The organism is Streptomyces sp. NPDC003038 (assembly GCF_040611115.1).
Lineage (GTDB): Bacteria > Actinomycetota > Actinomycetes > Streptomycetales > Streptomycetaceae > Streptomyces.
On sequence record NZ_JBEXNN010000007.1, the window covers coordinates 226,651 to 280,521 of the forward strand.

General features: G+C 71.4%; 59 protein-coding genes and 1 pseudogene (2 of these 60 cut by a window edge). 28 read left to right on the plus strand and 32 right to left on the minus strand.

The genetic code is table 11. The features are described 5' to 3' along the window. The 4 genes from tilS to folE form a co-directional block, all read left to right on the plus strand. Positions 1–405, plus strand: the 3' end of a protein-coding gene (tilS, locus tag ABZX75_RS12065; RefSeq protein WP_355410051.1) for a tRNA lysidine(34) synthetase TilS. It extends 696 nt beyond the left edge of the window; only the last 405 of its 1,101 coding nucleotides appear in the window; the start codon falls outside the window, past its left edge; the stop codon is at positions 403–405. Between the two features lie 66 nt (positions 406–471). After that, on the plus strand, positions 472–1,032 hold the full coding sequence (gene hpt / locus ABZX75_RS12070; RefSeq protein WP_355410052.1) for a hypoxanthine phosphoribosyltransferase: 561 nt from the start codon (positions 472–474) through the stop codon (positions 1,030–1,032). 204 nt (positions 1,033–1,236) lie between these two features. Next, positions 1,237–3,270, plus strand: coding sequence for an ATP-dependent zinc metalloprotease FtsH (gene ftsH, locus ABZX75_RS12075; RefSeq protein WP_355410053.1), 2,034 nt, complete (start codon positions 1,237–1,239; stop codon positions 3,268–3,270). A 107-nt stretch (positions 3,271–3,377) separates the two neighbouring features. Beyond that, on the plus strand, positions 3,378–3,986 hold the full coding sequence (gene folE / locus ABZX75_RS12080) for a GTP cyclohydrolase I FolE (RefSeq protein ID WP_355410054.1): 609 nt from the start codon (positions 3,378–3,380) through the stop codon (positions 3,984–3,986). A 90-nt stretch (positions 3,987–4,076) separates the two neighbouring features. Here folE and ABZX75_RS12085 read toward each other — a convergent pair whose 3' ends face one another. From ABZX75_RS12085 to ABZX75_RS12110, 6 genes are all read right to left on the minus strand, one after another. Continuing rightward, a complete protein-coding gene (locus ABZX75_RS12085) occupies positions 4,077–4,565 on the minus strand; it encodes a DUF3180 domain-containing protein (protein ID WP_355410055.1) in 489 nt (162 codons plus the stop codon). Positions 4,566–4,656: 91 nt separating this feature from the next. Then, positions 4,657–5,265: a 2-amino-4-hydroxy-6-hydroxymethyldihydropteridine diphosphokinase gene (gene folK / locus ABZX75_RS12090; protein ID WP_355410056.1), complete on the minus strand. Its 609-nt coding sequence runs from the start codon at positions 5,263–5,265 to the stop codon at positions 4,657–4,659. Beyond that, on the minus strand, positions 5,262–5,621 hold the full coding sequence (gene folB, locus ABZX75_RS12095) for a dihydroneopterin aldolase (RefSeq protein ID WP_150209025.1): 360 nt from the start codon (positions 5,619–5,621) through the stop codon (positions 5,262–5,264). The genes folK and folB overlap by 4 nt, the downstream gene beginning before the upstream one ends. A gap of 131 nt (positions 5,622–5,752) precedes the next feature. Further along, complete coding sequence (locus ABZX75_RS12100; RefSeq protein ID WP_355410057.1) at positions 5,753–6,196, minus strand: nuclear transport factor 2 family protein; 444 nt, start codon at positions 6,194–6,196, stop codon at positions 5,753–5,755. Positions 6,197–6,221: 25 nt separating this feature from the next. Then, positions 6,222–7,094: a dihydropteroate synthase gene (gene folP / locus ABZX75_RS12105; protein WP_355410058.1), complete on the minus strand. Its 873-nt coding sequence runs from the start codon at positions 7,092–7,094 to the stop codon at positions 6,222–6,224. Positions 7,095–7,177: 83 nt separating this feature from the next. Further along, complete coding sequence (locus ABZX75_RS12110) at positions 7,178–9,028, minus strand: phosphatidylglycerol lysyltransferase domain-containing protein (RefSeq protein WP_355410059.1); 1,851 nt, start codon at positions 9,026–9,028, stop codon at positions 7,178–7,180. A gap of 152 nt (positions 9,029–9,180) precedes the next feature. Between ABZX75_RS12110 and ABZX75_RS12115 the strand changes: the two genes are divergently transcribed. After that, entirely contained in the window at positions 9,181–10,290 is a 1,110-nt protein-coding gene (locus ABZX75_RS12115; RefSeq protein ID WP_355410060.1) for an alpha/beta hydrolase-fold protein, read from the plus strand. A gap of 77 nt (positions 10,291–10,367) precedes the next feature. Here ABZX75_RS12115 and ABZX75_RS12120 read toward each other — a convergent pair whose 3' ends face one another. Next, positions 10,368–11,336, minus strand: coding sequence for an ATP-binding cassette domain-containing protein (locus ABZX75_RS12120; protein WP_355410061.1), 969 nt, complete (start codon positions 11,334–11,336; stop codon positions 10,368–10,370). A 164-nt stretch (positions 11,337–11,500) separates the two neighbouring features. Between ABZX75_RS12120 and ABZX75_RS12125 the strand changes: the two genes are divergently transcribed. The 4 genes from ABZX75_RS12125 (at position 11,501) to ABZX75_RS12140 (ending at position 15,084) form a co-directional block, all read left to right on the plus strand. Continuing rightward, positions 11,501–12,190: an ABC transporter permease gene (locus ABZX75_RS12125; RefSeq protein ID WP_355410062.1), complete on the plus strand. Its 690-nt coding sequence runs from the start codon at positions 11,501–11,503 to the stop codon at positions 12,188–12,190. A 4-nt stretch (positions 12,191–12,194) separates the two neighbouring features. Beyond that, the gene (locus ABZX75_RS12130) at positions 12,195–12,860 is read left to right on the plus strand and encodes an ABC transporter permease (protein WP_355410063.1); all 666 of its coding nucleotides are present in this window, start codon (positions 12,195–12,197) and stop codon (positions 12,858–12,860) included. A gap of 110 nt (positions 12,861–12,970) precedes the next feature. Further along, the gene (locus ABZX75_RS12135) at positions 12,971–13,960 is read left to right on the plus strand and encodes an ABC transporter substrate-binding protein (protein ID WP_355410064.1); all 990 of its coding nucleotides are present in this window, start codon (positions 12,971–12,973) and stop codon (positions 13,958–13,960) included. 98 nt (positions 13,961–14,058) lie between these two features. Continuing rightward, positions 14,059–15,084: a hypothetical protein gene (locus tag ABZX75_RS12140; RefSeq protein ID WP_355410065.1), complete on the plus strand. Its 1,026-nt coding sequence runs from the start codon at positions 14,059–14,061 to the stop codon at positions 15,082–15,084. Here the strand turns inward: ABZX75_RS12140 and ABZX75_RS12145 are convergent. Beyond that, positions 15,014–15,601 (minus strand): TetR/AcrR family transcriptional regulator, encoded by a 588-nt coding sequence (locus ABZX75_RS12145; protein WP_355410066.1) that lies wholly within the window; start codon positions 15,599–15,601, stop codon positions 15,014–15,016. The genes ABZX75_RS12140 and ABZX75_RS12145 overlap by 71 nt on opposite strands. Here ABZX75_RS12145 and ABZX75_RS12150 point away from each other — a divergent pair. After that, positions 15,600–15,944, plus strand: a pseudogene (locus ABZX75_RS12150) (NAD(P)-binding domain-containing protein); the annotation flags it as partial. The gene ABZX75_RS12145 and the pseudogene ABZX75_RS12150 overlap by 2 nt on opposite strands. A 221-nt stretch (positions 15,945–16,165) precedes the next feature. On the opposite strand, the gene ABZX75_RS12155 reads toward ABZX75_RS12150, so the two are convergent. Beyond that, positions 16,166–16,561, minus strand: coding sequence for a DUF5997 family protein (locus ABZX75_RS12155; protein ID WP_355410067.1), 396 nt, complete (start codon positions 16,559–16,561; stop codon positions 16,166–16,168). Between the two features lie 58 nt (positions 16,562–16,619). Between ABZX75_RS12155 and ABZX75_RS12160 the strand changes: the two genes are divergently transcribed. Further along, a complete protein-coding gene (locus ABZX75_RS12160) occupies positions 16,620–17,432 on the plus strand; it encodes a LysR substrate-binding domain-containing protein (RefSeq protein WP_355410068.1) in 813 nt (270 codons plus the stop codon). 30 nt (positions 17,433–17,462) lie between these two features. Here ABZX75_RS12160 and ABZX75_RS12165 read toward each other — a convergent pair whose 3' ends face one another. The 4 genes from ABZX75_RS12165 to ABZX75_RS12180 form a co-directional block, all read right to left on the minus strand. Next, positions 17,463–17,852, minus strand: coding sequence for a hypothetical protein (locus ABZX75_RS12165; RefSeq protein ID WP_355410069.1), 390 nt, complete (start codon positions 17,850–17,852; stop codon positions 17,463–17,465). 91 nt (positions 17,853–17,943) lie between these two features. Further along, complete coding sequence (locus ABZX75_RS12170) at positions 17,944–18,159, minus strand: hypothetical protein (RefSeq protein WP_355410070.1); 216 nt, start codon at positions 18,157–18,159, stop codon at positions 17,944–17,946. Between the two features lie 28 nt (positions 18,160–18,187). Next, on the minus strand, positions 18,188–19,030 hold the full coding sequence (locus ABZX75_RS12175; protein ID WP_355410071.1) for an arylamine N-acetyltransferase: 843 nt from the start codon (positions 19,028–19,030) through the stop codon (positions 18,188–18,190). Between the two features lie 56 nt (positions 19,031–19,086). Continuing rightward, entirely contained in the window at positions 19,087–20,229 is a 1,143-nt protein-coding gene (locus tag ABZX75_RS12180) for an NADH-quinone oxidoreductase subunit D (protein ID WP_355410072.1), read from the minus strand. A gap of 31 nt (positions 20,230–20,260) precedes the next feature. Between ABZX75_RS12180 and ABZX75_RS12185 the strand changes: the two genes are divergently transcribed. From ABZX75_RS12185 to ABZX75_RS12195, 3 genes are all read left to right on the plus strand, one after another. After that, positions 20,261–20,752 (plus strand): PH domain-containing protein, encoded by a 492-nt coding sequence (locus ABZX75_RS12185; RefSeq protein WP_355410073.1) that lies wholly within the window; start codon positions 20,261–20,263, stop codon positions 20,750–20,752. Positions 20,753–21,081: 329 nt separating this feature from the next. Then, positions 21,082–22,368: a PH domain-containing protein gene (locus ABZX75_RS12190; RefSeq protein WP_355410127.1), complete on the plus strand. Its 1,287-nt coding sequence runs from the start codon at positions 21,082–21,084 to the stop codon at positions 22,366–22,368. 173 nt (positions 22,369–22,541) lie between these two features. After that, the gene (locus ABZX75_RS12195) at positions 22,542–22,874 is read left to right on the plus strand and encodes a hypothetical protein (protein ID WP_355410074.1); all 333 of its coding nucleotides are present in this window, start codon (positions 22,542–22,544) and stop codon (positions 22,872–22,874) included. Positions 22,875–23,285: 411 nt separating this feature from the next. Here the strand turns inward: ABZX75_RS12195 and ABZX75_RS12200 are convergent, their stop codons facing one another. Together ABZX75_RS12200 and ABZX75_RS12205 are read right to left on the minus strand one after the other, a co-directional pair. Then, on the minus strand, positions 23,286–23,741 hold the full coding sequence (locus ABZX75_RS12200; protein WP_355410075.1) for a VOC family protein: 456 nt from the start codon (positions 23,739–23,741) through the stop codon (positions 23,286–23,288). A gap of 27 nt (positions 23,742–23,768) precedes the next feature. Continuing rightward, complete coding sequence (locus tag ABZX75_RS12205; protein ID WP_355410076.1) at positions 23,769–24,230, minus strand: VOC family protein; 462 nt, start codon at positions 24,228–24,230, stop codon at positions 23,769–23,771. 102 nt (positions 24,231–24,332) lie between these two features. Here ABZX75_RS12205 and ABZX75_RS12210 point away from each other — a divergent pair, with 102 nt between their 5' ends. The 3 genes from ABZX75_RS12210 to ABZX75_RS12220 all read left to right on the plus strand — a co-directional run bounded on the left by ABZX75_RS12210 (position 24,333) and on the right by ABZX75_RS12220 (position 26,614). After that, positions 24,333–25,298 (plus strand): WYL domain-containing protein, encoded by a 966-nt coding sequence (locus ABZX75_RS12210; protein WP_355410077.1) that lies wholly within the window; start codon positions 24,333–24,335, stop codon positions 25,296–25,298. An 80-nt stretch (positions 25,299–25,378) separates the two neighbouring features. Further along, positions 25,379–26,398, plus strand: coding sequence for an Rv2578c family radical SAM protein (locus tag ABZX75_RS12215; RefSeq protein WP_355410078.1), 1,020 nt, complete (start codon positions 25,379–25,381; stop codon positions 26,396–26,398). Positions 26,399–26,449: 51 nt separating this feature from the next. Continuing rightward, entirely contained in the window at positions 26,450–26,614 is a 165-nt protein-coding gene (locus ABZX75_RS12220; RefSeq protein WP_355410079.1) for a hypothetical protein, read from the plus strand. 85 nt (positions 26,615–26,699) lie between these two features. Here ABZX75_RS12220 and ABZX75_RS12225 read toward each other — a convergent pair whose 3' ends face one another. Together ABZX75_RS12225 and ABZX75_RS12230 are read right to left on the minus strand one after the other, a co-directional pair. Beyond that, positions 26,700–27,368: a response regulator transcription factor gene (locus ABZX75_RS12225; RefSeq protein ID WP_355410080.1), complete on the minus strand. Its 669-nt coding sequence runs from the start codon at positions 27,366–27,368 to the stop codon at positions 26,700–26,702. Positions 27,369–27,385: 17 nt separating this feature from the next. After that, on the minus strand, positions 27,386–28,582 hold the full coding sequence (locus tag ABZX75_RS12230; protein WP_355410081.1) for a sensor histidine kinase: 1,197 nt from the start codon (positions 28,580–28,582) through the stop codon (positions 27,386–27,388). A 106-nt stretch (positions 28,583–28,688) separates the two neighbouring features. On the opposite strand from ABZX75_RS12230, the gene ABZX75_RS12235 reads away from it, so the two are divergent. Continuing rightward, entirely contained in the window at positions 28,689–29,747 is a 1,059-nt protein-coding gene (locus ABZX75_RS12235) for an SAM-dependent methyltransferase (protein ID WP_355410082.1), read from the plus strand. A 129-nt stretch (positions 29,748–29,876) separates the two neighbouring features. On the opposite strand, the gene ABZX75_RS12240 is transcribed toward ABZX75_RS12235, so the two are convergent. Continuing rightward, entirely contained in the window at positions 29,877–31,430 is a 1,554-nt protein-coding gene (locus ABZX75_RS12240; RefSeq protein ID WP_355410083.1) for a M28 family metallopeptidase, read from the minus strand. 219 nt (positions 31,431–31,649) lie between these two features. Beyond that, positions 31,650–32,774, minus strand: a complete 1,125-nt coding sequence (locus ABZX75_RS12245; protein WP_355410084.1) for a DUF5937 family protein — start codon at positions 32,772–32,774, stop codon at positions 31,650–31,652. 237 nt (positions 32,775–33,011) lie between these two features. Here ABZX75_RS12245 and ABZX75_RS12250 point away from each other — a divergent pair, with 237 nt between their 5' ends. Continuing rightward, complete coding sequence (locus ABZX75_RS12250; protein ID WP_355410085.1) at positions 33,012–33,239, plus strand: hypothetical protein; 228 nt, start codon at positions 33,012–33,014, stop codon at positions 33,237–33,239. Between the two features lie 44 nt (positions 33,240–33,283). On the opposite strand, the gene ABZX75_RS12255 is transcribed toward ABZX75_RS12250, so the two are convergent. From ABZX75_RS12255 to ABZX75_RS12275, 5 genes are read right to left on the minus strand one after another with little or no spacing between them, the layout of a single operon-like run. After that, positions 33,284–34,093, minus strand: coding sequence for a type III pantothenate kinase (locus ABZX75_RS12255; RefSeq protein WP_355410086.1), 810 nt, complete (start codon positions 34,091–34,093; stop codon positions 33,284–33,286). Between the two features lie 3 nt (positions 34,094–34,096). Then, positions 34,097–35,065, minus strand: a complete 969-nt coding sequence (nadC, locus tag ABZX75_RS12260; RefSeq protein ID WP_355410087.1) for a carboxylating nicotinate-nucleotide diphosphorylase — start codon at positions 35,063–35,065, stop codon at positions 34,097–34,099. Further along, the gene (locus ABZX75_RS12265) at positions 35,062–36,828 is read right to left on the minus strand and encodes an L-aspartate oxidase (RefSeq protein ID WP_355410088.1); all 1,767 of its coding nucleotides are present in this window, start codon (positions 36,826–36,828) and stop codon (positions 35,062–35,064) included. The genes nadC and ABZX75_RS12265 overlap by 4 nt, the downstream gene beginning before the upstream one ends. Continuing rightward, positions 36,825–37,820 (minus strand): pantoate--beta-alanine ligase, encoded by a 996-nt coding sequence (gene panC / locus ABZX75_RS12270; protein WP_355410089.1) that lies wholly within the window; start codon positions 37,818–37,820, stop codon positions 36,825–36,827. The genes ABZX75_RS12265 and panC overlap by 4 nt, the downstream gene beginning before the upstream one ends. After that, on the minus strand, positions 37,817–38,734 hold the full coding sequence (locus ABZX75_RS12275; protein WP_355410090.1) for a DUF2520 domain-containing protein: 918 nt from the start codon (positions 38,732–38,734) through the stop codon (positions 37,817–37,819). The genes panC and ABZX75_RS12275 overlap by 4 nt, the downstream gene beginning before the upstream one ends. 97 nt (positions 38,735–38,831) lie before the next feature. Here ABZX75_RS12275 and ABZX75_RS12280 point away from each other — a divergent pair, with 97 nt between their 5' ends. The 7 genes from ABZX75_RS12280 (at position 38,832) to ABZX75_RS12310 (ending at position 43,275) form a co-directional block, all read left to right on the plus strand. After that, positions 38,832–39,953, plus strand: coding sequence for a beta-eliminating lyase-related protein (locus ABZX75_RS12280; RefSeq protein ID WP_355410091.1), 1,122 nt, complete (start codon positions 38,832–38,834; stop codon positions 39,951–39,953). 363 nt (positions 39,954–40,316) lie between these two features. Continuing rightward, on the plus strand, positions 40,317–40,505 hold the full coding sequence (locus ABZX75_RS12285) for a DUF397 domain-containing protein (RefSeq protein WP_355410092.1): 189 nt from the start codon (positions 40,317–40,319) through the stop codon (positions 40,503–40,505). Positions 40,506–40,616: 111 nt separating this feature from the next. Then, positions 40,617–41,375, plus strand: a complete 759-nt coding sequence (locus ABZX75_RS12290; RefSeq protein WP_355410093.1) for a hypothetical protein — start codon at positions 40,617–40,619, stop codon at positions 41,373–41,375. Positions 41,376–41,417: 42 nt separating this feature from the next. Next, positions 41,418–41,585, plus strand: coding sequence for a hypothetical protein (locus ABZX75_RS12295; RefSeq protein WP_355410094.1), 168 nt, complete (start codon positions 41,418–41,420; stop codon positions 41,583–41,585). A gap of 123 nt (positions 41,586–41,708) precedes the next feature. After that, positions 41,709–42,233 (plus strand): BlaI/MecI/CopY family transcriptional regulator, encoded by a 525-nt coding sequence (locus tag ABZX75_RS12300; RefSeq protein WP_355410095.1) that lies wholly within the window; start codon positions 41,709–41,711, stop codon positions 42,231–42,233. Between the two features lie 9 nt (positions 42,234–42,242). Further along, the gene (locus ABZX75_RS12305) at positions 42,243–42,773 is read left to right on the plus strand and encodes an amino-acid N-acetyltransferase (RefSeq protein ID WP_355410096.1); all 531 of its coding nucleotides are present in this window, start codon (positions 42,243–42,245) and stop codon (positions 42,771–42,773) included. Between the two features lie 166 nt (positions 42,774–42,939). Then, on the plus strand, positions 42,940–43,275 hold the full coding sequence (locus tag ABZX75_RS12310; RefSeq protein ID WP_030027396.1) for an Lsr2 family protein: 336 nt from the start codon (positions 42,940–42,942) through the stop codon (positions 43,273–43,275). Here the strand turns inward: ABZX75_RS12310 and ABZX75_RS12315 are convergent. Continuing rightward, positions 43,254–43,844, minus strand: a complete 591-nt coding sequence (locus tag ABZX75_RS12315) for an SCO3374 family protein (protein ID WP_355410097.1) — start codon at positions 43,842–43,844, stop codon at positions 43,254–43,256. The two genes, ABZX75_RS12310 and ABZX75_RS12315, sit on opposite strands and share 22 nt — an antisense overlap. Before the next feature lie 463 nt (positions 43,845–44,307). Between ABZX75_RS12315 and ABZX75_RS12320 the strand changes: the two genes are divergently transcribed. Then, complete coding sequence (locus tag ABZX75_RS12320) at positions 44,308–46,833, plus strand: ATP-dependent Clp protease ATP-binding subunit (protein WP_355410098.1); 2,526 nt, start codon at positions 44,308–44,310, stop codon at positions 46,831–46,833. Positions 46,834–47,326: 493 nt separating this feature from the next. Then, positions 47,327–47,941: a M23 family metallopeptidase gene (locus ABZX75_RS12325; protein ID WP_355410099.1), complete on the plus strand. Its 615-nt coding sequence runs from the start codon at positions 47,327–47,329 to the stop codon at positions 47,939–47,941. 21 nt (positions 47,942–47,962) lie between these two features. On the opposite strand, the gene ABZX75_RS12330 is transcribed toward ABZX75_RS12325, so the two are convergent. From ABZX75_RS12330 to ABZX75_RS12360, 7 genes are all read right to left on the minus strand, one after another. Then, positions 47,963–49,150 (minus strand): LamG-like jellyroll fold domain-containing protein, encoded by a 1,188-nt coding sequence (locus ABZX75_RS12330; RefSeq protein WP_355410100.1) that lies wholly within the window; start codon positions 49,148–49,150, stop codon positions 47,963–47,965. A gap of 57 nt (positions 49,151–49,207) precedes the next feature. Further along, the gene (gene cseC, locus ABZX75_RS12335; RefSeq protein ID WP_355410101.1) at positions 49,208–50,518 is read right to left on the minus strand and encodes a two-component system sensor histidine kinase CseC; all 1,311 of its coding nucleotides are present in this window, start codon (positions 50,516–50,518) and stop codon (positions 49,208–49,210) included. Next, positions 50,515–51,222, minus strand: coding sequence for a two-component system response regulator CseB (gene cseB, locus ABZX75_RS12340; RefSeq protein WP_355410102.1), 708 nt, complete (start codon positions 51,220–51,222; stop codon positions 50,515–50,517). The genes cseC and cseB overlap by 4 nt, the downstream gene beginning before the upstream one ends. Before the next feature lie 44 nt (positions 51,223–51,266). Beyond that, positions 51,267–51,920 (minus strand): hypothetical protein, encoded by a 654-nt coding sequence (locus tag ABZX75_RS12345; RefSeq protein ID WP_355410128.1) that lies wholly within the window; start codon positions 51,918–51,920, stop codon positions 51,267–51,269. Between the two features lie 65 nt (positions 51,921–51,985). Next, positions 51,986–52,546, minus strand: coding sequence for a SigE family RNA polymerase sigma factor (locus ABZX75_RS12350; RefSeq protein WP_355410103.1), 561 nt, complete (start codon positions 52,544–52,546; stop codon positions 51,986–51,988). 208 nt (positions 52,547–52,754) lie between these two features. Then, positions 52,755–53,729 (minus strand): A/G-specific adenine glycosylase, encoded by a 975-nt coding sequence (locus tag ABZX75_RS12355; RefSeq protein ID WP_355410104.1) that lies wholly within the window; start codon positions 53,727–53,729, stop codon positions 52,755–52,757. A 29-nt stretch (positions 53,730–53,758) separates the two neighbouring features. Continuing rightward, positions 53,759–53,871, minus strand: partial view of a phosphatase PAP2 family protein gene (locus tag ABZX75_RS12360; protein WP_355410105.1) — the end only. The gene runs 496 nt beyond the window's last position; only the last 113 of its 609 coding nucleotides appear in the window; its start codon lies beyond the right edge, outside the window; it ends in the stop codon at positions 53,759–53,761.

Consider the following 53,871-nt stretch of genomic DNA (forward strand, 5'->3'; position numbering starts at 1 on the left):
ATGGACCCCGCCTACACCCGCTCGCGGCTGCGCCACGAGGGACTGCCCGCCCTGGAGAAGGCGCTGGGCAAGGGGGTCGTCGAGGCGCTGGCCCGTACCGCCCAGCTCTCCCGCGACGACGCCGACGCCCTGGACGCCTGGGCCGCCGAGGCGGAGACCGGCGTACGGGACGCGGACGGCCGGCTGGAATGCGCCAAGCTGTACGCCCTTCCCCCGGCCGTCCGCCGCCGGGTGCTGCGCAGGGCCGTGGTCGCCGCCGGTTCCCCCGCGGGCTCCCTCTTCGCCCGCCACATCGAGGAAGTCGACCGGCTCATCACCGGATGGCGCGGTCAGGGTGCCATCAATCTGCCCGGCCGGGTCGAGGCCCAGCGGCAGGGTGGCAGACTGGTCATCCGGCAGGGCTGATTGGTGCTGAAACACGGCTGAGTCCTCCGGGGGTACACCCCGGAGCCCCGGCCGTCGACGAAAGTGATGCGGGTGGACGAGAAGGACATGGGCGGCGACCTCCAGTCGGTGCTCATCACCAAGGAAGAGATCGACGCGAAGCTGGCCGAGCTGGCCGCGAAGATCGATGCGGAGTACGCGGGCAAGGACCTGCTCATCGTCGGTGTCCTCAAGGGCGCGGTGATGGTGATGGCGGACCTGGCGCGTGCCTTGTCCACCCCGCTCACCATGGACTGGATGGCGGTGTCCTCGTACGGCGCCGGGACCCAGTCCTCGGGTGTGGTCCGGATCCTCAAGGACCTGGACACCGACATCAAGGGCAAGCACGTCCTGATCGTCGAGGACATCATCGACTCGGGCCTGACGCTGTCCTGGCTGCTGTCGAACCTGGGATCGCGCGAGCCGGCCTCCCTGGAGGTCTGCACGCTGCTGCGCAAGCCCGACGCCGCCAAGGTCGCGATCGACGTGAAGTGGGTCGGCTTCGACATCCCCAACGAGTTCGTCGTGGGCTACGGCCTCGACTACGCGGAGAAGTACCGCAACCTGCCGTTCGTCGGCACGCTCGCCCCGCACGTCTACGGCGGCTGATCCCGCCGCCGCTTTTCCGGGCCCCCGGGAACCGAGAGGGAACCTGGGGGACGCTCCCGCCGTTGGAGCAGGGGAAGGCGGGTATGTCAGCCGTCCCACGAGGCCGCGGGTGACAATACAGGGGTACATTCCGAAGAACAGTCTTTACTCACAGCAGCATTTACCTACGGGCAGGAGGGACGGGGTGCCTAGCGCCCCGTATGGATGGACGTGAAGCGATACTTCCGTGGGCCGGTCATGTGGATCGTGCTGGCCGTCCTCGCCGTGGTCGTGTTGATGAATGTCGTCGGCTCCGGCGGCGGCTACAAGTCGGTGGACACCAGCGAGGTCATCAAGGCGATCAACAGTGGCCAGGTGGAGACAGCCAAGCTGACCACCGGCGACAGCCAGATGATCAAGATCGAGCTGAAGGACGACCAGAAGCTCGGCAAGCATGACGGCACCAAGTTCCAGGCCAACTACATCGGGGATCAGGGCGTTCAGCTTGCCCAGAACCTCCAGACCAAGTACGAAGCCGGTCAGATCCAGGACGGGTACTCCGTCACGCCGGACAAGACCAGCCCGTTCCTGAGCGTGCTGCTCTCGCTCCTGCCCTTCGTCCTCATCGTCGTTGTCTTCCTGTTCCTGATGAATCAGATGCAGGGCGGCGGCTCCCGGGTCATGCAGTTCGGGAAGTCCAAGGCCAAGCTGATCACCAAGGACACCCCGAAGACGACGTTCGCCGATGTCGCGGGTGCGGACGAGGCCGTCGAGGAACTCCACGAGATCAAGGAGTTCCTCCAGGAGCCGGCGAAGTTCCAGGCCGTCGGCGCCAAGATCCCCAAGGGTGTGCTGCTCTACGGCCCGCCCGGCACCGGTAAGACCCTGCTGGCGCGCGCCGTCGCGGGCGAGGCCGGTGTCCCCTTCTACTCGATCTCCGGTTCCGACTTCGTCGAGATGTTCGTCGGTGTCGGTGCCTCGCGTGTCCGTGACCTGTTCGAGCAGGCCAAGGCCAACGCCCCGGCGATCGTCTTCGTCGACGAGATCGACGCCGTCGGCCGGCACCGCGGTGCGGGTCTCGGCGGCGGTCACGACGAGCGCGAGCAGACCCTCAACCAGCTGCTCGTCGAGATGGACGGCTTCGACGTGAAGGGCGGGGTCATCCTGATCGCCGCCACGAACCGTCCGGACATCCTCGACCCGGCGCTCCTGCGTCCCGGCCGCTTCGACCGGCAGATCGCGGTCGACCGTCCGGACATGCAGGGCCGTCTGGAGATCCTCAAGGTCCACCAGAAGGGCAAGCCGGTCGCTCCGGACGTCGACCTGGGCGCGGTTGCCCGTCGTACGCCCGGCTTCACCGGTGCCGATCTCTCCAACGTCCTGAACGAGGCCGCGCTGCTCACGGCCCGCTCGGACAAGAAGCTGGTCGACAACCACGCCCTGGACGAGGCGATCGACCGCGTCGTGGCGGGCCCGCAGAAGCGGACCCGGATCATGTCGGACCGGGAAAAGAAGATCACCGCGTACCACGAGGGCGGACACGCCCTGGTCGCGGCGGCCTCCCCCAACTCCGACCCGGTCCACAAGATCACGATCCTGTCCCGCGGCCGGGCCCTTGGTTACACCATGGTCCTGCCCGACGAGGACAAGTACTCGACCACGCGTAACGAGATGCTCGACCAGCTGGCGTACATGCTGGGCGGGCGCGCGGCCGAGGAGCTGGTCTTCCACGACCCGACGACGGGCGCGGCGAACGACATCGAGAAGGCCACCGCCACGGCGCGGGCCATGGTCACGCAGTACGGCATGACCGAGCGTCTCGGTGCGATCAAGTTCGGCGGCGACAACACCGAGCCGTTCCTGGGCCGCGAGATGGCCCACCCGCGCGACTACTCGGAAGAGGTCGCGGCGCTGGTCGACGAAGAGGTCAAGAAGCTCATCGAGACCGCGCACAACGAGGCCTGGGAGATCCTCGTCGAGAACCGCGACGTTCTCGACAACCTGGTCCTCGCGCTGCTGGAGAAGGAGACGCTGAACAAGGAGCAGATCGCCGAGATCTTCTCGACGATCGTGAAGCGTCCGGCCCGCCCCGCGTGGACCGGCTCCTCCCGCCGCACCCCCTCCACCCGTCCGCCGGTGCTCTCTCCCAAGGAGCTCCAGCTGACGAACGCGGCGAACGGCACGTCGGCGGCCACCGCCGTCACGCCGGTCACCACGGAGAAGGGCATCGAGGTGGTCCCCGAGGACCGCACCGAGTAATCGGCGCCTCGACCCACCCGGAATGCGTGCCGCGCCCCCCAGGTTCTAGCCTGGGGGGCGCGGCACTTTCATGCGCGCGAACGAAAAGAAACAGGAACGAGGCAGTGATGACCGACCCGGTGACCCTGAGCGGTGGCGAGGGCACGATCGGCGAGTTCGACGAGAAGCGCGCCGAGGCGGCGGTTCGCGAGCTCCTGATCGCGGTCGGCGAGGACCCGGAGCGCGAGGGCCTTCGGGAGACGCCCGGGCGCGTGGCGCGGGCGTACCGGGAGATTCTGGCCGGTCTGTGGCAGAAGCCCGAGGATGTCCTGACGACGGTGTTCGATCTGGGACACGATGAACTGGTCCTGGTGAAGGACATTGAAATCGTATCTTTGTGCGAGCATCATCTGCTGCCATTCCATGGCGTCGCCCACGTCGGCTACGTCCCGGCGGACAGCGGCAAGATCACCGGCCTGTCGAAGCTGGCCCGCCTCGTGGACGTCTACGCGCGCCGCCCGCAGGTGCAGGAACGTCTCACGACGCAGATAGCCGACTCCCTCATGGAGATTCTGGAGGCTCGCGGGGCCATCGTCGTGATCGAGGCCGAGCACATGTGCATGTCCGTCCGCGGTATCCGCAAGCCGGGCGCCAAGACCATCACCTCCGCGGTCCGCGGTCAGCTCCGCGACCCCGCGACCCGCAACGAGGCCATGACCCTGATCATCGCCCGCTGACCCCGTCCGGGCGCCGGTCACCGGACGCTGGACGCGAAGCCGCCCGGCGCGGAGTGATCCGGACGGGCCCCGAGACCCCCGGCTGACGGCTCAGGCGCGGGCCGGGGCCTCGGGGGATTGGTCGTCGTCCTCCGGGAGCTTGAGGACGTGTTCCAGGAAGAGGGCGGCCGCGATGACCGCCACGCCCGCCAGGACCGAGAAGCCGGCGTACCAGGCCTGATCGCGGCGGGCGGGGATGTCGAGGGAGTCGGTCAGCAGGAAGACGCCCACACCGCCGTACATGCCCGCGACCAAGGCCGTCACCAGGGCGCTGGCCTGGCCGAACACCACCGCACGGGCCGCCATCAGCGGCTCCACGCCCTTGGCTCCCGGCCGGCGCTCGCGCTGCGCCTTCAGGCGGGCCCGCAGGGACAGGGCCGTCGCGAGGAGCACCACGGCGATCACCGCCAGGACGATCGGCGCGGCCAGCGGAACACCGGGCAGGCTGCCGTACGCGTTCCACAGGCGGGCGCCCGCCCAGGACAGGATCCCGGCGACCGCGAAGATGCCCGCCAGGACCGCCGGCCTCAGTTGCTTCACGTGCCTGTTCCCCGCTTTCCGCGCCGATCCGTCGATCTGCCGATCCGCCGATCCCGATCCGCCGGTCCGTCAGCAGTCCACAGGTTAACGACTACTCGGGCAGGCGGAGTTCCAGGTCCGGGCGCGGCGTGACACCGGTCAGGCCGATTCCGGCCAGGAGCGCCGCCACCGGGCCGTGCCCGGGGATCTGCGCCTCGGTGTCGACGTCGTGCCAGGGGGCCAGGACGAAGGCCCGCTGGTGGGCCCGCGGGTGCGGGAGGGTGAGGGTGGGGTCGTCGGAGACCACGTCGGCGTACGCGACGATGTCGACGTCGATCGTGCGCGGGCCCCACCGCTCCTCGCGGACGCGGTCGAAGGCTTCCTCGATGGCCTGTCCGCGCTCCAGGAGCGACGACGGCGGCAGGGTGGTCTTCACGGAGACGACCGCGTTGAAGTACGCGGGCTGCGAGCCGGGATCGACGCCCCAGGGCTCGGTCTCGTAGACCCGGGAGACGGCCTTGACCCGCAGGCCCGGGGTGTCGCCGAGGGCGTCGATGGCGCCCTGCAGGGTCTCCAGCCGGTTGCCGAGGTTCGCGCCGAGCGCGATGACGGCCCATTTCGGGTTGGACAGGGTGACGTCCGCCGCGTCGACCGTTTCGACGACGGAGGCGGGGACCGGCTGTACGGTCGGGTCGCTCTGTGTGTTCAGGCCGTTGTTCATGCGCGGCTCCGGGTGATCGTGATGGTCACGTCGTCGAAGGGGACGGTGATGGGCGCGTCCGGCTTGTGGACGACCACCTCCACCTGCGCCACCGCTTCGTGCTTGAGGCACTGCTGGGCGATCCGCTCGGCGAGCGTCTCGATCAGGTCGACGGGCTCTCCCTGCACCACATCGACGACCTCCTCGGCCACGACCCCGTAGTGCACGGTCTTCGCCAGGTCGTCGTCGGCCGCCGCGGGGCGGGTGTCGATGTGCAGCACGAGGTCGACGATGAAGGTCTGGCCTTCCTCGCGCTCCCGGGGGAAGACGCCGTGGTGCCCGCGAGCCTTGAGGCCGCGCAGCGCGACACGATCCACGCGAATCACTCCTGCTTTCGTAGGTACATCCGGTCCCGGGACTCCCCGGGGCCATGGGCCTACGCCGAGTGCGGTCGGCGTCGTCCGTCTTCGAATTTACCTGCGAAACACTCCGGTCCCCGCCGGAGGGGTCAGGAGGCCTCGTCCTCGTCGCCCTCGTCGGACTCCGTGAGGACGGGAGAACCGTGGTGGGACCAGAGCCGCCAGCCCTCGGATGTGCGTCGGAACACATTCGTGGCGACGACGAGCTGGCCGACCAGCGGACCCAGCTCACCGCCGTCCTCGGCGGGCCCGCCGCTGAGGATGTTCTCCGTACAGGTCACCAGGGCGGTGTCGCCTATCACGGTCACCTTGGTGTCCGTGAGGAAGAACTGGATGTAGTCGGTGTGGGACATGATCAGCGCATACGAGCGCAGCACCTCGCCGCGGCCCGAGAGCACGGGCCAGCCGGGATGTACGCAGGAGATCTCGTCATCGAGCCAGAGCGCCGACAGTAGGTCGAAGTCCCCCTGCTCCATGGCCTCGTAGAAGGCCGTGTTGACCCCTTCGACCGCTTCGATGTCGGTTCTGCTCACTGGACTCCTTCTCGGTCGGTGCGGATCACAGTGCCCCTTCCACGGCGCGGGCCACCCGAACCGCGTCCGCGGTCGCCCGTACCTCGTGGACCCGTACGGCCCAGGCGCCCTGGTGGGCGGCGATGGCGGAGACGGCGGCCGTGGCGGCGTCGCGCTCGCGGGCGGGCGGCGGGGCGGTGTCGTCCCCGCCCGCCAGGACCCGGCCGAGGAAACGCTTCCTCGATGCGGCGACCAGCAGCGGGAAGCCGAGGGCGCGCAGCTCGGGCAGGTGCGCGACCAGGGCCAGGTCGTGCTCGGCCTGCTTCGCGAAGCCGAGGCCCGGGTCGACGACGAGGCGTTCGGGGGCGATGCCGCCGGCCACGACGGCGTCGATGCGGGCCCGCAGTTCGGCGGTGACCTCCGCGACGACGTCCTCGTAGACGGCGAGGCTGTTCATGCCGGCGCTGAAGCCGCGCCAGTGCATGACCACGAACGGCACCTCGGCCGCCGCGACGGCCGGGATCATGCCGGGATCGGCGAGCCCGCCGCTGACGTCGTTGACCAGCACCGCTCCGGCGGCCACGGCCCGGGCGGCGACGGACGCGCGCATCGTGTCGACGGAGACGGCGATGCCCTCGGAGGCCAGGCCGCGCACCACGGGGACGACCCGGCGCAGCTCCTCCTCCTCGTCGACGCGGGAGGCGCCGGGGCGGGTGGACTCGCCGCCGACGTCGACGAGGTCGGCGCCCTGGGCGACGAGGTCGAGGCCGCGCTTGACGGCCGCGGTGGTGTCGAACCAGCGCCCGCCGTCGGAGAAGGAGTCCGGGGTGACGTTGACGACGCCCATGACCGCGCAGCGGTCCCACTCCGGCAGACCTGCGACCCGGCCCCTGCTGGCGGCTCCGCGCTTCGTGTTCATAGCTCCAAGGGTAGGGCTGACCTGGATACGGAAGGGCCCCGGCGCCTTTCGGCTGCCGGGGCCGGCCCCCTTCGTACGGGTGGCTACGCGGCCTGGACCTCGCGCTCCGGCTGCTTGGGCACGGTCGTCATCTGGTGGTGGGCGCAGGTACGGACCGGCTTGGGGCGGCGGCGGCCGGCGAAGAGCCGGGGCAGGGCCAGGGTCACGAAGCCCTCGGCCTGCATCGCGGCGAACCCGATGCGGGGAAGGTCGCGGGTGGTGCGGAAGACGACGAAGCGCGGCTCCCAGCGGGGGCGGAACTTCGCGTTGAACTTGTACAGCGACTCGATCTGGAACCAGCGGGACAGGAAGACCAGCAGGCCGCGCCACATGCGCAGGACCGGGCCGGCGCCGATCTTCTCGCCGCGGGCGAGGGCCGAGCGGAACATCGCGAAGTTGAGGGAGACCTTCTCGATCTTCAGGCCGGGGGCGGCTTCCAGAGAGGCGACGATCAGCAGTTCGTTCATGCCGGGGTCGGCGGCGCGGTCGCGGCGCATCAGCTCCAGCGACATGCCGTCGGCGCCCCAGGGGACGAAGTGGAGAACGGCCTTCAGGTCGCCGAAGGGGCTGGTGTCGCCCTCCTCCACCCGGTGGGCGGTCGCGATGAAGCAGTCGCCGTCGCCCGGGTCGCCGACCCGGCCGAGCGCCATGGAGAAGCCGCGCTCGGTGTCGGTGCCGCGCCAGGCGTCGGCGGCGCCGCGTACCTGCTCCAGCTCCGTCTCGGTCAGTTCGCTGACGCGGCGGACCTTGGTGGTGTAGCCGTTGCGCTCGATGCGCTTCACCATTTGGCGGACATTGCGCATGGCACGGCCAGAGAGGGAGAAGTCTTTGACATCGACGATCGCCTCGTCACCGAGCTCCAGGGCGTCCAGGCCGGTCTCGCGGGTCCAGACCTCGCCGCCGGTCTCGCTGCATCCCATGACGGCCGGGGTCCAGGAGTGGGCCTTGGCCTCCTCCATGAACCGCTCGATGGCGCCGGGCCAGGCCTCGACGTCGCCGATGGGGTCGCCGGAGGCGAGCATCACGCCGGAGACGACGCGGTAGGTGACGGCGGCCTTGCCGCTGGGGGAGAAGACGACGGCCTTGTCGCGGCGGAGCGCGAAGTGCCCCAGCGAGTCGCGGCCGCCGTGCTTGGCGAGGAGCTCGCGCAGCTTGGACTCGTCGTCGGCGGTGAGCCGGGCGGCCGGGTGCTCGGGGCGGAAGGCCAGGTAGATGGTGGTGAGCGCGGTCAGCATGCCGAGGGCGCCGAGGGAGTATCCGACGGTCCAGGACACGCGGCCGGCGTAGTCGACGGGGCCCTCGAAGCCGAAGAGGCCGTAGACGACGTGGGTGATCTGCTCGTACAGGCCCGGGTTGCCGACGACCTTGCCCGGGTGGACGTTGACGATGACCAGACCCAGACCGATGGAGCCGGCGCTCATCAGGACGAAGTTCGCGAGCGCCTTCCAGCGGCTGCGCGGGTCCGGCAGCGCCTTGAATTCACTTTGGTGGCGCAGCAGCAGCGCGAGGAGCACCGCCCCGAGGATCACCCCGAGGATCGAGTGCCGGTACGCGAACTGCGCCGCGGCGCCGGCCGGCAGCAGCACGACGGCGGCCCTCCAGGCGCGGCGCTTGCGGCGCTTGAGGCCGTGGGCGAGCAGCAGGAGCAGGACGCCCGCGCTGATCGCGAGGGCCGCCGCGAAGGGGCCCAGCGAGAACGGCAGCACCTCGGTGACCGCGTGGATCCGGCTGTGCCGGAAACGGGGGAACACCCCCGCCGCGATGTCCAGAAGGCCGACGATCATGACGGCCGTACCTACCAGGCCGGGCACCGACTCCGGCTGTGGGCCTCGGAGGATTCGGCGGACCCTGCTCGGAACCTGTCCCGACTTATCGCCATCTATCCTGCTAGACATCGCTTCCCGTTGCTCCGCGAGAGATCATGTGGCCGAAGGCTGCGACAGCCTCCGGTGTGTGGTGCGTCCATTAGGACGACATCGAGGAGGAGCGGGTTCACTCTTCCGTCGGAAAAAAACAGTCCTGCCATCAGAAAGTCGACTGACTGCTCATGGGTCTCACCAGTTATACGGTTCTGGCGCTGGCCATTTTCGCCGGTGTGCTGCTCTTCGCGGCCACGGTCTGGTTCTGGCCGAAGCTCTCGGGCCGCACGTGGCGCGCGTTCGCCGGGCGGATCGGTCTCCTGCTCGCGACCCAGCTGGCACTGTTCTCGGCGGTGGGCCTCGCGGCCAACAAGTCGTTCCTCTTCTACGGTTCCTGGGCCGACCTGTTCGGCCAGGAGACGTCGATCGGCAAGGTCGTCGACCACTCGATGAGCAGCAAGGACATCAAGGTCGTCGACAAGCAGGCGCTGGACGTGCCCGGCGGGAGCAAGCCTCAGGTCGGCGGCCAGATCCTGAAGGTCTCCATCGAGGGGCAGAAGTCGAAGATCACGAGCCCGGGTTACGTGTGGCTGCCGCCGGAGTACTTCCAGCCGCAGCACAAGGACGAGAACTTCCCCGCGTCCATCGTCCTTACGGGTTACCCGGGTACCGCCGAGAACCTCATCAAAGGGCTCGACTACCCCATGAAGGCCTTCAGTTTGTCCAAGGCGGGCAAGATGAAGCCGATGATCCTGGTCATGCTGCGCCCGACCGTCGCGCCGCCGCGGGACACCGAGTGCGTGGACATACCCGGCGGACCGCAGACCGAGACCTTCTTCGCCGTGGACCTCCCGAAGGCCATCACGGACACCTTCCGGGTCGGCAAGAAGCCGGAGAACATGGGCTTCATCGGCAACTCCACCGGCGGTTACTGCGCCCTGAAGATCGCCGCGCACTACCCGCAGACCTTCGGCGCCGCCGCGGGTCTGTCCGCGTACTACCAGGCTCCGGACGACCCGACGACCGGCGACCTCTTCCACGGGGACGACAAGCTGAAGCAGCGCGCGGACGTCCTGCACAGCATCGAGAACAAGAAGCCGACCGGCACGTCCTTCCTCGTCACCAGCAGCGAGACGGGCGAGCCGAACCTCGGCGACACCAAGAAGTTCATCAAGAAGGTGAAGAGCCCGGACCGGGTCTCCTCGATCATCCTCGACAGCGGCGGCCACAACTTCAACACGTGGCGACGCGAGATCCCGCCGATGCTCGCGTGGATGAGCGGCCGCATCCAGGCCTGACAAGGCCGGTGAGCAGAGGTCAGGAACGGTGCGCGAGCACGAGGGGGAAGGGCCCGGCTCCGGCCGGGCCCTTCGTGTCAGGCCTCCTGGAGGTGGGCCCGGCGCAGCGCCCGGTGCACGCCCTCCGGCGTCAGGACGCCGACCAGCGCCCCGGAGTCCGGGTCGGTGACCCCGATCCGGCCCGAGTCCTCCTGGAGGAGGGCCGCCAGGGCTTCGCGCAGCGACGCCCCCAGCTCCACCGCCGCGGCTGGGGCCGCGTCCTGCCCGTCGGCCACCGCCAGGTCGGCCGCCTCGACCGGGGTGACGGCGAGCCGTTTGAGCCCCCGGTCGGCGCCGACGAAGGAGGCCACGTACGCAGTGGCCGGCGCGCCGAGCACCGCGGCCGGGCGGGCGAACTGCTCGATGGTGCCCGTTCCGTAGACCGCGATGCGGTCGCCGAGCCGGATCGCCTCCTCCAGGTCGTGCGTGACCAGGAGGATCGTTTTGCGCACCGTCTTCTGCAGCGTCAGGAACTCGTTCTGCAGGCGCTCGCGCACCACCGGGTCCACCGCGCCGAACGGCTCGTCCATCAGCAGGACCGGCGGATCGGCGGCGAGCGCGCGGGCCACGCCGACGCGCTGGCGCTGCCCGCCGGAGAGCTGCTCCGGGTACCGGCCCCCGTAGACGGCCGGGTCGAGCCCCACCAGTTCGAGCAGCTCGGCTGCCCGGGCGCGGGCCTTGGCCTTCGGGGTGCCGATCAGCTGCGGCACGGTCGCGGTGTTCTCCAGCACCGTCTTGTGCGGGAACAGTCCCACCTGCTGGATCACGTATCCGATCCGGCGGCGCAGCTCGACCGGGTCGGCGGCGGCGATGTCCTCGCCGCCGAGCAGGATCCGGCCGGAGGTCGGCTCGATCAACCGGTTGACCATCTTCATGGTGGTCGTCTTGCCGCAGCCGGACGGCCCCACGAGCGTGACCAGTTCACCCTCCGCCACCTCGAAGGACAGGTCCTCGACGGCGGTCGTCCCGTCGGGGTAGCTCTTGGTCACGTGCTCGAATCGGATCACGGGCCCATCCTTCCGTACGGGTGGCCCGGTTCGACGAGGGGCGTGTCGCCCGACTGCTGAGGCTTCCGTCGCATTGTCGGTGCCGGGGGATAGGGTCGTTCTGGGTGTGCTGTCGCACGACTGTGCTGCCGGAGGAGCGAGTGTTCGGTGAGGGGGTGAGGAGCATGGCCGGGCAGAACTGCCTGGTGGCGAATGACTGGATCTGCTGGGAGTACGTCACTTCCCGCTCCCAGGAGCTCACCGACGCCACCCTGGAACACGTCTGGATCACGGGCGTGTCGGTCCTGATCGGTCTTGCCGTCTCCGTCCCGCTGGCCCTGCTGGCCCGCCGCGGCCGACGCTGGGCCGCGCCCGTGCTGGGCGTCACCACGCTGCTCTACACGATTCCCTCGCTCGCCATGTTCTCCCTGCTGCTGCCGGTGTTCGGCCTGCCGGCGTCGCTGGTGGTGACCGGCCTGGTGCTGTATTCGCTGACCATCCTGGTCCGCAATGTGCTGGCCGGCCTGGAAGCCGTCCCCGAAGACGTACGGGAGGCCGCTCGCGGCATGGGGTACGGCCCGCGGCGGCTGTTGTGGCAGGTCGAACTGCCGCTGGCGCTGCCCGCGGTGCTCGCCGGGGTGCGGATCGCCACCGTCTCGACGGTCGCGCTGACCACGGTCGGCTCCATCGTCGGCAAGGGCGGGCTCGGCAACCTCATCGCGCCCGCCGTCAGCAGCTCGTTCAAGGCCCAGGTGCTCACCGCCTCCGTGCTGTGCGTGCTGCTCGCGTTCGTGGCCGATGTGCTGTTGCTCGGCGCCGAGCGGCTGCTGACGCCGTGGGCCCGGGCCGCCACCCGCGCGGCGAAGGGAGCCTGAGGCCGTGGGCGTGCTGGGAGCGGCCTGGGACTGGCTGGCGGACGGCGCCAACTGGTCGGGCGAGAGCGGTGTCTGGCACCGGCTCGCCGAGCACGCGTACGTCAGCGGGACCGCCCTCGCCATCGCTTGCGCGGTGGCGCTGCCGCTGGGCCTGTGGCTCGGCCACCTCGGCAAGGGCGGCGCGCTCGCGGTGAATGTGTCCAATGCCGGCCGGGCCGTCCCCGTCTTCGCGGTGCTGGCGCTGTTCATGGTCTCGCCGCTGCGCAACGCGGGCTATCTGCCCACCATCGCCGCGCTGGTGCTGTTCGCCGTACCTCCCCTGCTGACCAATGCGTATGTCGGCGTGCGCGAGGTCGACCGCTCGGTCGTGGAGGCCGCCCGCGGCATGGGCATGTCCGGCGGCCAGCTCTTCTGGCGGGTCGAACTGCCGCTCGCGCGGGGGCTGGTGATGACCGGGCTGCGCTCCGGCGCCGTGCAGGTCATCGCCACGGCCACGATCGCGGCGATGGTCGGCCAGGGCGGCCTCGGCCGGATCATCACCGCCGGCTTCAACACGTACAACACCGCGCAGGTCGTCGCGGGCGCCCTGCTGGTGGCGGCGCTCGCGCTGCTGGTGGAGGGCGCCCTGGTGGCGGCGGACCGGCTGCTGCCGCGAACCGCGCCCCGCTGAGAGCCGTCCCGTCGGCCGCTGCTCCTCCGAACGCCGTCCCGCCGGCCGCAGCCGCTCCGAACGCCGTCCCCCGCCGATTTCCTGTCCCTCGCCTCGAACGGAGTACCTCCATGAGCAAGACCACGCGCGCCCTCGGCGCGTCCCTGGGCACGCTGGCCCTGTCGGTGTCGCTGGCCGCGTGCGGCGGCGAGAGCCTGGAGAAGAGCAAGGACGGTGGCTCGTCGTCCTCTTCCTCCGCTTCAGCGGCGGGTGCCAAGGGCAGCCTGGTGATCGGCGCGGCCGGTTTCACCGAGTCCAACGTGCTGGCTGAGCTGTACGCACAGGTCCTCAAGGACGCCGGCTACGGCACGTCGATCAAGACGGTCAGCAACCGGGAGCTGTACGAGCCGTCGCTGGAGAAGGGCGAGATCGACGTCGTCCCGGAGTACGCGGCGACGCTCGCGGAGTTCCTCAACGCGAAGGTGAACGGCCCGCAGGCGCCGGAGGCGAAGCCGGTCGCGTCGAGCGATGTCGCGGCGACGGTGGCGGCACTGGAGAAGCTCGCGGCCCCGCTCGGTCTGAAGGCCCTGCCGGCGGGCGAGGCGGTCGACCAGAACGCTTTCGCGGTGAGCAGGGAATTCGCCGAGAAGAACAACCTGAAGACTCTTTCCGATCTTGGTAAGTCCGGGCTGAAGGTGAAGATCGCGGCGGGTGACGAATGCGCCGTCCGCCCCTTCTGCGCACCGGGATTGAAGAAGACATACGGAATCGATGTTTCCGGTATTGACCCGAAGGGCGTCGGCACCCCGCAGTCCAAGCAGGCGGTCAAGGACGGCGCCGACCAGCTCGTGCTGACCACGACCACGGACGCCACGCTCGACAGCTTCGGCCTGGTCCTGCTGGAGGACGACAAGAAGCTCCAGAACGCCGACAACGTACTGCCGGTGGTCAACGCCAAGGACGCGGGCGCCCCCGAGGTCGCAGCGGCCCTGGGGAAGCTGACCAAGGTGCTCACCACGGCCGATCTGGTCGGCATGAACCGCGCGGTGGACGCGGAGCGGGCCAAGCCGGCGGACGTCGCGAAGGCTTACCTGGAGTCCAAGGGTCTGCTCAAGAAGTAGTGGTTACGCGATTGATGGAGAAATGACGGGTAACTGCCCGGGAAGAGATTGCCGGGCAGCTACCCCACTCGCCGTCTACGCCCTGTAAATTTCAGGCCATGCCCCGTGGACGCCACCGCAATCCCGAACCTCTGCACCGGCTGCTCACGCCGACGGCCGTCGCTGGTGTTTCCCTCACCAGCGCCGCCGCGGCCTGGCTGCTCGCGGGCCCCGACGACGGCACTGCGCTGCGCCTGCTCGTCGCCCTCGCGGCGGCCTCCGGCGTCACCGGCGCCGTCGTGATGCGCGCCTGGGACCGCTCGGCGGGCCGCCGGGTGGCCGAGCTCGCGCGCGACCGGGTCAGAGACGAGTGGAAGACGGACGAGCGGATAGCCGAGCTCGAATCCGATCTGGAGGAGGCGCGCGCTCTGCGTGCCAAGCTCGACACCAAGCTACGCGCCAAGCGGGTCGAACTGGCCGGGCTGCGCGGCGAGCACGCGGCGCTGCTGAGGCGGTACGCGACGGCCGAGACCGAGCGCGCCAGCGCCCTGGAAGGCCGCCGGCTGCTGGCCATCGAGGCCTCCGCGACCCCGGCCGCCGCGCCGAAGGAACTGCCGGCGGCCTCGGCGGAGCGCACCTCGGCCGGCGCGCCCACCCCGGTCGGCTACGCCCGCGCCCACGCGGCGCTGGGGGCGTTGGCCCGCAAGGCGGCGCTGCCCGCGACACCCGCGGGGCTCACCGCGGCCGAGGGCCACGGCCGCCCGGCGATCGGCGGCGGCAGCCCCGCGGCAGCGGTCCCGGCCCGCCGGCTCCCGGCCGCGGTGGCCCCGTACGCGTCCCAGCGGCGTACGGCCTCCCGCGCCGAGGGCGGCTTCGACTTCTTCGGCACCAAGAACGCGGCGCAGGCCCGTGCGGCCATCGAGGCGGTCCAGAACGAGGACTTGGCCGACGTGGTGGGCGAGGAGGCCCTCGCGGCCCACAAGGCGGAGTCCGGCCGGACCCCCGCCGAACCGGCGCCCGATGCGGACACGAGCGGGCCGGCGACCTCCGAGACGCCCGACACGGGGGGTCAGGTCATCGATCTGACGGCCCATGACGAGACCGAGCGGATCGAGGTCCTCCGGCTGCGCACCGCGATCTCTTAGGTCCTGTCCGCCCGGACAGGACCTGGGCGGAGAGCGCCCCAGGCGCGTCGGGGAAGTCCCCGTATGAGGAGATGAGCCGGGCCAGGTGGCGGCCCGCCACCAGGAGCGGGGTCCGGCTCGCGGTGACCTGGGAGGTCATCTCGGCGCCCTCCAGGGTGTTGATGACGGTCATCGCGAGATCGCGGGCCTCCGGTTCCGGGTAGCCCGAGGCCAGCAGTTTCGCGGCCACCAGGTGCTGCCAGCTGGCGAAGGCCTGCGCGCAGGCGGCCTGGAGCTCCGGAAGGCGGCCGACCGTCTCCAGGGCCGTGGCCGTCACCGGGCAGCCGTCCCGCCAGTCCGAGTCCGCCAGCGCCTGTGCGAGGAGTGCCGCGACGGCCTCGACGGCCTCCGCCGGGTCGGGGTGCGTGTCCAGCCCGGCACGGAGCATGTGCGCGAACTCCTCGTCGCCGAAGTGGATCGCTGCGACGGCGAGCTCCTGTTTCCCGCCCGGGAAGAAGTGGTACAGCGAGCCGGCCATGGCCGCCGCCTACCTCGCCGCCGGATACGAGGTCACCGTCTGGAACCGCAGCTCCGGCAAGGACACCGACCTCGTGGCGCGGGGTGCGCGGCGGGCCGCGACCGCGGCCGAGGCCGTCGCCGCGAGCGGGCTGACCCTGCTCACCCTCATCGACGTGGACGCCGCGTACGGGGTGCTCGGCGACGCCGACCTCACCGGGCGGGCGCTGGCGAACCTGTCCTCGGACCTCCTGGACAAGGCCCGCGCGGCCGCGCGGTGGGCGCAGGGGCGCGGGGCCGCGTACCTCACCGGCGGGGTCAACACGGACCCCCACGGCATCGGGAAGCCGGAGTCGTCGATCTTCGTCAGCGGCCCCGAGGAGGCGTACCGGCAGCACCGCGCCGTGCTGGACGTGCTCGCCACGACCGACTACCGGGGAGCCGACCCCGGCCTCGCGCAGAGATCACCGAGATCACCGAGATCACCGAGATCACCGAGATCGCCGCGATCGAGGAGGCGGGAGGGGTCGGGGAGGAAGCGGGGGGACGGGAGGAACGCGTGCTGCGGGGGCTGGTCGCCGCCTCGCTACGCGTTCTTCTCCTGCGCCTTCTTTTCCTTCATCTCCTTGATGCGCACCGCTTCCTTGCGGACCTCGGCCTGGGTGGCGCGCTCCTTCTGGAGCCACTCGGGAGACTCGGCCTTCAGGGCCTCGATCTGCTCGGTGGTGAGGGGCTCGGTGATTCCGCCACGGGCGAGACCCGCGATGGAGATGCCGAGCTTCGATGCGACCACCGGCCGGGGGTGGGGGCCGTTGCGTCGCAGTTCCTGCAGCCACTCCGGCGGATCGGCCTGCAGGGCACTCAGCTCGGTGCGCGAGATGACACCCTCCTGGAACTCGGCGGGGGTGGCCTCGAGGTACACACCCAGCTTCTTGGCAGCCGTGGCGGGCTTCATCGTCTGGGTGGTCTGGTGCGACGTCATGGTGCCAAGAGTATCGAGCGTGTGCGATTCCGCCGACCACGACCGGTAACCTGGCGGAGTGACAGGCTCGGAAGTATCCCCTTCGTTCCGGCTCGCGTACGTCCCGGGGGTGACGCCCACGAAGTGGGTGCGGATCTGGAACGAGCGGCTGCCCGACGTCCCACTGACCCTCGTGGCGGTGCCCGCCGCCGAAGCGTCCGGCCTGCTGCGCGGCGGCGGCGCCGACGCCGGTTTCCTGCGGCTGCCGGTCGACGGGGCGGACCTCAGCGCGATCCCCCTCTACACCGAGACGACCGTGGTCGTGGTCCCCAAGGACCACATCGTGGCGGCCGTCGAAGAGGTGTCCGCCGCGGATCTGGCCGACGAGATCGTGCTGCACCCCCTCGACGACACCCTCGGCTGGGAGAGCCTGCCCGGGCGGCCCGCGATCGAGCGCCCCGCCACGACGGAGGACGCCGTCGAGCTGGTCGCGGCGGGGGTGGGAGTGCTCGTCGTCCCGCAGTCGCTGGCCCGCCTGTACCACCGCAGGGACCTCACGTACCGGCCGCTGTCGGACGCCCCCGAGTCGCGCATCGCGCTGTCGTGGCCCGAGGACGAGACCACCGACCTGGTGGAGGAGTTCATCGGGATCGTCCGCGGCCGGACCGTCAACAGCACCCGCGGGCGTCCCCCGACGCCCCCGCAGCCGAAGGGCAGGCACGCCGGTACGGGTGGTGGCGCTCGGCAGAAGCCCGGGGCCGCAAAGGCGGCCGGCAAGAGCGCCCGCGGCGGTTCGGGCGGTGCGAAGGGCGGCGCGAAGGGTGCTTCCAAGGGCGGCGCCAAGGGCGGTCCCAAGGGCGGCGCCAAGCGGGGGAAGCCCCGCGGCCGGTAGGACGCGCGATCGGGTAGGACGCCCGGCCGGTCAGGGATACGACAGGACGACACCCACGGCCACGACCTCCAGCAGCAGCTGTACGGCGAGCGCGGCGCGGCGTACCCGGTCCGGCGCGGCCATCGTCACCGCGACGGACACCGCCACGGCGACGAGCAGCGCCTCGAAGGCATCGTGCGGAAAGGGCGCGCAGCCGCCCTGCACCAGGCAGCGTGAGCCCGTCTCGGTGGTCAGCAGCAGGACCTTCGCGACGACGAGGGCGGGCAGGAACAGCGCGGCGGCGATCCCGGAGTGCTTGCGGATCCGCATCGCGGTCTCGGACGACGGCGCCGTACCGGTCGTACCGGTCGTGGCGGTCGTCCCGGCCGGGGCCGTACCGGTGGTGGAGGCGGCAGGGGCGGGCCGTGGCGTCGAGGACATGCCGCCATCCTGTCGCGCGGCGGCCGTACGGGGATCCGTGCGGGTACTCAGTCCCGGCGGCCCCCGTACCTACGCGCCGAGCTCCCACGGCCTAGAACAGCGGTAGCTGTCCGGGGTGCTCGGACAGGACGAAGCCGTCCAGCGTCGGCGCCGACGCGCCGAGCATCACCCGGGCCCGGGAGCCCGGGCAGGAGACCAGCTCGCCGCGGCCCCGCCCGGCGGGAGGGTCGTGGCGGGCGATCCGGCCGGCGGTGACGGCGCAGTCGCGGCCGCAGGCGGGGCAGGCCCGACGGGGGGAGTGGGACATGCCCCAAGTCTGCCCTGCCGCACCGACATCAGCCCTCCCGGTCGGCCCTCCACGCCGCGTCGGCCCGGCATACGCGGGCCCACAGCGCCGACCGGTCCACTGGGGTGAGGTCGTCGAGCTCCCGCCCGAAGAGGCCTGAGATGACCTCGTAGAACTCCTCCGGTGTGGTCAGCTCGCGCTTGCTCGCCCCCTTCGCCGCGTCGATCCGGGTCAGGACCCGGCCGCGCAGCACGTCGATGCCGTCCGCGTCGCGGCGCAGCAGGGCCAGCGTGCCGATGAAGGGCGAGTCCTCGGCGGTGGACAGTCGCAGGTGCTCCGCCGCGAAGTCGTCCATCGAGGCGGGAGCGGACCGGAAGTTCATCACCGGGAAGGGGCCGTCTGCGTTGCGGTAGGTCCAGCCCGGCTCCGGGCCCGCCAACGGCTCCAGGCCGTAGGAGAAACCGCCCTGGTCGTATGTGCCCTCGCGCAGGGGCAGGGGGTCGTACGGCCCGTCGCCGAGCCCCGCGTCCACGAGGTAGGCGGCCGAGTCGACCCGGACGGTCAGCGCGAGGTGGTTGCCGTTGACGCCGAGGGCGTCGGCCTCCTCGTACACGCCGCCGAGGTGGAGGGTGACGTCGTAGCCGAGATGGTCGAGGAGCGCGGCGAAGGCCCCGTTGAGATGGAAGCAGTAGCCGCCGCGCCCGGCGGCGAAGCGCCGTACCGACAGCTCCGGGTCGATGCCGGGCGGCCGGCCGAGCTGGATGTCGATGTTCTCGTAGGGGACGCGCTCCAAATGGGCCCGCTGGAGGGCGAAGAGCGCCTCGGCGGAGGGCGAACCGGGATCGGTGATGCCCAGCTGCCGCAGATAGCCGTCGAATATGCCAGAGGTCATGCGCTCAGCCTAGGCGCGCTCGCCCGGATTTCCGGGCAAACGGCGTGGTGGGCACGCTACTTGTCGATGTCACCGACCACGAAGAACAGCGAGCCCAGGATCGCCACCATGTCCGCGACGAGCTGCCCCGGCAGCAGCACCGCCAGGGCCTGGATGTTGTTGTACGAGGCGCTGCGCAGCTTCAGCCGGTACGGGGTCTTCTCGCCCTTGGAGACGAGGTAGTAGCCGTTGATGCCGAGCGGGTTCTCGGTCCAGGCGTACGTGTGGCCCTCGGGTGCCTTCAGGACCTTGGGCAGGCGCTGGTTGACCGGTCCCGGCGGGAGTTCCGCCATCCGGTCCAGGCAGGCGACGGCGAGGTCGAGCGCGTTGTGGGTCTGGTCCAGGAGGACTTCGAAGCGGGCCAGGCAGTCGCCCTCGGTGCGGGTGACCACTTTCAGGACGTCCTGGAGTTCGCCGTAGGCCAGGTACGGCTCGTCGCGGCGCAGGTCGAAGTCGACGCCGGAGGCGCGGGCGATGGGGCCGGAGACCCCGTACGCGTGCACGGCCTCGGCGGAGAGGACGCCGACGCCCCGCGTGCGGCCGCGGAAGATCTCGTTACCGTGGACCAGGTTGTCGTACACGTCCATGCGGGTGCGGACGTCGGCGATCGCGGCGCGCGCCCGGCCGAGCCAGCCGGCCGGGAGGTCCTCCTTGAGGCCGCCGACGCGGTTGAACATGTAGTGGATACGGCCGCCGGAGATCTCCTCCATGACGGCCTGGATCTCCTCGCGCTCGCGGAACGCGTGGAAGATCGGCGTGATTCCGCCCAGTTCGAGGGGGTACGAGCCGAGGAACATCAGGTGGTTCAGCACCCGGTTCAGCTCGGCCAGCAGGGTCCGCATCCACACGGCCCGCTCGGGGACCTCCATGCCGAGCATCCGCTCGACCGCCATGACCACGCCGAGCTCGTTCGAGAACGCGGACAGCCAGTCGTGGCGGTTCGCGAGCATCACGATCTGGCGGTAGTCGCGGGCCTCGAAGAGCTTCTCGGCGCCGCGGTGCATATAGCCGACCACCGGCTCGGCGCTGACGATCCGCTCCCCGTCCAGGACGAGGCGCAGGCGCAGCACGCCGTGAGTGGAAGGGTGCTGGGGTCCGATGTTGAGCACCATGTCGGTGCTCTCCGCCGCACCGCCGATGCCGACCGTGGTCTCCGTCATGGAGGCATTGTCTCAGCCCTAGGGTGGACGTATGGAAACCGGGACAACGGGTGAGACGGGCCGAACCGACTGGGTGGGGCTGCCGGGCGGGCTGCTCACTCTGCGGCGGCTGCTGCTGGTGATCTGGATGACGCTGTTCGCCGTGGTGACCGGGGTCGTGACGGGGCTGACGGCCGGACCGGCGTGGGCGGCCCTCGGCGCGTTCTGGCTGGGCGTCCTGGCCTGGGGCTGGGTGCTGCTCGGCCGCAACTGGCGCTCCTGGCGCTACGCCGAACGCGCGGACGACCTGCTGATCAGCCGGGGTGTGCTGTGGCGGGAGGAGACGGTGGTCCCGTACGGGCGGATGCAGCTGGTCGAGGTGACCTCGGGCCCGCTGGAGCGGCGCTTCGGGCTGGCCTCCGTACAGCTGCACACGGCGGCCGCGGCGACGGACGCCAAGATCCCGGGGCTGGTGCCCGCCGAGGCGGAGCGGCTGCGGGACCGTCTCACCGAGCTCGGCCAGGCAAGGTCGGCGGGCCTGTGAGCGAGCCGGCGACCGAACCCGTGCGGGACCCTGCGGGCGCATCTCCGGGCGAGTCGCGGGGCGAGTCGCGGGGCGGGTCCCCGGGCCCGGCCGGGAGCGCGTCCCCGAGCGGGGCCGTGAACCTGCCGGCCGGGCAGCCTGCCCCGCGGCCCGCCGCAGAGCCCGCCGCGCAGCAGCCGGTCGCAGAGCCCGCCGCGCAGCCGGCCACCGAGTCCGCCACCGAGTCCGCCGCGGAGTCCGCCACCGAGTCCGCCGCGGAGTCCGCCACCGAGTCCGCCGCGGAGTCCGCCACCGAGTCCGCCGCGGAGCCGGCCTCTAAGCCGGTCGTCATGGAACGCCGGCTGCACCCCTTCACCCCGCTGCGCCGCGCCTGGGTGCCGATCGCGGCGACCGTCGGCGTGATAGCCCAGCAGGGCGACAAGGCGGGCGAGTGGATAGCGGACCTGTCCGTCCTGCTGCGCGTGGCCGGGCTGGCGGGGCTGGTCCTGGTCTTCGGCCTGTACGGATTCCTCAGCTGGTGGGTCACGCACTACGCCGTGACCGACACCGAGCTGCGCATCCGCAGCGGGCTGCTCTTCCGCCGCACCGCGCACATCCGGCTGGACCGCATCCAGGCGGTGGATGTCACGCGGCCGCTGCTGGCCCGGCTGGTCGGGGTCGCCAAGCTGCGGCTCGACGTCATCGGTACGGACGACAAGGACGAGCTGGCCTTCCTCGGGGAGAAGGAGGCGGTCGCCCTGCGCGCCGAACTCCTCGCCCGCGCGGCCGGCTTCGCCCCCGCCGAGGCGGTACAGCTGGGCGAGGCTCCCGAACGGGAGCTGCTGCGCGTGCGCCCGCGCGACCTCGCCGCGTCGCTGCTGCTGAGCCTCGGCGTCTGGACGGCGCTGATCGGCGGGCTCACCGGACCGGTGGTCGTGTGGTGGCTCAGCGAGAACCTGTGGGCGGCCGCCGTGACGCTGCTCCCGGTCCTCGGCGGGGTCTGGGCGGGCACCGCGGGCCGCTTCTTCGCCGAGTACGACTGGACGGTCGCCGAGTCCCCGGACGGGCTGCGCCTGGACCACGGACTGCTGGACCGGGCCCATGAGACCGTGCCGCCGGGGCGCGTGCAGACCGTACGGATCGTGGAACCGCTGCTGTGGCGGCGGCGCGGCTGGGTCCGGGTAGAGCTCGCGGTGGCGGGCTCGAAGAACGACGTCCTCGTCCCGGTGGCCACGCGGGCGGCCGCGTACGCGGTGGTCGCGCGGGTCCTGCCGGGGGTGGACCTGGCCGGCCTGGCCTTCACCCCCTCCCCGCGCGCGGGGTCGCGGTGGGTGGTCCCGGTGTGGTGGAAGGGCTACGCCCTCGCCGTCTCCCCGGACGTGTTCGCGGCCCGGCGCGGGCGCCTGTGCCGCCGTACGGAGATCGTCCCGCACGCGAAGGTGCAGAGCGTCCGGCTCAGCCAGGGCCCCTGGGAACGCGCCCGCGGCGTGGCCGACGTCCACGTCGACACCGGCGCGAACGGCACGGTCACCGCCCGCCTGCGCGCCGCGGCCGAAGCCGCCGAACTGCTGCCCGCCCAGGCGGCTCGCTCCCACACCTCACGGGCGTCGGCCCGGCCGGACCGCTGGATGACGTGACACCGGGGGCTGGGGCGCGGGCCGGACGCGCGAGCTGCCGGAGCAGGCGGGAGGGCGGCTGGACGAGTGATTGCCCCATCGATGGCCTCGGATCTGCCGCCGCGCACCGTTCGGACCCGCGCCGGGGCGAGCACCCCAGTGACCTGCCGGGCACGGTTCTCGTTCGGCAGGCCATGACCGCACGTAAGACCACCACCGTGCTCACTCTCACCGCACTGGCCACGGGTACGGCCCTGGCATCGGCCTCGCCGGCATCCGCCGGCGGCATCGGCGACTTCCTCTCCCCCGCCTTCGGCACCAGCTGCGCCAACCACCACGCCACCCACGCAGCCGGAACCACCGCCCACGGAACCGGAGCCGCCAACGGCAACCTCGCCGGACTGCCCCTCGGCGGCGCCCTCAACCAGTGCGGAGGCGCCGACCTGCCCGAAGTCGACTTGTCGAAGGGCGCAGAAGGTATTGCCCAGTTCCTCCCGACCACCTGGAAGATCAGGGGTGTGGACTAGGTACCGGCATGCGAGTGATCACCCTCCTCACCACCGCCGAATTTACGTACGCGTGACGGGATGATCACGGATGTGGGAGGCGCTGCAGCCCCGGGACCAGGCCGGCCCCGGCGGCCCGGCGCAACGGAGTCAGCACGTGCGGTTCTGGGGCGTGTCAGCGGTGGCTGCGGCGGATGAGCCGGGTGGAGGGGTGGTGTGTCCGCCCCGGAAGCTTGGCCACTTCTCGCCGGTGCTGTCCCCGGCGTTTCGTGTGTCCGGGCGGGTTCATCGGTCCGCATCTCACGGTGCGTCGGCGCCGTTGTGGGCGGTGGTCCGCCCTGATGCGGGCCGGCCGGTAACGATGCGCCCGAGGGGTGGGTCTGGTTGCGTTGTGCGGTGTATTCCGGCTGGTGAGCGTTCGGCCGGCTGTGGTCAGGCTTGCGGTTCGGCCTGCATGCGTCGTTGGATCTCTTGGGGGGAGACGTCCTCGATGTGGGTGGCGATGAACCAGTTGTGGCCGTAGGGGCAGGTGAAGCCGCCTGCGCGGTCTCCGTAGGGCATGGTGGTCATCGGGAAGGTCGGCTTGCAGCCGGCTTTGACGGCCTTGTCGAAGACGGTTTCGGAGTCGGGTACCTGGATCCAGACGGTCACCGGGGTGCCGCCTGCCGTCTTTGGGCTGAGGATGCCCATCTCGGGGATTTCGTCGCTGATGATGATGACGTTGTCGCCGACCATCTGCTCGGAGTGGATGAGCTTGCCGCCGGCCTCGATGCGGGTGCGCTCGCTCACTCCCAGCACGTCCTGGTAGAAGGAGATCGCCTCGTTGGCGGGTGTGACGGCCATCCAGGGGATGACCAGCTGGTAGTCGGTGTTCTGCCAGTGGACCATGATCGCTCCTTTCTCTGCGGGGGGTTCTCAGGCGTTGCCGAGGGCCTGGGTGATGGCTTGGTCCATCTCGTCTGGGCTGTATTCCTTGATGCGGGCGGCGATCCACCAGGTGTGGCCGAACGGGTCGGTGAACGAGGCGCCGCGGTCGCCCTGGTACATGTCGGTCGGGGGGTAGACCTGTTCGGCTCCGGCCTTGATCGCGCGCTGGAAGATGCCGTCGACGTCCTGGACCCACACGTGGATGGGCACTGGTGTGCCGCCGACGCGGGAGGGGTCGCGCATCTTCCATTCGGCGTTCTCATCGACCACGAAGATGACCGAGTCGCCGATCTGCAGCTCCGAGTGGTTGATCCTGCCGTCCGGCTGGGGAACGACGAGACGCTCGGCCGCGCCGAAGAGGTCCTTGTAGAAGGCGATCGCCTCCGCGGCCGGGGTCGCCACCAGAAACGGGCTGACCCGCGGGTATCCGTCGGGAATCGGATTCACCATGCTTGTCTCCTTTGGTGGATTTCGCCGCTCTTGCTGCGACATGTTCCACGCTAGAGGTCACGGAGGACAGAAGCTGTCCTCCACCACCGCAAACATGAAGGCATGACCAGTGATACCCCTGCCCGGCTCCTGCGGCTTCTGTCCTTGCTCCAGACGCGCCGTACCTGGCCCGGAGCGGACCTGGCCGACCGGCTGGAGGTCACCGTCCGCACCGTGCGCCGCGACATCGACCGGCTGCGCACCATGGGCTACCCGGTCGAATCCGGCTACGGCACGGCCGGCGGCTACCGCCTCACCTCCGGCACCGACCTGCCGCCCCTCCTCCTGGACGACGACGAAGCGATCGCCATCGCGGTGGCACTGCGGACCGCCACCAGCGGCCTGACCGGCATGGAGGACACCGCCCTGCAGGCGCTGGCGAAACTCGAACAGGTACTGCCCGCGCGGCTGCGCAGCCGCGTAACCGCCCTCCAGGACACCGTCACCGCGGTACACCGCCCACCCTCGCGTTCCCGTATCGACCCGGCCACCCTCGCGGTCCTGGCCTCCGCCTGCCGGGACCACGAGATCGTCACCTTCGACTACGCCTCGCGCCACGGCGCATCCGGTCCGCGCCGGGTGGAGCCGCACAGCCTGGTGACCGCGGTGGGGCTGTGGTACCTGATCGCCTACGACACCCATCGCGGCGACTGGCGCGTCTACCGCCTGGACCGGCTGACCACCGCGACCCCGACCGGACACCGTGCCCCCGCGCGCGAGCTGCCCGCCGCTGACCCGGCCGCCTACGTGATCAGCCGCATCAATGCGGCCCCCGCCCGCTACCACGCGACCGCCACCGTCCAAGCGGCGGCCGCCACCGTTCGCACCCGCACGCGAGGCGAACTCCTCGGCGCGATCGAAGTGCTCACCGAGCACACCTGCACCGTCGACCTCTCCGGCGACAGCCTGAACCGCATCGCGGTCTTTCTCACCCGCATCGACGCCGACTACACCCTCGACGCCGACCAGCCCGTCCGCGACTACCTCCAGGCCCTCGCCCGCAGAACAGCCCGAGCAGCGCAGCCATGACCCCCACCACACACAGAACCCAGCCGGCCGCCCCGCACCCGTCACGCAAAAGGCGGCCCCGCACCGCCCAAGGAGACCTCATGCGCTGGGACAACCTGGCCACGCGCCCCCAGGACGCCGCCCTCTTCGACGCGGAAACGATCACCACGCGCACCTTCGACACACCAGAATTCCGCGGCATCACCTTCCACGAGATACACGCCAGGACGATCCTGAACCGGATCCCCGAAGCCGCCGCCTCCCGCATGCCCTTCCGATGGACCCTCGCCCCCTACCGCGGCTGCTCCCACGCCTGCGTGTACTGCTTCGCCCGCGCCTCCCACAGCTACCTGGACCTCGACACCGGAGCCGACTTCGACTCCCAGATCATCGTCAAGGTCAACGCCGCCGAACTGCTGCGCCGGCAACTGGCCTCCCGCACCTGGCGCGGCGAACACATCGCCATGAGCACCACCGTCGACTGCTACCAGCGGGCCGAAGGACGCTACCGCCTGATGCCGGGCATCATCGCGGCACTGCGCGACCACGCCAACCCCTTCTCACTGCTGACCAAGAGCACCCTCATCCTGCGCGACCTGCCGCTGCTGCAACAGGCGGCAGCCGTCACCGACGTACAGATCGCGCTCTCCGTCGGATCCACCGACCGCGAGCTGTGCCGCACTCTGGAACCGGGCACCCCCGCACCGCAGCGCCGCCTCCAGGCCGTACGCCGACTGGCCGAACACGGCATCAGCTGCAGCGTCGTCATGGCACCGGTCATCCCCTACCTCGGAGACCACCCCGAACAACTGCGCGCCACCGTCCGGGACATCGCCGCCTGCGGAGCGGACTCGGTGACACCCCTGGTACTCAACCTCCGGCCCGGAGCACGCGAATGGTTCATGTCCTGGCTCACCCGCCACCACCCCCACCTCGTACCGCGCTATGAACAGCTGTACGGGGACAAGGCGTACGCGCCCGCCCACTACCAGCAGCGCATCACCCGGCAGGTGACGAAGCTGGCACAGGAGCACGGCCTGAACACCGCCCGTCCCCCCGGCTCGCGCTGCGATGCGCCTTCACCCGCCGGCCCTGCCCTCACCCAAGACGCCCTGTTCTGAGCGGCTCACCTACCTGATTTCAGGGCACTGGAAGTAGCGCCGAGATTATTCATGGGTAGCGAGCGGAGGGCGGATCCTCTACCGGATCCGCGCCCGCCGACCCGCAACGGCGGCTTCGGCCGGGTCGAATGCGGCTTCGGCTTCGATGTCGTCATCGCCGACCCGTCCAACCTCGACGCCGTTCTGCCGGGCTGCGAGTACGTCCGACGGTACTGATCCCCGCCGCAGCCGCACGAACACAGCGTTCCGCTTCGGGCGTCGGCCGGCGCCCGAAGCCGTCCGAGCGGGCCGGCCCCGGAAGTCAGCGGCCGCCCGCGCGGACCAGGCCCGTCTCGTACGCCAGGACCACCACCTGGACGCGGTCGCGGAGGTTCAGCTTCGTCAGGATGCGGCCCACGTGGGTCTTCACCGTCGCCTCGGACAGCACCAGCCGGGCCGCGATCTCACCGTTCGACAAGCCCTGCGCCACCAGCAGCATGACCTCGCGCTCGCGCTCCGTCAGCCGCTCGACCTCCTTGTTCTGCGGCTCCTGCGCGCTCGACGGCAGCATCGGGGCGAAGCGGTCCAGCAGCCGCCGCGTCGTGGACGGGGCGACGACCGCGTCGCCGCTGTGCACCGAGCGGATGGCCGAGAGCAGCTCGCCCGGCGGGACGTCCTTCAGCATGAAGCCGCTCGCGCCCGCCTTCAGACCCGAGAAGGCGTACTCGTCCAGGTCGAAGGTGGTCAGGATGATGACCTTCGGGTGCTCCTCCGGCTCACAGATCCGCCGCGTCGCCTCGACCCCGTCGAGCTTCGGCATCCGGACGTCCATCAACACCACGTCCACCTTCGTGGCCCGCAGCACCTCCAGCGCCTCCAGGCCGTTGCCCGCCTCGGCGACGACCTCCATGTCCGGCTGTGCGGCCAGCACCATCCGGAAGCCGGTGCGCAGCAGCACCTGGTCGTCGACCAGCATCACTCGGATGGACATCAATTACCTCGTCCTCGTCAATTCTTCTTCAGGGGGAGCAGCGCGCTGATCCGGAAGCCGCCGCCCGGGCGCGGGCCCGCTTCCAGGGTCCCGCCGACCATACCGATCCGCTCGCGCATGCCGATCAGGCCGTGTCCGGCGCCGTCCGCGCCGCCGTCCTCGTACAGTTCGTGGGCCGCGCCCCGGCCGTCGTCCTCGATCAGGAGACCGAGCCCGTCGTCGAAGTAGACCAGCCGGACGCTGGCCGTCGCGTCCGGGCCGCCGTGCTTGCGCGTGTTCGTCAGCGCCTCCTGCACGATCCGGTACGCCGTGAGCTCGACGCCGCTGGGCAGCCGGCGGGGGGCGCCCTCGACCTCGAAGTCCACCGAGAGTCCGGCCGCCCGTACCTGCTCGACCAGGACCTCGATCTGCTCGACGTCCGGCTGCGGTACGTAGTCCTCGGACTCCTGGGGCTCGCCGGTGCGCAGCACGCCGAGCAGCCGGCGCATTTCGGCGAGCGCTTGACGTCCGGTGCCGGAGATGGTCTGGAGGGCTTCCTTGGCCTGCTCGGGCGCCACGTCCATGACGTACGCGGCGCCGTCCGCCTGGACCACCATCACCGAGACGTTGTGCGCCACGACGTCGTGCAGCTCGCGGGCGATCCGGGCGCGCTCGGCGGCGACGGCCACCTTGGCCTGGGCCTCGCGCTCCTTCTCCAGCCGCTGGTTCCGCTCGACGAGCTGGGCGTAGTAGGCCCGGCGGGTGCGCAGGGAGTCGCCCATCACCCAGGCCAGGGCGAAGGGGACGACCAGGAAGAGGGTGAAGAGGAGGTCCTCGGTGGCGCGGCCCTTGTCGACGGGGAAGCGCAGGGCGTAGAGGGGGGCGGCGGCCAGGCCGATGGCGAGCGCGAGCCGGGAGAGGCGGCGCGATACGTCGGCCGCCGCCACCGTGTAGAGGAGGACGAGCATGGCGAAGTCGCCGAAGTGCACGGGAACGCCTGCCGCGAGCTGGTAGGCGCCGGCCCCGACGGCCAGCCAGAACATCTGCGGCGTCCACTTGCGGCGCAGCGCGACGGCCACGGACAGCGCGACCACCGAGGGGACGGCGAGCAGCCGCTGTGCCGCGCCGTCGATGCTGCCCGCGACCATCAGCATGGACAGCCCGAAGAGCAGGACAGCCCAGAAGCTGTCGACGCCCGTCGGGTGTCTGCGGAGGAAGTCGTAGAGGCGCTGCACGTAACCCAGAGTAGGGAAGGAAGATAGGTGCTGGAGTCAACCACAGGTGCGATCCGTGCCCGGGGGTGTACTCCGCAAGGTGGAGGCTGAGCATAGCCTTCGTGTGATGAGTGCTCAGGGCGAAGGCGAAGGCGAAGGCGAAGGCGCAGGTCCGGTTCGGTGGCGGGTGGCGATGGAGGCCGCGCTGTACGGACCCGGAGGGTTCTACGTGCGTCCGGGCGGGCCGGGTCCCGCCGGGCACTTCCGCACGTCGGTGCATGCCTCGGGGCTGTACGCGGGTGCGGTGGCCCGGCTGCTGCGGTGGGTGGACGGCCGGCTCGGGCACCCGCCGGGGCTGGACCTGGTCGACATGGGGGCCGGGCGGGGGGAACTGCTGGCCGGGGTGCTCGCCGCGCTGGAGCCGGAGGTGGCCTCGCGGGTGCGCCCGTACGCGGTGGAACGGGCGGAGCGGCCCGCCGGCCTCGACCCGCGGATCCGGTGGGTCGGCGCCGCACCCGAACGGACGACAGGCCTCCTCTTCGCCAACGAATGGCTGGACAACGTCCCCCTGGAGGTCGCCGAGGACGGGCGCTACGTCCTGGTCGCGCGGGACGGTACGGAGAGCCCGGGCGGGCGCGTGGACGGCGAGGACCGGGTGTGGCTGGACCGGTGGTGGCCGGGCGGGGGCCGCGCGGAGATCGGGCGGCCGCGTGACGAGGCCTGGGCGGCGGCCGTCGCGACCCTGGAGCGCGGGCTGGCGGTGGCGGTGGACTACTCCCACACCCGGGAGGCGAGGCCCCCGTACGGCACGCTGACGGGCTTTCGCGGGGGGCGGGAGGTGCCGCCGGTCCCCGACGGCAGCTGCGATGTGACGGCCCACGTGGCACTGGACGCCTGCGCGGCCGCCTGCGCCGGGCCGGGCGCAGGCACGGGAGCGAGCACGGGCACGGGCACGGAAGCGAGCACGGGAGCGACCCTGCTGACCCAGCGCGAGGCGCTGGCCGCCCTCGGCGTCTCGGGCGCCCGCCCCCCGCTGGCCCTGGCGTCGACGGACCCGGCGGCGTACGTCCGCGCCCTCGCCACGGCGGGCGAGGCGGCGGAACTCACGGCTCGCGGCGGCCTCGGCGACTTCGGCTGGCTGGTCCAGCCGGTGGGCATTACGCCCTGGCCCGAGCGGAGGGGCTGAGGCGGTCCGGCGGGGCCGTCGCCCTCCCGCCCCTTCCCGGCTGTGCCGGTCCGGCGGCTCCGCCCGGGGCCCCGCGCGAGAACGCCGGCGAGGCTGAAGACAGCCTCGCCGGCGTCGAGCCGTGGTGGGTTACTCCGTCACGTCGTGGTCGTGGCCCTCGTGCAGGCCGCCGCCGCTGCCCGTGCCGTCGGACGGCACCGAGACGACCGGCTGCGTCAGCGGGGCCAGGTCGTGCGCGTAGTGGCCGACCGCGTCCGCGATGACGTCGACGTTGATGTCGAGCGCCTTCTGGTCGATGTTGGTGATGTCGTCACCCGCGCCGTGGTAGTTCACGTCGTACGCGACACCGGCCTCGCCGCCGAACTTCGCGGCCTGCGCCGGCGTCTTGATGCCTTCGGCGCCCGTGAACGTACCGCCGGACGGGATGCCCACCTCGATGAACGGACCGTAGTCCGAGCGGCCCGAGAAGTCGGTGCCCTCGTGCGGGATGTTCTTCGAGTCGAGGAAGCTGGTGATCCCCTTCTCCAGCTGGGCGGAGCCCTCCGGGCCGGGGCCCGCGCCGGTGGCGTCCGAGTCGTCGCCGTCGTAGACGAAGTACGCGGCGTTCGGCGAGGCGATCATGTCGAAGTTCAGGTAGAGCTTGATCTGCTTCTTCTGCTCGTCCGTCAGCCCGGCGACGTACGCCTCGGAGCCGAGCAGCCCGAACTCCTCCGCCGACCACCAGGCGAACTTGACCTTGTTCTTGATCTTCGTCTGGCTGCTCGCGAGGCGCTGCGCGACCTGGAGGATGCCGGCCGAGCCGGACCCGTTGTCGTTGATGCCCGGGCCCGCCGCGACGGAGTCGAGGTGCGCGCCGAGGAAGACGGTGTTGTCCGCGTCACCGCCGCGGGTCTCCGCGATGACGTTGTACGTCTTGCGGTTCTCGCGCAGCTGCCGGATGTCGAGGGTGACCTCGACCGGGCCGGCCGTGGCGTCGGCGGCGAGCTTCTCGCCGTCCGCCTGGGTGATGCCGCCGGTGGGGACCTTGCCGGCGTTCGGGTCGCCGAGGGTGCCGTTCAGGGCGCCCTCGGTGTTGTTGTAGATGATCGCTCCGACCGCGCCGGCCGCCGCCGCGTTGGCCTGCTTCGCGGCGAAGGGGCAGCCGCCGCGCTTGACCAGGGCGATCTTGCCGGTGAAGGTGCCGGCGGCGAAGTCGCCGGGCTCGCAGCCGTTCGTACCGTCCGCGTCGACCGGGGCGACGGCGACCTGGGCCGTCACGCCGTCCGCCGGCCCGCTCGCGGTGTACGTCATCAGCTTGATCGGGATGTCGCGGGCGGCGGAGCCGTTCACCGTGAGCTTCTCGGCGATCGTCTCGACGTACACGAAGTCGAACTCGTTCTTCGTGACCGTGTAGCCGGCCGCCCGCATCACGGCCTCGATGTACTTGGCGGACTGCTCGTGGCCTTTGGAACCGGCCACGCGGTTGCCGTTGTTGTAGTCGGCGATCGACTGCAGGACCTTCAGGTGGTTGTAGGCGCCCTTACCGGTCGCCTCCTTGACCAGCTTCCTGGCCAGCGCGTCGCCCCGGGCGGCGTCGCTCTGCGGGCTCCCGGTGGCGCCGACGGGTCCGGCGAGCAGCAGCGGGGAGACGAGGGCCGCGGTTGCCAGGGCGGCGGTTGCGGCGGCTATACGACGTGAGGGCATCAAGATCCTTCCACGACAAGCACGAGAAGCATGAGAAGCACGAGAAGCACGAGAAGCACGAAGCGCGACAAATACGAGCAGACGGGCGGAAGTAGCACGCGATACGCGGTGCGCGGGAGAGTGGTGGACGCACGTTAAACAGCAAAGGGCCGCCCTGGCCAGAGTTTTCACTGATTCCGGTTTACGAATTCCGCATATCGGTGCGGACCGGCCGTCGGTCTAGCGGAGGATGCCCTCGATGAAGTCCGATCCGATGCGGGCGACCGCACCCAGATCCAACTGATGCTGGACATAACGCCCCTGGCGCCGCGTATGCAGCAGACCGGCCTTTTTCAGGACCGCCAGGTGCCGTGACACCTCCGGCGCGGTGATCCCGTACACGGTCGCCAGTTCGCTCGTCGTGTACGGGGCCCGGGCCAGACTCCGGCACAGCATCATCCGCATCGGATGCGCCAGCGCCTCCATCCGCAGCTGGAGCAGTTCCACCGAGCCGGGCGCGGAGGCCAGTTCGGGGGAGCCGAGCGGATAGTGGACCACCGGGCGCCAGCCCGGTGCGTGCAGCACCAGCAGATGGGGCCAGCCGAAGTGGGTCGGTACGAAGACCAGTCCGGCGCCTATTCGGGGATCGGTGGCGGTCGTCGACCCGTTGACCATCTTGTCGGCGGTGATGGTGGTGAGTTCCTCGTCCACGCTCAGCGCGGACGAGACCTCCTTCAGCGTGGTCCGCAGCCCCTTGTGGCGCAGCACCTGCGTCTTGTGCCGGGCGTCGGCGCTCTGGCCCGGCTCTATGCGCTTCCAGGTCTCGGCGAAGAAGGCCTCGTCACAGTCCTCCAGGAGCCGCCGCAGCCACACGCGGACGGCGGCGGGATCGTCCAGCAGCCGCAGGGAGAAGTCCAGCTGCCGGGGCCCGCGGGCGGCGGCCGTCTCCAGCGCCTTGGCCCGGGCGGCCGGGTCCTTGAGCGGCGAGGGTCCGCCGCCCTCGTTGTACAGCGCCAGCCAGCAGTGCTCCAGGGCGGCCATCACGAACTGCTCGTCGTCCATCCGGTCGAGTACGTCGAGCTCCTCCGCCAGGGTCGCGGCCGGCAGGCCGGTCCCGCCGGGGATCTGGGCGAAGGCCATGAAGATGTCGGAGAACGAGCTCCGCCACATGAAGTCGCCCTCCAGCAGCCGGTCGGCGAGGCACGGATCGAGGCCGGCGGCGGTGGCGTTGGTCCAGGAGCTGAGCCCGGGGTGATGCGCGGGCTGGGACAGCGCGTGCAGGGCCATGCAGAGCTCCGCGAGCGGCGAGGGCGCGAAGGCGATCCGCTCGGTGGGGAGCCCGGCGATGTCGATGGTGACGCTCATCGCCCCATTCTGCCGGGGCGACGCCCGCCCCGCGGCGGACGGTGCGCGGCGCGGCGTCCGGCCGGACGGGGGAGCCCCGGCGCAGCCGTCCGAGTGGGCCCGCCGGCCCGTGACCGCCTCCGTCGGGAGACCGCCCGGCGACCGTACGGCCCCGGGCGGCGCGGGCCCCCGGGGCCGATTGACGGGAGGCGTCAATCGTCGCGCGCCCATGCCGCCGACGGGGTGAGGCTGGGGCGTATGAGCGCGATCGAGCAGTACCTCATCGACACCTACCGGGCCTCCCAGCACGGCGCCCCGCTGCCCCCGCCGCCGGGCCGGGACGATCTGGCCGTGCTGCGCGCGGCCCGGTCGTACGAGCAGTTCCGGGCCGTCCTGGCCGGCCGGCCGGCCAGCCACCCCTGGCGGGCCGCCCTGCGCCGGCTCCTGGGACGCGCCCGTGCCCGGGCCCGCCCCCGCGCCAGCTGAGCCCCGCCCCGGCCCCGTCGGCCGGGCCGGGCGCGGTCGCCCCGCTACGCGAAGTTCGGCGCGTTGCGTTCGTAGACCAGGCGCAGGCCGATCAGGGTCAGCCACGGCTCGTGGTCGTCTATCACCGAGGACTCGCCGAGGACCATCGGGGCCAGGCCGCCGGTGGCGATGACGCGGACGTCGTCCGGGTCGCCGCCCGGTCCGGCCAGCTCCTTGGCCATGCGGGTGACGACCCCGTCGACCTGCCCCGCGAAGCCGTAGAGCACGCCCGACTGCATCGCCTCGACCGTGGACTTGCCGATCACGTTGCGCGGGCGGGCCAGCTCGATCTTCCGGAGCTGGGCGCCCCGTACGCCGAGGGCCTCCATGGAGATCTCGATGCCCGGGGCGATCACCCCGCCCACGTACTCGCCCTTCGCCGACACCGCGTCGAAGGTGGTGGCCGTACCGAAGTCGACCACGATCGCCGGGCCCCCGTAGAGCTCGACCGCCGCGACCGCGTTGATGATGCGGTCCGCGCCGACCTCCTTCGGGTTGTCCATGAGGATCGGCACGCCCGTCTTGATGCCGGGCTCCACGAGCACCGCGGGGACGTCGCCGTAATAGCGGCGGGTGACCTCGCGCAGCTCGTGCAGGACCGACGGAACCGTCGAGCAGATCGCGATGCCGTGGATGCCGTCGCCCAGCTCGTTGCCGAGCATCGGGTGCATGCCCATCAGGCCCTGCATCAGCACCGCCATCTCGTCGGCGGTGCGGCGCGGGTCGGTCGAGATGCGCCAGTGCTCGACGATCTCGTCACCGTCGAACAGGCCCAGGACGGTCTGGGTGTTGCCTACGTCGATGGTGAGGAGCACCGGTTACACCGCCTCGCGGAGGTCGAGGCCGATGTCCAGGATCGGCGAGGAGTGGGTCAGGCCGCCGACGGCCAGGTAGTCCACCCCGGTCTCCGCGTACGCCCGGGCGGTGTCCAGGGTCAGCCGGCCCGAGGACTCCAGCACCGCGCGGCCGGCCACCAGGGCGACGGCCTCCGCGGTCTGCTCGACGGTGAAGTTGTCCAGCAGGATCAGGTCGGCGCCGGCCTGGAGCACCTCGCCGATCTGCTCCAGGGTGTCGACCTCGACCTCTACGGGTACGTCGGGGAAGGCTTCTCGTACGGCCTTGAAGGCCTGCGCGACGCCGCCCGCGGCGACCACGTGGTTGTCCTTGACCAGCGCCGCGTCGGAGAGGGACATGCGGTGGTTGACGCCGCCGCCGCAGCGCACCGCGTACTTCTCCAGCGCGCGCAGGCCCGGGGTGGTCTTGCGGGTGTCGCGGACCTTCGCCCCGGTGCCGTCCAGGACGTCGGCCCAGCGGCGGGTGGCGGTCGCGATGCCCGACAGGCGGCACATGATGTTCAGCGCGCTGCGCTCCGCGGTGAGCAGGTCGCGCGTGCGGGAGCGTACGGAGAGCAGCACCTGCCCCGCCTTGACGGCGTCCCCGTCCTCCGCGTGGCGCTCCACCTCGAAGGTGTCCGTGCAGACCACGGAGAAGACGGCCTCCGCGATGCGCAGGCCGGCCACGACGCCGTCCTGGCGCGCGATGAAGTCGGCGACGGCCTCGGCCTCTTCGGGCACCGTGGCGACGGTGGTGACGTCCACGCCCCCGTCCAGGTCCTCGGACAGTGCCATGTGGGCGATGTCCTCGACCTCGATGGGGTCCAGGCCGGCGTCGGCCAGCAGCTGGGCCAGCGCCGGGTCGAGGCCGCTCTCCTCGCCGTCGCCGCAACCGCAGTCGTCGCCGCAGCCGCCTTCGTTCTGGTCGATCAGGGGAAGTTCGGGGGTGCTCACGGTCGCTGCTCCAGGCTCGGGGTGCTCGGGGTGCTCGGGGTGCTGAGGGGGACGCGTACGGACGGGAAGTCCGCGGAGTCGGTGGGGGTGACGACCAGGGCCCGCTTCTCGGTCGCGGACAGCCGGACGACGAGATGCCGATGCCATGCGGCATCGTCCCGGTCCGGGTGGTCCTCGCGCCAGTGGCAGCCGCGGGTCTCCACGCGCCGCTCGGCGGCGGCGACCAGCACCCGGGCCACGCACAGCAGGTTCGTGGCCTCCCAGGTGTCCACACCGGGTTCGGCGGTCTTGCCGTGCGCGTCGAGGTCGTTCAGGGCCTTGGCGTACAGGGCTTCGAGGGACTCGGCGGCCGTACGCAGGGACTCGGCGGAACGCAGCACGCCCGCGCCGTCCGTCATGATCCGCTGGATCTCGAAGCGGGCCTCGGCGGGCTGCAGGGGGCCGGTCGCGGGGACCGGTATGCCCGGGCCGTTGCCGGACTGCGCGTGGAGGGCGATGTCCTCGGCGATGCGCTCGGCGAAGACCAGGCCCTCCAGCAGGGAGTTGGAGGCCAGCCGGTTCGCGCCGTGCACGCCGGTACAGGCCACCTCGCCGCACGCGTACAGGCCGGGGACGGTGGTGCGGCCGTGCAGGTCGGTCCGTACGCCCCCGGAGGCGTAGTGCGCGGCGGGCGCGACCGGGATGAGGTCGGTCACGGGGTCCATGCCGTGGGCGCGGCAGGCGGCGAGGATGGTCGGGAAGCGCTGCTCCCACATCTCGGCGCCGAAGTGCCGGGCGTCCAGGTACATGTGCCGGGTGCCCTGTACCTGCATGCGGCGCATGATGCCCTTGGCGACGATGTCGCGCGGCGCCAGCTCGGCGAGTTCGTGCTGCCCCACCATGAAGCGGACGCCGTCCGCGTCGACGAGGTACGCGCCCTCGCCCCGGACCGCCTCCGACACCAGCGGCTGCTGCCCCTCGGCGTCCGGGCCGAGGAAGAGCACCGTGGGGTGGAACTGCACGAATTCGAGGTCGGAGATCTCCGCCCCGGCGCGCAGGGCGAGGGCCACGCCGTCGCCCGTCGACACCGCCGGGTTGGTGGTGGCGGAGAAGACCTGGCCCATGCCGCCGGTCGCGAGGATCACGGCGGGCGCGTGGACGGCGCCGACTCCGTCGTGCTGGCCCTCGCCCATGACGTGCAGCGTCACCCCGGCGGTACGCCCCCGCGCGTCTTGGAGGAGGTCCAGTACGAGCGCGTTCTCGACGGTCTCGATGCCCGCCGCGTGGACCGCTTCGACCAGGGCGCGGGAGATCTCGGCGCCGGTGGCGTCGCCGCCCGCGTGCGCGATCCGGCGGCGGTGGTGGCCGCCCTCGCGGGTCAGCTCGATCTCCCCGGTCTCGGCGGAGGTGTCGAAGACGGCGCCGGTCGCGATGAGGCGGCGTACGGCGTCCGGCCCCTCGGTGACGAGGAGCCGCACGGCCGCCTCGTCGCACAGGCCCGCGCCCGCGACCAGCGTGTCGTCCAGGTGCTGCTCGGGGGTGTCGCCCTCGCCGAGGGCCGCGGCGATGCCGCCCTGGGCCCAGCGGGTGGAGCCGTCGTCGAGCCGGGCCTTGGTGACCACGACGGTACGGCGGCCCGCGGCGGCGCAGCGCAGCGCGGCCGTCAGGCCCGCGACGCCGGAGCCGACGACCACGACGTCCGCGTCGACGGCCCAGCCGGGGGCCGGGGCGTGCAGCCGTATGCCGGTGCCGCCGGCGGCGGGGCCTTCGCCTGGGGTGCTCACGGGTGTGCTCCGAACTCCAATGGGATGTTGTCGATCAGCCGGGTCGTGCCCACCTTCGCGGCGACGGCCAGCACGGCCTGCCCGGTGAACCCGGGGCCGGCGTCGGTGAAGTCCTGCGGGTCCACCAGCGCCAGGTAGTCCAGGACCAGCGGCGGATCGTAGCGGCCCGCCTCCTCCAGGACGTGCAGCGCGGCGGCCCGTACGGCCTCCGGCAGCCCGGCGCCCGCCGCGGAGACGGCGTGCGCGTCGGCGGAGGCGCGGATCTCGCCGAGCCGGGCCAGCGCGGTCGCCCGCTCGTCGCTGGCCGGGGAGGCCTCGGCGCGGGCGCGCAGCGCCGCCTGCGCGGCGAGCCGGTCCCGCCCGGCGAACAGGGCGCGGGACAGGGCGAGGGCGGTCCGCCGCTCGGCCGGGGAGAGGTAGCGGTTGCGGGACGAGAGCGCGAGCCCGTCCTCCTCGCGGACGGTCGGCACGCCGACCACCTCGACGGGGAAGTTCAGGTCGGTCACCATCCGCCGGATCAGGGCCAGTTGCTGCGCGTCCTTCTGGCCGAAGAGGGCCAGGTCGGGGCGGGTGAGGTGGAGCAGCTTGGCGACGACGGTCAGCATGCCGTCGAAGTGGCCGGGGCGGGTGGCCCCTTCGAGGCGCTCGCCCATGGGGCCGGCGCTGATCCGCACCTGCGGGGCGCCGCCGGGGTAGACCTCGTCCACGGCGGGGGCGAACACCGCGTCTGCGCCCGCCCGTTGGGCTATGCGCAGGTCGGCGTCGAGGGTGCGCGGGTAGCGGTCGAGGTCCTCGCCCGCACCGAACTGGAGGGGATTGACGAAGACGGTGACGACGACCTGCCCGCCCGGCCCGGCCTGCGCGCGGGCGTCGCGGATGAGGGTGGCGTGGCCCTCGTGCAGGGCGCCCATGGTCATCACCACGGCCCGCCGGCCCGTGCGCGGGAGCTTGTGCAGCTCCTCGGCGGTGTGCAGCAGCAGTTCGGTCGTCACTGGTCGCCGCCCCCCTTCTCCGCCGCGTCGTCGGCGAGCACGCCGAGCAGGTCCTCGGCGAGTTCGGGCTTGAGCAGACCGTGGGCGAGAGCCCGGTCGGCGGTGGTGCGGGCCATCGCCAGGTACCCGGCGACCGTGCCGGGCGCGTGCTTGCGCAGCTCCGAGACGTGGGCGGCGACGGTGCCGGCGTCGCCGCGCGCCACCGGGCCGGTCAGGGCGGCGTCGCCGGAGCGCAGCGCGTTGTCGAGAGCAGCGCCGAGCAGCGGGCCGAGCATCCGGGCGGGGTGCTCGACGCCGGCCTTGCGCAGCAGCTCCATCGACTGGGCGACCAGGGTGACCAGGTGGTTCGCGCCGAGGGCGAGAGCGGCGTGGTAGAGCGGACGGGCTTCCTCCGCGATCCACTCGGGTTCTCCGCCCATCTCGATGACCAGGGCCTCGGCGGCGAGCCGCAGCTCCTCCGGGGCCGTGACGCCGAAGGAGCAGCCGGCGAGGCGCTGTACGTCGACCTCGGTGCCGGTGAAGGTCATCGCGGGGTGCAGGGCCAGCGGCAGCGCGCCCGCGCGCCGGGCCGGGTCGAGCACGGCGGCCCCGTACCGGCCGGAGGTGTGGACGAGGAGCTGGCCCGGACGGATCGCTCCGGTCTCGGCGAGGCCGGCGACCAGGGACGGCAGCGCGTCGTCGGGGACGGTGAGCAGGACCAGCTCCGCCCGCTCCAGGACCTGCGCGGGCGTCACCAGCGGCACGTCGGGCAGCATCCGCTCGGCCCGCCGCACGGACGCGTCGGAGACTCCGGACACGGCGACGGGCCGGTGTCCGGCCTGCTGGAGGGCGCGGGCCAGCGCGGGACCGACGCGGCCGGCTCCGACGACGCCGACGGCGAGCCGGGCAGGGCGCGGCTGCTGTGATGAGTTCACGCGGGGAAGGCCTTCCGTTCCAGTCCGCGGGGGGTACCGGACGATACGTCGCCATGCTAGCCCCTGGCCCTCGGGGCGGTCGGCGATGATCGGGGGCATGAGCGACGACACGGAGCGTACGAAGCGGCTGGTGGCGGCCTGGCGCGGAGCGGGGCGGACGCTGTCCCGCAGCCTGATGGAACCCACGGTCGGGGAACTGCTGGCCTCGCTCGCCGAAGCCCCGTACGACATGGACGAGCCGGCCGACGTGTACGGCGGCGGCGTCGTCGCCGAGCTGGAGCGCCGGGTCGCGGAGCTGCTGGGCACCGAGGACGCGGCGTTCTTCCCGTCCGGGACGATGGCGCAGCAGATCGCCCTGCGCTGCTGGGCGGGCCGGACCGGGAACCCGGTGGTGGCGCTGCACCCGATGAGCCACCCGGAGCTGTGGGAGGGCGGCGCGCTGTCGGCCGTGTCCGGCCTGCGCACGGTGCACCCGACGACCGAGGCGCGCCAGCCGGAGCCCTCGGAGATCCAGGACCTCGCGGAACCCTTCGGCACGCTGATGCTGGAACTGCCCCTGCGCGACGCGGGCTTCCTCCTGCCGTCCTGGGAGGAGCTGACGGCGCTGGTCGACGCGGCCCGGGAACGCGACGCGGTCGTCCACTTCGACGGGGCCCGGCTCTGGGAGTCCACCGTCCACTTCGGCCGCCCGCTGCCGGAGATCGCCGCGCTGGCGGATTCGGTCTACGTCTCCTTCTACAAGTCGCTCGGCGGCCTCAGCGGGGCGGCCCTGGCCGGGCCGCGCGCCTTCGTGGAGGAGACCCGCGTCTGGCGCCACCGCTACGGGGGCCAGATCTTCCGCCAGTTCCCGCAGGCCCTGTCGGCGCTGGCCGGCCTGGACGCGGAGCTGCCGAGACTCCCGGCGTACGTCGCCCGGGCGCGGGTGGTGGCCGACGCCCTGCGCGAGGCGTTCTCGGCTTCCGGGGTCCCCTGGTTCCGCATCCACCCGGAGGAACCGCACACGCACCAGTTCCAGGTGTGGCTCCCGTACGAGGCGGACCGGCTCACGGACGCAGGTCTGAGGCTGGCTGAGGAGACGGGCACGGTCCTCTTCCGCCGCTGGTCCCCCGACGGACCGCCGGGGCTGGCGATGACGGAGCTGGAGGTCACGGAGCCGGGGCTGTCGTGGACGGCGGCGGACGTCCGGGAGGCGGCGGCCGGGTTCGTGGCGCGGCTGTAGGGCCCCGAGGCGCGGCTGCCGGGCCGGAGCCCGGTTCCGGGGAGAGGCGGGTCGGGGCGGGTCGGGGCGGGTCGGTGGAAGGTTCCGCGCAGCGGGTCCCGCACCTGAGTGCGCCGGTTTCCGTACGAATCACCGGCGGGGCGGTGGAAGGTTCCGCGCAGCGGGTCCCGCACCCGAGTGCGCCGGTTTCGGGACGAATCACCGGCGGGGCGGTGGAAGGTTCCGCGCAGCGGGTCCCGCACCCGAGCACGCCCGCCTTCGGGTACGAATCACCGAATTCTGCAGAAGTCACCGGCAGAACCCCATCGCGGCGATACCGTCCCTCCACGGGAATTACCGGCGACCGTGCCCGGAGGAGACACCATGACCGCTGCTCGGCCCACGTGGCAGAAGTCCTCGTTCTGCGGTGAGGAAGACGCCTGCGTCTACGTCGCCGCCGCCCCCGGCACCCTCGTACGGGTGGCCGACCGCGCCGACCCGGCGCACCTCGTCCTCGCGACGACCCAGGCCGCCTGGGCGGATTTCCTGCGCGCGGTCAAGGAAGCCGGCTGAGCCCCCGCCTGAGCCCTCCCTGAGCCCCGCCAGGAACCCACACGGGGGCCCGCCGCGCCGGAATCGCTCGCCCTCAGGGGGTTTTGTCCGATTAGCGCGTATCTTCGGGCCATGCCCACGCCTTACGGATCCCGCGGCGGCATGGCGTTCAGCGCTGCTGAGCTCCATGTGCTCAGGCGCTCGCTCGCCCACGCCCTTCAGTCCTCCTCGGCCCCCCTGGCGGCCGCGGAGGTCCAGGACTGCCTGCGCCTGGCGCGGTCGGTGGACGACGCGGTCCAGGAGGCGGGCAGGCTCAGAGCGTTCCTCCTCGACGACCTGGCCCGCTACCGGGACGCCCTGCCCGGCAGCCTCTCCGGGTACCTGGAGCTCCTCCAGTACGCCCTGGCCGCCGACTACGAGCCCGGGCCCGACGACCTCGCCGCCCTGCGCGCGCTGCGCGCCAACCCGGTCGCGGCGGGTCTGCTCGACCGGGCCCAGGCCGTCGCGGAGCGCTCCGTACGCCGGCGGCTGTCGACGGCCCCCGTACCCCGGACGCGGCTGCTGGCCCTGGCCGGCGGCCGGGACGGCGGCGGCCGGGACGGCGGCGGGCGCGACGGCGGCGGGCGCGACGATGGCGGGCGCGACGATGGCGGTCGGGACGGAGGCGGCCGGGAAAAGGGCGGCCGGGAAGATGGCGGCCGGGAAGGGGAGCCGCGCCCGGCGCCGCGGCCCGAGCAGCCCCCGCGCCCGGAGCGGCCGGTCCCGACCCCCGGCGAGGTGTTCCCGCCACGCCGCAAGCCCACCCCGCCCCCTTCGGCCGACCGCGCCGTCGGCCAGGTGCCGTCCGGGCGGTCTCCGCGGGCCCGCGACGTCCGGCACGCCGCCGGCTGACCCACGAAGACCACCCGCACGCGACCTGGTTAGTCTGGAGCCATGGACTACGTCTCCGCGCTCGTGCCCCCCATCGTGATGGCCGCGTTCTTCATCGCTCTCATCGTGACGATCGTGAAGAGTCAGGGTGGCGCCAACAAGGCCAAGGAAGACGCGGCGGTCGACGCCGTGATCGCCCGGGCCGAGGCCACCCGGCAGGCTCGGAAGTAGGGCCGCCGGGAACGACGGGACCGGGGTCCGTCTTCCGGCTTTGCCCGGCCGTACGCCGATTCTGTTGCGCGTTGGCGGCCGAATAGTCGGGCAATTCCGCACAATCCGGCCTATCGTGCTGTTGTGCCTCGCCCCTTGGGAGAACTCGAAGACGCCGTCATGACACGGGTGTGGCAGTGGAACCGCCCGGTCACCGTTCGAGAAGTACTGGAAGACCTTCAGCAGGAACGGTCCATCGCGTACACCACGGTCATGACCGTTATGGACAATCTTCATCAGAAGGGCTGGGTCCGCCGGGAAGCCGAAGGCCGCGCCTATCGATATACGGCGGTCTCCACCCGCGCCGCGTACTCGGCCGCACTGATGAACGAAGCCTGGTCGACGAGCGACAACCCCGCTGCCGCTCTCGTCGCCTTCTTCGGCATGATGTCCGCGGAACAGCGGGAAGCCCTCCGGGATGCCGTACGGATCGTCCAGCACGACGACGAGTCCGCCGCTGAGCCCGCTGTCCGACCGCCGGCGGAAGCCGCTGCCGAAGCCGCCCCCGAAGCCGCTGCCGAAGGGAACACGGAAGCCGCCCCCGAAGCCCCCGTCGCGCCCGGGGCCGAAGAGGGCTCCGCCGAGCGACGGGGCGAGCCGGGGCGATAGCGTCCGGGCATGGGAGAGTTTTCCGCTGCACATGCAGAAACAGTGACGATCCGCCGTGCCCGCACCGGTGATGTTCCCGCGCTGCGGCGCCTGCTCGACCAGTACGTGCAGCAGCGGATCCTGCTCGACAAAGCCCCGGTCGTCCTTTACGAGGACATCCAGGAGTTCTGGGTCGCGGAACGGGACTCGGACGGCCAGGTGGTCGGCTGCGGCGCTCTCCACGTGATGTGGGAAGACCTCGCCGAAGTCCGCACTCTCGCCGTCGACCGCGAGCTGAAGGGCGCAGGCGTGGGCCATCAGGTACTGGAGCAGTTGTTGCGCACCGCCCGCGCGCTGGGCGTGAGCCGGGTTTTCTGCCTCACCTTCGAAGTGGACTTCTTCGCGAAGCACGGCTTCGTCGAGATCGGCGAGACCCCGGTCGAGACCGATGTCTACATGGAGCTCCTGCGTTCCTATGACGAGGGTGTCGCCGAGTTCCTCGGTCTCGAACGAGTGAAGCCGAACACCTTGGGCAACAGTCGGATGCTTCTGCACCTGTGATCGACGACTACCGGCTTTTCCCGTGCTCCGCACGGCTGTGGCCTATGTCCGAATCGCGCACGTTTCCCGCCCCGTTGCGGTCTCGAACCTCTCCCCGGGGGTTTGTGTTTTTCAGGCAAAAGCGGTTTCCTTTCCGCGTACTGCTTTTCGATGAAAGGAAATCCCGGTGGCACAGAAGGTTCAGGTCCTTCTTGTCGACGACCTCGACGGTGGCGAGGCGGACGAGACGGTGACGTTCGCTCTGGATGGCAAGACCTACGAGATCGACCTCACCACCGCCAACGCTGAAAAGCTCCGCGGTCTGCTCGACCCGTACACCAAGGGCGGCCGCCGCACCGGTGGCCGTGCCACCGCGGCCCGTGCCAAGGGGCGCGCCGCGGCGACCGGTAACCCGGACACCGCCGAGATCCGCGCGTGGGCGAAGGAGAACGGCTACAACGTGAACGACCGCGGCCGCGTCCCGGCCGAGATCCGCGAGGCCTACGAGAAGGCCAAGGGCTGATCCACGGCGCCTCGCACCCGGGCGCGGGTCGCGGCTCGCCGCAATCGCGCGCGGTGGCATTCCGTCGCCGCCGCGGCGACCAGGCGGGCCAGATCGGGTCCGCGGGCGGGCCCTGTGCCCTGCCCCGGACCGGGCAGAGCGGGCAGCAGTGCCTCACATCCCCGCTCGGGGGGTCGCAACCACACGGCGGCCCCCCGGGGACCTTCTCCCGGGGGCAGCCCCGGGGGGACGGGGGCGGTGATCCGGCCACCCGGACCCAGGGCGGCGAGATCCAGGGCGACCCCGCCCCATTCCAGCCAGTCGAGCAGCCCGTCCAGCTCCTCCGCGCTCCCCGGGGCCACCAGAAACCGCATCCTGTGCCCCACGAGCGCCACCGGACCCGTGGCGACGGGCCCGTTCAGCAGCGCCGCCCCGGCGTCGGACGGCAGCTCCAGTACGTCGAAGCGCGTCCCGGTGACGAGCTGGGCGGGCGGCCCGCCCGCCACGGCCCAGCCGAGCACCCGCTCGTACCAGGAGGCGTACGCGTCGTCCTCGGGCGGGACGCGGGGCAGCGGGACGGTGAGAGCCATGCAGGGAGCAACTCCCGAAACGCCCCCGGGTTACGGCTATGGTGACGGACCGCCCCCGAACCAAAGCGGAGGGTAAACATCCGTGCAGGTGAAGTCCGGCATTCGGCACGCGAACTTGTTCGCCCGTAGCGGAGGGAACCACCATCACGGGCATGGAGTGTCAGCCCTTACGGGTAAGACATTCCTAGTGGATCGGGGCGACACGCTGGTTTGACCGGCTTCCGTTCGCCATCGGCGTACACGTGTGACGGGTATCTGCCTGGCCTGCGGGAACATCGTCTCGCACCATCGGGTTGGAGCAGTTGTCGGCTCTTCAAGCCGGTTTTCCTCACCGACGTGGGGGTGAGCCGCGAACGGATGTCGGCAGTTGGAATGAGCTGTCCCGCCCCGCGGGACTAGCATGCGGAAGGACAGGGCGGGGACCGACCCCGAACTGCCCGACCGCTCTGAGGAGCGATAAACGATGTTCGAGAGGTTCACCGACCGCGCGCGGCGGGTTGTCGTCCTGGCTCAGGAAGAAGCCCGGATGCTCAACCACAACTACATCGGCACCGAGCACATCCTCCTGGGTTTGATCCACGAGGGTGAGGGTGTCGCCGCTAAGGCCTTGGAGAGCCTCGGGATTTCGCTCGAGGCTGTTCGCCAGCAGGTTGAGGAGATCATCGGTCAGGGGCAGCAGGCCCCGTCCGGCCACATCCCCTTCACCCCGCGGGCGAAGAAGGTCCTGGAGCTTTCGCTCCGAGAGGCCCTCCAGCTCGGCCACAACTACATCGGCACCGAGCACATCCTGCTCGGCCTGATCCGCGAGGGCGAGGGCGTCGCAGCCCAGGTCCTGGTGAAGCTGGGCGCCGATCTCAACCGGGTCCGGCAGCAGGTCATCCAGCTGCTCTCCGGTTACTCCGGGGGCGGCAAGGAGTCGGCCACGGCCGGCGGACCGGCCGAGGGCACGCCCTCGACCTCGCTCGTCCTGGACCAGTTCGGCCGCAACCTCACCCAGGCTGCTCGCGAATCCAAGCTCGACCCGGTCATCGGGCGCGAGAAGGAGATCGAGCGGGTCATGCAGGTGCTGTCCCGCCGTACGAAGAACAACCCCGTCCTCATCGGCGAGCCCGGCGTCGGCAAGACCGCCGTCGTCGAGGGTCTGGCGCAGGCGATCGTCAAGGGCGAGGTGCCCGAGACCCTCAAGGACAAGCACCTCTACACCCTCGACCTCGGTGCCCTGGTCGCGGGCTCCCGCTACCGCGGTGACTTCGAGGAGCGCCTGAAGAAGGTGCTCAAGGAGATCCGCACCCGCGGCGACATCATCCTGTTCATCGACGAGCTCCACACCCTCGTGGGTGCGGGCGCCGCCGAGGGCGCGATCGACGCCGCCAGCATTCTCAAGCCCATGCTGGCCCGTGGTGAGCTCCAGACCATCGGTGCCACGACGCTGGACGAGTACCGCAAGCACCTTGAGAAGGACGCGGCTCTCGAGCGCCGTTTCCAGCCGATCCAGGTGGCGGAGCCTTCCCTCCCGCACACGATCGAGATCCTCAAGGGCCTGCGCGACCGCTACGAGGCCCACCACCGCGTCTCCATCACGGACGAGGCCCTCGTCCAGGCGGCGACGCTGGCGGACCGGTACATCTCGGACCGCTTCCTCCCGGACAAGGCGATCGACCTGATCGACGAGGCCGGCTCCCGGATGCGCATCCGCCGGATGACCGCGCCGCCGGACCTCCGTGAGTTCGACGAGAAGATCGCGAACGTGCGTCGCGACAAGGAGTCGGCCATCGACTCCCAGGACTTCGAGAAGGCGGCTTCACTCCGTGATTCGGAGAAGCAGCTGCTGGCGGCGAAGGCCAAGCGCGAGAAGGAATGGAAGGCCGGCGACATGGACGTCGTCGCCGAGGTCGACGGCGAGCTCATCGCCGAAGTCCTCGCGACCGCGACCGGCATTCCCGTCTTCAAGCTCACCGAGGAGGAGTCCTCGCGGCTCCTGCGCATGGAGGACGAGCTCCACCGCCGCGTCATCGGCCAGAAGGACGCCATCAAGGCGCTCTCCCAGGCGATCCGGCGTACCCGTGCGGGTCTGAAGGACCCGAAGCGCCCCGGTGGCTCGTTCATCTTCGCCGGCCCGTCCGGTGTCGGTAAGACGGAGCTCTCCAAGACGCTCGCCGAATTCCTCTTCGGTGACGAGGACGCGCTGATCTCCCTCGACATGTCGGAGTTCAGCGAGAAGCACACGGTTTCCCGCCTCTTCGGTTCGCCCCCCGGCTACGTGGGCTACGAAGAGGGCGGCCAGCTCACCGAGAAGGTGCGCCGGAAGCCGTTCTCCGTCGTCCTCTTCGACGAGGTCGAGAAGGCCCACCCGGATATCTTCAATTCCCTTCTCCAGATCCTGGAGGACGGTCGCCTGACCGACTCCCAGGGCCGGGTCGTGGACTTCAAGAACACGGTCATCATCATGACGACCAACCTGGGTACGCGGGACATCTCGAAGGGCTTCAACCTCGGCTTCGCGGCCGTGGGCGACACGAAGACCGGCTACGAGCGGATGAAGGCGAAGGTCAACGAAGAGCTCAAGCAGCACTTCCGGCCCGAGTTCCTCAACCGTGTCGACGACACGGTCGTCTTCCACCAGCTCACCGAGGAAGACATCATCCAGATCGTCGACCTGATGATCGCCAAGGTGGACGAGCGCCTGAAGGACCGCGACATGGGCATCGAGCTGAGCGGTGACGCGAAGCTCCTGCTCGCCAAGCGCGGCTACGACCCGATCATGGGCGCCCGCCCGCTGCGCCGGACCATCCAGCGCGAGATCGAGGACCTGCTCTCGGAGAAGATCCTCTTCGGCGAGCTGCGCCCCGGTCAGATCGTGGTCGTCGGCAAGGAGGGTGAGGGCGACGAAGCCAAGTTCACCTTCCGCGGCGAGGAGAAGTCGGCTCTGCCGGACCTCCCCCCGATCGAGGCCACGGGCTCCGGCCCGGACCTCTCGAAGGGCGCGTAACCGCCGAGGGCGGACAGCTGGACACGAGGGCGGCCCCGGAACCGAAAGGTTCCGGGGCCGCCCTCGTGCCGTCTCCGTTCCTGCCACCGTCCGCCCCCGTGCCGTCCGCGCCCGGCGGGGGCTCGGCGGGCTCGGCGGGCTCGGTGGGGGGTCGGAGAGCGCTCAGCGGGGGCCGCGGGTCTTTGGTCCTGAAACCGACATTCCGGCGTGGCCGCCGGTGACAAGCCGCACAGGGCAAATCGGACCTACTAGAACGTTTCGTAGATCCAGTCACCCGTTTTGTCCCTCAGCGGCCCAGTAAGCACCTGGTCAACCGACTTCGTCACACCCCCTACCCCTACGAGCCCGGGTAGTAATCGAGGGGTTTGGGGAAGCCGGGGGGCACGGGTTACCAAGGATGAGCCCACCCGGCACACGCTCCACGGTGCCGGGTCACTTCATGCCCCTGACGGGCGTGAACCCTTCCTCGTCCCCGGCCCCGGAGGTCTGCTTCATGTCCGCGAAGCGCGTCAACACCCGTCGTACCCGTATCGCCGTCGGCACCACCGCTCTCGGTGCGGTGCTGGCCCTTGGGGCCGGGACGACCGCAGCCTTCGCCGACACGACGCGGACGGCCCTGGCCGGCACGGCCGAGCTGGTGGCCCAGCAGGCCTCCGCCCAGGCCGCGGCCGCCGCCGCGAAGAAGCCCTCCCTGTGGGAGAAGCCGGTCGACAAGTACACGCTGTCCGCGACCTACGGCAAGGGCGGCAGCATGTGGGCCCGCAAGCACTCCGGCCAGGACTTCGCCGTCCCGGTCGGCACCCCCGTCAACGCCGTCCACAGCGGCGTCGTCGTCAAGGCCGGCCCCAACGGCGGCGGCGACGGCCCGGCCTACGGCAACGCCATCGTGATCAAGCACGCGAACAACACGTACTCGCAGTACGCGCACCTCTCGCGGATCCAGGTCAAGATCGGCCAGAAGGTCTCCACCGACCAGCGGATCGCCCTGTCCGGCAACACCGGAAACTCCAGCGGCCCGCACCTCCACTTCGAGATCCGGACCACCCCGAACTACGGCTCGTCCATCAACCCGGTGGCCTTCCTGCGCAAGGCCGGCGTCAGCATCTGATCCGCCGCCCCCACGGACCGGTCAGGTGAGCAGCCAGGAGTGGGCCGGCTTCGTCGCCGCCCCGAGCTTGCCCTCCTTGTACGCGGTGGCCTGCTCCTGCGTGAAGGCCGTGTCGTAGATCCGTATGTTGTGCATGGCCCCCTGCCACGCGCCGATCCAGATGTTGTGGTGCTTGGAGCGCCCCAGCTGGAGCGGGCCGGGGGCCTGCCAGATGCCCGGTACCTGGGCCTCGCCGGCCTTCTTGCCCTCCACGTAGAGGGCGATGGTCTTCTTCTCGGCGTCGTAGGTGGCCATCAGCATCGTGGCCGTCTTGAAGGTGTTGACCCCCTCGGCGACGACGGTCCTGGTGGTTGCGGCAGCGCCCTTGTCCCCGCTCTGGATGCGGAAGAACCAGGCGTGCTTGCCGTTCACCTCGTCCAGGCCCAGCTCGAAGGAGAACGACTCTCCGTCGCCCTGGCTCACGGCGATCCGCCCGCCCTTGGCGGCCGAGTTGTAGAGGCGGGTCGTGACGGTGAAGCTCTTCGTCACGTCCACGGCCGGCTCGGCCGCCTGCGCGTACGAGTTCGCGGTGCCCTTGAGGACGATCTGGAACCGCTTGCCCAGCGGTGTGATCTGCGTGTCGGGCCCCAGCCGGATACCGAGCTTGCCGTTGCTGTCGCGCAGCAGGGTCGCGTCGCCCTCGACGGTGGGGGTGTACGCCCCCGGTGCCTTCGACTCGCCGGGCTTGGCCGAGGCGGAGGCCGAGGACTGGTCGTCGGCGACGACATTCGGGTCCCCGTCGCCCTTCATCAACCAGAACGTCCCGCCGCCGGCCAGCAGCGCCAGCACCGTCACCCCGCCGACCACGAGCCACAGCCGCTTCTTGCGCCGGTCCGCCGCCGCGCGGTCGGCCAGGGCGTCCCAGTCCGGCTGATCGCCGGTCCCGCCGAGCGGGGGGAGCTGGTCGGCGGCCGGCGGCCACGCGCCCGGTGCGCCCGCGCCCTGCCCGTACGCGTCCTGCTGGTTCGGTGCCGGCTGGTACGGGTCCTGCTGGTACGGGTTGGGCTGCCCGGCCTGGGGGAAGCCGTAGCCGCCACCGCCTGCCGGCGCGCCGGAGGGGTAGCCGTAGCCGCCGGACGCGGGCGGCCCCGGCGGGAACCCGTAGCCGCCGCTCCCCGGGGAGGGCTGCTCGGGCTGCGGACTGCTGGGGGGATTCGTGCCGTCGGTCATGCCACGGATGCTAAGTCACGACCCCGCGGGGCGTACGGCCCGGTACCGATCCGTGCCCTACGGCAGCTGGATGACGGGGAAGCTCCCCGTCGCCGTCGGCGCGTGCTCCGGCAGCCACAGCACCGCCACCGCGCCCGCCGCCGTGCCCTCGTGGTCCGCGCCGCCCGGGGCCGCCACGTTGCGGAAGGTCAGCCGGGCGCCGAGCACCCGGGCCTGGCCCTCCGCGATGGTCAGCCCCAGCCCGTGTCCCACGCCCGCGCGGTCGGTCGAGCCGGTCCGGAACCGGCTCGGTCCCTCGCGCAGCAGCGCCTCCGGGAAGCCCGGCCCGTGGTCGCGGATCCGTACCACCCGGCCCTCGACGTCGACCTGGATCGGCGGCTGCCCGTACCGCGCGGCATTGGCCAGCAGGTTGCCGAGGATCCGCTCCAGCCGCCGCGGGTCGGTGCTGACGATCTCGTCCGCGACGACCCGCACCGACGCCTCGGGCATCAGCGCCTTCACCCGACGGCTCACGAACTCGCCGAGCGCCACGTCCTGAAGCTCCGCCCGCTCGGACGCGCTGTCCAGCCGGGCCACCTCCAGCACGTCCTCGACCAGCGCCCGCATCGCCTGCGCCCGGTCCCGTACCAGCTCGGTCGGGCGCCCCGGAGGCAGCAGTTCCGCAGCCGTCAGCAGGCCCGTCACCGGGGTCCGCAGCTCGTGCGCGATGTCCGCGGTCACCCGCCGCTCGGCCTCCAGCCGCTGCTGGAGGGCGTCCGCCATGGCGTCCACCGCCCGCGCCAGGTCGTCCGTCTCGTCCCGTACGACGCCGCCGACCGCGTCCCGGACCCGTACCTCGGGGTCCCCGTGCGCCACCCGCTGCGCGGCCGCCGCGGCCTTGCGCAGCCGGCTGGAGATCTGGCCGCCGATGAGCACGCCGAGCGCCGAGCCGCCGATCACGACGGCGAGGGAGCCGACGACGAGGGCCCGGTCCAGGTCGCGCACCATGTTGGCGCTCTCCCGGAACTGGTGGTGAAGGGACAGCACCTGGCCGTTCCCGAGCGGTACGGCGGCCCAGACCTCGGGGAGCCCCTTCGGGTGCTCCTGGACGTACGTCCCGCGCCGCCCCGACCGGACCTTCTCCCGCAGCTCGGCGGGCAACTCCGGGTCGTTGAGCTTGGCTCCCATGACGGGCTTGCGCCCGCCCTCGGCGATGCGCGCGATGTACTGCACCCGGTCCAGTTCCGACTCGCGTGCGCTCTCCAGCATCGACACGCGGGCAGCACTGTGCACCACCAGGCTCAGCGCGACCGCGGTGAGCGCGCCCACGGCGGCGATGGCGAGGGTGATCTTCCAGCGGATCCCCGTACGCAGGGTGAAGCGCCTCATCCTCTGAGCTTGTATCCGAAGCCTCGGACCGTCTCGATCCGGTCCTGCCCGATCTTCGTCCGCAGCCGCTGGACGTGGACGTCGACCACGCGGGTGTCGCCGCCCCAGTCGTAGTCCCAGACCCGCTCCAGCAGGCGGTCGCGCGACAGGACGGTGCCGGGCGCGGAGGAGAACTCCAGCAGCAGCCGCATCTCCGTCGGCGTCACCGCCACGGCGGCGCCCGCCCTGCGCACCTCCATGCCCTCGGTGTCGACCTCCAGGTCACCGAAGGTGAGCACCCCGCGCTCCCCGTCGGGTGCCTCGTCGGAGCCGCCGCCGTTCTGCGGACCGCCGGCGTGGCCGAAGCGGCGCAGCACCGCGCGGATCCGGGCGACGAGGACCGAACCGTCGAAGGGCTTGGTGACGTAGTCGTCGGCGCCCGCTTCCAGGCCCAGCACGACGTCGATGCTGTCGGCGCGCGCCGACAGCATGATGACGGGGACGGTGGACTCGTCGCGGATGCGGCGGCACAGGCTGACGCCGTCCATGCCGGGGACCATCACGTCGAGCAGCGCGATGTCGGGCCGGTCGGCCCGGAAGGACTCCAGGCCCGACAGGCCGTCGGGCATGGCGGTGACCACGAACCCGTCGCGTTCCAGCGCCAGGGTCGTGGCCTCGCGGATGACGTCGTCGTCCTCCACGAACAGGACATGGGTCTCGGCCATGCGGAAGCCTCGCCTCAGTTCTTCGGTACTCGGTCTTACGTGCTTCAGTCTCTGTAGGTCGTCGCCGGGGCGGGCTGGCCACCGCCGTCGACCACGTTGCTGTACTCCGAGTGCACCCGGTCGCGCTCGGTGAACTTCCCCCCGTCCCAGCGGTACGTGATCACGTCCTCGCCGGCGGGGTAGGCGAGCGCGTCGCTCTTCGAGAGGACCGGCTTCGTCACCACCAGGTCGCCCCGGTCGATCTCGGCGTAGACGGGCGGCTGTTCGTCCGAGAAGACATTCTCGTACGCTCCGCCGTCCGCGCGGTACACGTACGAGCCGCGGCCCAACGCGTCGGCGCAGGACAGGACATTGACGACGATGTCGACGACCGGGCTGCCGGTGACCTTCCCGTAGCTCACGTCGACGGGGTACTCCTTGCCCGAGCAGGGCTTGAGATCGCGCTTGATCTCCGGGCTGACCTTGGGGTCCGCCTTGAGCAGGGCGATCAGGTCGACCTTCTTGGGGGGCTTGCCGGAGGCGGCCACGGAACCGGAAGAGGCGTCCGGCGACGGTTCGGCCGAGGGCGCTGCCGCCGGCCCGGTCTTGGCCGCGGACTCGCTGCGGGCGGGCCCGCCGTCGCGCAGGCCGGTGCCGCCGGTGGCGCATCCGACGGCGAACAGCGCTGTGCCGACGAGGACGACCGTCCCCGCCGACATCAGCACCAGGGGGTACCTCCCGGCGGTAGCCGGGGGAGAACCTCCGCCGTCCAGGCTTTGGCCGTTCAGGCCGCGCACCGCTCACGCCCCTCGTACCGGGTGGTGTGGTCACCGCGTTCCAGCGCGCGCATGTCGAGATCCCGGCTCTCCAGCTCCTGCCGGAGGCGGGCCAGTGCGCGGTGCAGCGTGCTCTTCACGGTTCCCGCCGACATTCCGAGCGCCGCGGCCGTCTCCTCGGTGCTCATCTGCTCCCAGTGTCGCAGCACGACCACGCTGCGCTGCTTGGGCGCGAGCACCTTGAGGATGTCCATCAGCAGGGCGCGGTCGGCGCGCTGGTCGGAGCCGTCCTCGACGGAGGCGTCGGGGAGCTGCTCGGTGGGGACCTCTTCGAGCTTCCGGGCGCGCCACCACTCGGTACGCGTATTGATCATGACCCGGCGGAGGTAGGCGTCGGCGAGGGACTTGTCGGCGATGCCGTCCCAGCGGCCGTAGGTGCGCACGAGGGCGGTCTGCAGGAGGTCCTGCGCGTCGGTGGGGTCCGGGACCAGGCGCCGGGCGCTGCGCAGCAGCGCGTCCTGCCGAGTGCGTACGTACTCTTCGAATTCGAGTACCTCGCCGTGCGCCATCTCAGACCGCCTCCGTTCCGTGCAACCGCTCTTCCGCTGCCTTACGGGGACCGACGGTACGGAGGCGTTGTCACGAGCCTGTGCGGGCCAGCCTTCGGTGGGCGCACGGACACCCATAGGTTGTGTAACAGTGCCCGTGAGCTGCGGTTTCGCCCGCCGGATGTGGAATGTGCGCCTCAGCTTCCTGGGCTGCCGCGGCGGCTGCGGATCACGTCAGCGGGAGCCGGTACATGGCGCCCGCGAGCGGTTCCACGAGGCCGTCGGAGACCAGCCCGTCCAAAGCGCGGGCCCGCTGCACCGGCTCGTCCCAGACGGTGTCCAGTACCGCTTGCGGAACCGGCCCCACCGCTTCCCGGAGCACCGCGAGGAGCCTGCCGCGCACCTGCCGGTCGGTCCCGGCGTACGTCTGCCCGCGCCGCGGGGGACCCTCGTGCGCAGGTTTCCCGGCGAGCCGCCACGCGCACAGCCCGGCCACCGGGCAGCGCCCGCAGTCCGGGCTCTTGGCCTTGCACACCAGCGCGCCGAGCTCCATGGAGGCCGCCGCCCAGCGGGCCGCGGTCTCCTCGTCCGCGGGGAGCAGGGCCCGGGCGAGGCGCCGCTCGGCCGCGGTGGTGGCGGTGGGCGGGTACTCGACCCCGCCGGCGGTGCGCGCGAAGACCCGCCGGACGTTGGTGTCGAGCACGGCGTGCCGCTGCCCGTACGCGAACGACGCCACGGCCGCCGCCGTGTACTCCCCGATGCCGGGCAGCGCGAGCAGCTGTGCGTGCTCCCGCGGTACGTCGCCCCCGTGCCGCTCCGTTATCGCGACGGCCGCGCCGTGCAGCCGCAGGGCGCGGCGGGGGTAGCCGAGCCGCCCCCAGGCCCGTACGGCCTCGCCGGGGGCCTCGGCGGCCAGGTCGGCCGGACGCGGCCACCGGGCGAGCCACTGCTCGTAGACCGGCAGGACCCGGCTGACGGGGGTCTGCTGGAGCATGAACTCGCTGACCATGACCCCCCAGGGGCCGGCCTCGGGGCGGCGCCAGGGCAGGTCGCGGGCGTGCTCGTCGAACCACGCGATGACGGGGGAGTGCAGCGCGTGGGAGACGGGGCCGGAGCCCGAGCCGGCGGATCCGGCGGGCTCGGCGGATCCGGCGCGCTCGGCGGATTCGTGGGATGCGGGGGATACGGATGCGGATGCAGTCATGGCAGACGGCATCCTGGCATGTTTCGGGCTTACCGTGCCCGGCCCGTGCCCGTGAACCAGACAGCGGCGGGCACCCCGCTCGCCCGGACCGCGGCGGTGATCCCACTGATCGGACCGGTGAACCCGAGGAGGAAGAGGGCGG

Bases quoted from the DNA above. Each gene is read 5' to 3' on its own strand.
- ABZX75_RS12175 (WP_355410071.1), bottom strand. From the start codon at position 19,030: ATGACCTCTGGCATATTCGACGGCTATCTGCGGCAGCTGGGCATCACC.
- ABZX75_RS12135 (WP_355410064.1), top strand. From the start codon at position 12,971: ATGAGCAAGACCACGCGCGCCCTCGGCGCGTCCCTGGGCACGCTGGCC.
- ABZX75_RS12185 (WP_355410073.1), top strand. From the start codon at position 20,261: ATGGAAACCGGGACAACGGGTGAGACGGGCCGAACCGACTGGGTGGGG.
- hpt (WP_355410052.1), top strand. From the start codon at position 472: ATGCGGGTGGACGAGAAGGACATGGGCGGCGACCTCCAGTCGGTGCTC.
- ABZX75_RS12125 (WP_355410062.1), top strand. From the start codon at position 11,501: ATGGCCGGGCAGAACTGCCTGGTGGCGAATGACTGGATCTGCTGGGAG.
- ABZX75_RS12165 (WP_355410069.1), bottom strand. From the start codon at position 17,852: ATGTCCTCGACGCCACGGCCCGCCCCTGCCGCCTCCACCACCGGTACG.
- folE (WP_355410054.1), top strand. From the start codon at position 3,378: ATGACCGACCCGGTGACCCTGAGCGGTGGCGAGGGCACGATCGGCGAG.
- ABZX75_RS12140 (WP_355410065.1), top strand. From the start codon at position 14,059: ATGCCCCGTGGACGCCACCGCAATCCCGAACCTCTGCACCGGCTGCTC.
- ftsH (WP_355410053.1), top strand. From the start codon at position 1,237: ATGGACGTGAAGCGATACTTCCGTGGGCCGGTCATGTGGATCGTGCTG.
- ABZX75_RS12180 (WP_355410072.1), bottom strand. From the start codon at position 20,229: ATGACGGAGACCACGGTCGGCATCGGCGGTGCGGCGGAGAGCACCGAC.
- ABZX75_RS12320 (WP_355410098.1), top strand. From the start codon at position 44,308: ATGTTCGAGAGGTTCACCGACCGCGCGCGGCGGGTTGTCGTCCTGGCT.
- ABZX75_RS12285 (WP_355410092.1), top strand. From the start codon at position 40,317: ATGACCGCTGCTCGGCCCACGTGGCAGAAGTCCTCGTTCTGCGGTGAG.
- ABZX75_RS12200 (WP_355410075.1), bottom strand. From the start codon at position 23,741: ATGGTCCACTGGCAGAACACCGACTACCAGCTGGTCATCCCCTGGATG.
- ABZX75_RS12205 (WP_355410076.1), bottom strand. From the start codon at position 24,230: ATGGTGAATCCGATTCCCGACGGATACCCGCGGGTCAGCCCGTTTCTG.
- ABZX75_RS12295 (WP_355410094.1), top strand. From the start codon at position 41,418: ATGGACTACGTCTCCGCGCTCGTGCCCCCCATCGTGATGGCCGCGTTC.
- ABZX75_RS12305 (WP_355410096.1), top strand. From the start codon at position 42,243: ATGGGAGAGTTTTCCGCTGCACATGCAGAAACAGTGACGATCCGCCGT.
- ABZX75_RS12210 (WP_355410077.1), top strand. From the start codon at position 24,333: ATGACCAGTGATACCCCTGCCCGGCTCCTGCGGCTTCTGTCCTTGCTC.
- ABZX75_RS12350 (WP_355410103.1), bottom strand. From the start codon at position 52,546: ATGGCGCACGGCGAGGTACTCGAATTCGAAGAGTACGTACGCACTCGG.
- ABZX75_RS12225 (WP_355410080.1), bottom strand. From the start codon at position 27,368: ATGTCCATCCGAGTGATGCTGGTCGACGACCAGGTGCTGCTGCGCACC.
- ABZX75_RS12280 (WP_355410091.1), top strand. From the start codon at position 38,832: ATGAGCGACGACACGGAGCGTACGAAGCGGCTGGTGGCGGCCTGGCGC.
- cseC (WP_355410101.1), bottom strand. From the start codon at position 50,518: ATGAGGCGCTTCACCCTGCGTACGGGGATCCGCTGGAAGATCACCCTC.
- ABZX75_RS12250 (WP_355410085.1), top strand. From the start codon at position 33,012: ATGAGCGCGATCGAGCAGTACCTCATCGACACCTACCGGGCCTCCCAG.
- ABZX75_RS12355 (WP_355410104.1), bottom strand. From the start codon at position 53,729: ATGACTGCATCCGCATCCGTATCCCCCGCATCCCACGAATCCGCCGAG.
- folP (WP_355410058.1), bottom strand. From the start codon at position 7,094: ATGAACACGAAGCGCGGAGCCGCCAGCAGGGGCCGGGTCGCAGGTCTG.
- ABZX75_RS12345 (WP_355410128.1), bottom strand. From the start codon at position 51,920: ATGTCGGCGGGGACGGTCGTCCTCGTCGGCACAGCGCTGTTCGCCGTC.
- ABZX75_RS12145 (WP_355410066.1), bottom strand. From the start codon at position 15,601: ATGGCCGGCTCGCTGTACCACTTCTTCCCGGGCGGGAAACAGGAGCTC.
- ABZX75_RS12110 (WP_355410059.1), bottom strand. From the start codon at position 9,028: ATGTCTAGCAGGATAGATGGCGATAAGTCGGGACAGGTTCCGAGCAGG.
- ABZX75_RS12195 (WP_355410074.1), top strand. From the start codon at position 22,542: ATGACCGCACGTAAGACCACCACCGTGCTCACTCTCACCGCACTGGCC.
- ABZX75_RS12290 (WP_355410093.1), top strand. From the start codon at position 40,617: ATGCCCACGCCTTACGGATCCCGCGGCGGCATGGCGTTCAGCGCTGCT.
- ABZX75_RS12235 (WP_355410082.1), top strand. From the start codon at position 28,689: ATGAGTGCTCAGGGCGAAGGCGAAGGCGAAGGCGAAGGCGCAGGTCCG.
- folK (WP_355410056.1), bottom strand. From the start codon at position 5,265: ATGAACAACGGCCTGAACACACAGAGCGACCCGACCGTACAGCCGGTC.
- ABZX75_RS12170 (WP_355410070.1), bottom strand. From the start codon at position 18,159: ATGTCCCACTCCCCCCGTCGGGCCTGCCCCGCCTGCGGCCGCGACTGC.
- cseB (WP_355410102.1), bottom strand. From the start codon at position 51,222: ATGGCCGAGACCCATGTCCTGTTCGTGGAGGACGACGACGTCATCCGC.
- ABZX75_RS12115 (WP_355410060.1), top strand. From the start codon at position 9,181: ATGGGTCTCACCAGTTATACGGTTCTGGCGCTGGCCATTTTCGCCGGT.
- ABZX75_RS12220 (WP_355410079.1), top strand. From the start codon at position 26,450: ATGGGTAGCGAGCGGAGGGCGGATCCTCTACCGGATCCGCGCCCGCCG.
- ABZX75_RS12155 (WP_355410067.1), bottom strand. From the start codon at position 16,561: ATGACGTCGCACCAGACCACCCAGACGATGAAGCCCGCCACGGCTGCC.
- ABZX75_RS12215 (WP_355410078.1), top strand. From the start codon at position 25,379: ATGCGCTGGGACAACCTGGCCACGCGCCCCCAGGACGCCGCCCTCTTC.
- ABZX75_RS12245 (WP_355410084.1), bottom strand. From the start codon at position 32,774: ATGAGCGTCACCATCGACATCGCCGGGCTCCCCACCGAGCGGATCGCC.
- ABZX75_RS12330 (WP_355410100.1), bottom strand. From the start codon at position 49,150: ATGACCGACGGCACGAATCCCCCCAGCAGTCCGCAGCCCGAGCAGCCC.
- ABZX75_RS12325 (WP_355410099.1), top strand. From the start codon at position 47,327: ATGTCCGCGAAGCGCGTCAACACCCGTCGTACCCGTATCGCCGTCGGC.
- ABZX75_RS12240 (WP_355410083.1), bottom strand. From the start codon at position 31,430: ATGCCCTCACGTCGTATAGCCGCCGCAACCGCCGCCCTGGCAACCGCG.
- ABZX75_RS12315 (WP_355410097.1), bottom strand. From the start codon at position 43,844: ATGGCTCTCACCGTCCCGCTGCCCCGCGTCCCGCCCGAGGACGACGCG.
- ABZX75_RS12190 (WP_355410127.1), top strand. From the start codon at position 21,082: ATGGAACGCCGGCTGCACCCCTTCACCCCGCTGCGCCGCGCCTGGGTG.